Here is a 57,671-nt window from a genome sequence, read left to right as displayed (position 1 = left end):
AGCAAAAACTAATAAAATTTTGCTAAATTATTTATATACTTCTTATGAATTATAAGTGATGTTATTTTACTAATTAATAAAAAATATGGGCGATTAGCTCAGCTGGTAGAGTATCTCGTTTACACCGAGAGTGTCGGCGGTTCGAGTCCGTCATCGCCCACCAATCAAAAGTTTTTAGTATTTCAACGATCAAACAATGAATGAAGCTTAAACTGTAGAAGACAAGATTTGATCTTACAGACACTATAAATTTTGCACCTGATTGTCAGTTACATTTTGACTGTCAGAGACGTATTCAAGATACAAGATTTCATTATTCTTTTCAACAGCTAATTTTTTACTATCCTTAAAAGTTTGCATAGGAGTTTTTCCATAACAATATTTTCCTGAATGTGGTCGCTCATTATTGAAATGCTCTAACCAAATATCAAGATCTAATTGTAAATCATCAAGATCTGTATAAATCTTTTTCCGCATAGCTGTATCAAAGAATTCTTGTTTCATGGTTTTATTAAAACGCTCACACATACCATTTGTTTGGGGAGAATATGCCTTAGTTGTAGTATGCTCTATACCTTCGATACTTAGAAACAACTCAAAAGCATGATGCTCTATATTCCCCTTATATTCTGACCCACGATCTGTAAGAATACGAAGTATTGGTATCCCTTGGGTCTCGTACCATGGTAACACGCGGTCATTAAGCATATCAGCAGCAGTTAAAGCTGTTTTATCAGTATATAGTTTAGCATCAGCTACCCTAGTATAGCTATCAATAAATACCTGAGAATAAACCTTACCTATACCTTTGAAATTACCTACATAATACGTATCCTGACATCCTAGATAACCTGGATGCTGCGTCTCAGTTTCTCCATGAGCTTCTCTTTCATTACGACGCTCCTCTAGCACTTGTAATTGAGATTCAGTAAGAACAATACCATCCTGAGCCATCTTTGCTTCTAATGCTTTAAGCCTTTTACTGATATTGTTTAAATCATTACGTAACCAAATTGATCGCACTCCTCCAGGCGATACAAGTATACCGCTCTTCTTAAGCTCATTTGATACTCTTAGCTGACCATATGCTGGATATTCTATTGCCATATCCATTACTGCTTTCTCTATCGCTGGATCAACTCTATTCGCTATTATTGGCTTTCTTCGACTAATTTCATATAATGCCTCTTCGCCACCAGTTTCATACAGTGCTTTAAATCTGTAATAACTATCTCTACTATAGCCCATCGCTTTACATGCTGATGATATGCTACCAAGACTCTTAGCTAGTTCTAGTAACCCTATTTTTGGCTTTATTATTTTTTGATTTAAGTTCATTTTTCATCTCCATTTAATAATTAATTTATTTTACTAAATATAAGATATAATCTCAACTTTTACAAATAATGGCTCTTTTTTCAAATTTTATCATAAAATGAGCTGTTAGTCTCTATGAAGATTTCTAAGAAGATTTAATTTTGGTTATTTTTTGCTGCAAATTATAAGGTTTCTTTGAAATAGGAGTAGCTATTCTTTCAAAAATCTTATTAATTTTCGCTAAAAAATACCTCAAAATAGCAAATCAATTAGAAATCTTCGTAGAGCCTAGCGAATTAGAACGATTTTACAATTTAATTGCAGTTTAGCCCAAATTTTATCTGCAGTATATATAGGATAGCCTGTAATTAATCCTAGGCTAATGCAAGCTCTGTCACCAAGAGATAAGCCAAATTGTTCTGTTTCTTTCTTTAAGCGTCCAATTTCTATAGCTTGATCAAAATCTAAGGCTACAATTTTATTTATGGAAGCTGAGATCATTTCTTTACTTTGAATAAAAGATATGTTCAATTTTTTATCTAGTTCAGCTACTACTTCTGCTATATTTACTGTAGACATAATAGATAACGGTAATAATTCTTCGACCTTGTCACTACCAGTTTCTAAGTTAAATAATGCAAGTAAAGCAGATGAATCTAAAATATATTTATTCATTATTAAATTCCTTTCTTCTTGATTCAATTAAAGAGTCAACTAATGATATGTTATCTTTATTTCTAGATTTTACTAATGCTTGAAATTCTTTAATTTTATTTTTTAGAGGAATCAATGTTAATTCTTTATCAAGTATTAGCATTAACTGATCTCCTGAAGCAAGATGTAATTGATCACGAATTTTTGCAGGAATATTTATTCTGCCATTTTCAGATATAGTAACTTTATATTCTAAGTGCATATTTTTAAAACGGTTAAAAATTGAATATATACCAAATATAAAATATTATAATTAAAACTACAATAGTAAAATAAATATAAAAGATTTCTATATTGAAATTATGCTGTAGTTGTTCCTATTTCAAAAAAATCTTATAATTTGTAGACACAAAGAGTAAAAATAGATTAAATTAATTTTCTTTCACACAGCCTAAATAGTTGGTATCATATGCTGTTGCCACAAAAAGAAAATATTATATGTCTAATTCAGCTTTTTTAGTTGCATTTTTTACAACGATTATCCGTTATTATGATTATGCTCTATTCGGTTTATCGGCTAGTATTCTTGCACAAAATTTCTTACCTAATATAGAGCAGGATAAACAACTACTTGTTTTTTTTGCTATTCTTAGTGCAGCCGTTATAGTACGACCTTTAGGGTCCTTAATTTTTGGATTTATCGGAGATAAATACGGGCGTACTAAATCTATCAAGATATCAATGTGCATGAGTAGCATTGCTACCGGATTAATTGCTATTACTCCTTCCTTTGAGATAATAGGTATTTTTGCTACGGTAATACTAACATTATGTCGCATGTTTTTTTTAGCAAGCCTTGCCGGAGAAGTTGACGGAATAAAGGTTTATGTAGCTGAAAAAACAGGAGATAATCAGAAAAATTTAAATATAGGAATAGTTTCATGCTGTAGCCAAATAGGTGCATTACTTGCGGCTATAGCTTATTATTACGCTAGTAATTCCGATATCCAATATTTATGGCGTTTTAATTTCTTTATTGGTGCAATATTTGGTTTATTTGCTATTTTGATGAGAAATTTTTTTAAAGAAAGTAGCGGGTTTTTAAGAACGTCATCAAAAAGTACCTTGCGGCAAATTATATGGAATAATAAACTATCCGTTATAATAGCATTACTAATAAACGGTGCTATTGGAGGAGTGTATCACTTTTTAGTAATTTTCTTAGGAGTTTTTTTAACAAAAATAGCTCTTATAAATCATCCTGAAATAAGATTTATGAATATAGCTCTTACTACTACCTATGGAATATCAGCTGTTTTTGCAGGGCTGTTTGCCGATAAAATAAACCCTTTAAGACAGATTACATGGGCTTTATTTGTCAGCATTATTGTTGCTTTAGGAATGCAAATAATGTTATACAAACAAATATTTAATATTCTCTGTCCCGTTATATTAATAGGACTTGCAGCATTTTATGCAGTACCGCTACAAATTATTGTTCAATCCTTATTTAAGACTAATGTTAAAATGAGGCTTTATAGTCTATCACATTCTTTTGGAGGTATTATGCTATCCTCAACTACTCCTTTCTTTAGTATGTTGTTATGGCAAAATTTTAAGTCGCTATCTCTCACTTTAAGCTTTTTCATATTTTTGCTTATAATATTAATGAGTACAGTGTTGGTTTTACGTAGGATGTCATCCTCACAACAGTAAAGTCTTGTTGCATGGCTCGTTTATGTCATCCCCGCGAAAGCGGGGATCTAGCAAAATAACTTCAATATTGATATATTTGACAAAATAAACACATAAAAAACTTGTTTTTTTATGTGTTTTACTGGAGTCCCGCCTCCGCGGAAATGACATAAACGAGCCATGCAACAAGACCCAAAAACAAGAATAACATCAATTGCCTTATATATTTCTTCCGTCTTTACTGCAACCTGTAGGTTTTATGCTAGGACTACTTGAAGATTTGGAGCTTTGCTGTGCTTGTGTCCCAATTTGCTTCGCTTCTTTTGCTAAGTTTTCAAAGTTGTCTTTTAAGTTTTTTGTATTGTAGAAGTCAAGATTTGATCTTACAGACACTATAAATTTTGCACCTGATTGTCAGTTACATTTTGACTGTCAGAGACGTATTCAAGATACAAGATTTCATTATTCTTTTCAACAGCTAATTTTTTACTATCCTTAAAAGTTTGCATAGGAGTTTTTCCATAACAATATTTTCCTGAATGTGGTCGCTCATTATTGAAATGCTCTAACCAAATATCAAGATCTAATTGTAAATCATCAAGATCTGTATAAATCTTTTTCCGCATAGCTGTATCAAAGAATTCTTGTTTCATGGTTTTATTAAAACGCTCACACATACCATTTGTTTGGGGAGAATATGCCTTAGTTGTAGTATGCTCTATACCTTCGATACTTAGAAACAACTCAAAAGCATGATGCTCTATATTCCCCTTATATTCTGACCCACGATCTGTAAGAATACGAAGTATTGGTATCCCTTGGGTCTCGTACCATGGTAACACGCGGTCATTAAGCATATCAGCAGCAGTTAAAGCTGTTTTATCAGTATATAGTTTAGCATCAGCTACCCTAGTATAGCTATCAATAAATACCTGAGAATAAACCTTACCTATACCTTTGAAATTACCTACATAATACGTATCCTGACATCCTAGATAACCTGGATGCTGCGTCTCAGTTTCTCCATGAGCTTCTCTTTCATTACGACGCTCCTCTAGCACTTGTAATTGAGATTCAGTAAGAACAATACCATCCTGAGCCATCTTTGCTTCTAATGCTTTAAGCCTTTTACTGATATTGTTTAAATCATTACGTAACCAAATTGATCGCACTCCTCCAGGCGATACAAGTATACCGCTCTTCTTAAGCTCATTTGATACTCTTAGCTGACCATATGCTGGATATTCTATTGCCATATCCATTACTGCTTTCTCTATCGCTGGATCAACTCTATTCGCTATTATTGGCTTTCTTCGACTAATTTCATATAATGCCTCTTCGCCACCAGTTTCATACAGTGCTTTAAATCTGTAATAACTATCTCTACTATAGCCCATCGCTTTACATGCTGATGATATGCTACCAAGACTCTTAGCTAGTTCTAGTAACCCTATTTTTGGCTTTATTATTTTTTGATTTAAGTTCATTTTTCATCTCCATTTAATAATTAATTTATTTTACTAAATGTAAGATATAATCTCAACTATTACAAAACTCCTAAGATTTGAGTTTGATCATCATTATTATTATAATCAAGGCTATAAAACTGCTCTTCTTGTTCTTCACTAGTGGAAGTATGATAATTAAATAATTCTTCATAAGCTTCATTTATTTCAGCATATTTCTGTATTTCTTTTGAAAGTTCTACTACTTTATTTTGCATCGCTTTTTCTGTACCATGCCATAACTTACTTGTCAAATTTGGCTTGTATTCTGCTAATTGCTTATTTTTGTAACTTTCTCTCTTTGCAACAGTTCCTAAACTTAAAGCTTTTTCAATATCTTCACTTGAATAGCCATTTTGTATTAGCTGCTGAATAATACAAGCATGTAAAGGAAGAATACTAGTATCTAGAGCTAATTTATTTGTATATTGTCCTTTCACGCCAGGTATTGCCTGATATAACGCACGATCTGTTGATTCTACTATTTCATAGCCACCATTATGTTTGTAACCAACGCCGTCTCCCGTTAAACTTAAGGTTGGTACGCGAGTTATTGCATTAGATATTATCTTAGCGTTTGTTCCTTCAATATATTTACCGGTAAATTTATCTATACCGTTTTTATCTATAGCACTTTGCGGCGGATATTATTCCGGCGGGAAATCCATCTTCTAATATAGGTACGATGAATGATTGAAGATATAATCACAACCATTATCTTCCACAAGATAATGACAATATTATTATCGCATAAAATAACCATATGGTTAATTTTGCCCAAAATATTAATATTAATGATATTAATCTTTATGGTTTTAATGGGGTATTTACTATTATTGAAGGCAATCCAACTACAATAGTTAGTATTAACAATATAACTAACGTTGACAATCTGCAAACTCAAAGGGCAGTTCAAAATGCTTTAGTAGCACCTCTTGCATATGGCGCCAATAATAATGCAAAAGCAAAGCTAAAACTTATAAGCGGTAATGGAACAGGTTCTGAGCTAACCATTACCGGTAATGATATTAGTGCCGTTGAATCTATTGAGCTTGTATTTAAAGAAAAAGTTGATATGAAACATCGCAACGGCAGTGTAATAGATACAGGGAATTTAGAGTTTATAAGTTTTGGGAAGGTAAGGGTTAATAAAGGTTTTACCGGTAATATTACTACTACTAAAACTATGAGAGGAGAGGTAACTTTCGTAAAGATTCCTGATATTTATGAAATCGGCTCACAAACCAAACAAGTTTCTAAAGTGATGTTTGAAGGTAATCATGAACACAAATTGCATAATGATATTCATTATAGACAAACTAATTTTGATTCGGGAACTTATAATATTCGCACTCAGGACATTACAATTAACGGTAATGCTAACGTTAATGGTGCGACATTCGATCTTAGACGTAACGTAATTCTTATCGGTGATGTAGTACTTGAAGGTAATATTACTTTTAGGAGAAAGCGGTATAGTTTTTCAAAATCTCCCTACGGCATTCGGTACAAATATTGTGATTAATATTAATAGGGTTCACACGGCGAATGATGTAGCCGCCCTATCAATTTTGAGGATGAGTAATGGAGATGGATTTGTTCCTAATGGATATACTTATACTGCAGCAAACCGGTACAGGTGTGAATAATATGTATGTCGCTGGTAAGTCCGGTAACTTAACTACAGGGATTGCAGGCATAAAATTAACCGCTCCTAAGAGATTATCAAACGATACTCAAATAGTACCGGAACTACATGCTTCTGTAGAAAATAGCTTTAGCAATAAGCAACCTAAGGTGAAAGCTAGATTTATTTGGGCAGATAATTACTTTGAGAACACTACAAGTAGCAGCACACCGAAAGTCGGCTATAATGTAGGTGCAAGTTTACTTACCGCTAATAAGAATATTGAGCTATTTGCAACGTATAACTGTAATTTACGCAGCAAATATACTAGCCACCAAAGGTTCATAAAGTTAAAGATATTGTTCTAAAAATATCATTCCTGTGCGGGATACCAAATCGTCATTGCGAGCAGCCGTAGGCTGCGTGGCAATCTCATGAAATAATAACAAACTCCTGAGATTGCTTCGTCAAATTACTTTGTAATTTTCCTTGCAATGACGAAAAAACAATATCCACGCAGCAATGCCTCATCGCCTTGTGAATTCCTTGCTCTTTTTGAAGTTAATCTTTGTCTACCATTCTTCATTTCACATCAGTATACTCATAATTCCCTAACCGGTTTTAGTACTAACTTTTTGTTACTAAAGATATTGATTTTAGAAAAGAAATTACTTTTTGGCTTTTTAAAATCACGTTGATAATTTTCACCGGTGATAGCATTATAGCTAGTAATTAAAGAAGGTATAACCTCGTTATAATATATTTTATAAAGGTCATGCATAGTTTCTTTGGTAGTTAAATATCCCCATTTTACGGTTTGTTGCGGTACTCTTGCTAAGGCTTCAATGCAGGCTATCGCTTCTTCAATTTCAGGGTTTTTATTTTTATACACGTCAGCTGCCGGTGATAAATTAGCTTGCATATCTTTAAACATAGCATCAATCATTAATGCCATATATTCATCGGTTTTAAATTTTCTTACAAATATTAGATTATTCCTACTGCTATAATTTAAAAGCCGAAATTTATATATAAAAATCATGAATTTTATAGCATAAACTTTTAAGCCGCTAACTTTATTTGCATTATAAAATTTAAGTTTCGTTTCATAATCTAATTGCTTTTTCATACCTGCTTTAAGGAGCTTACTCAGCAAATTATGACAATGTATTATGTCATTTTTTCTAGCAATTCGTACTTTATCGGTAGCTTTAGTACCGGAAAAATTAGCCGAATGGCGAGTTATTTGCCTGCCTTTATCATCTCTCTTTATATCGGCAAAATGCCCAAGCTCTTGGGCTGCGATAATCTGAAGTCTTGCTGCCGCAGCAAAGCCGTTGCCGTAAGTCGGATGATCTTTATTGTTTTCAGCAAAAGGATTACCGCCGCATGAAACAAAAATAGCTACGTCCTTGCCGTTAGTGCTTTGCATACCGCTATTACCGCCTACTCGTTGCCAGCTAACCATATCCATCATATCGCCGATATTATGTGAGTAGGTAAGAAATACTTCCGTCTTATTAAGAAGAAGCCACCTTATTACGATCGGATGAGCCGACTGAACAAAAATACGTGCTAGCATTTCGGTTACTTCTTTCTTAACCGGCTGTAGCTTTTGTATTTGCTTTTTTAAATTATCGAAAATTGATTTTATTTTTTGATCTGAAGCGGAATTTCTGTATAAATTTTGAAAAAGCTTGGTAGTTTCAGGGATTAAATGCGGGCTTGTTAGCTCTTCTTGACTAACCATTAAGCTTATATTAAGAGCAGGTTCGGTAAACCTTGCAAAATTGCAGCAATCATCGGTATCTATCCGTAATTTACCGGACTTAATTAATTGCATAGCCAAATGCTCATACTCTATTTCCATGTCCTGCTTATAAATAGCAGGAACACGGTCAAGAATGTGATATATGCTAGTCATTTTAAAAATTTAGTGGTTATTTTCTACATTACTTGTTGGTAGTACATCATCATTTTCGTCTATATTTAAAGGTATGAGCTCTAAGTTAAATACAAGCTCAGGTTCATTAGGTACGTGCTTCGGTTTAGGTTCTTCTTCAAATATGAGGTTTATAACAACATCTACCTTAGGGAATAGCGATTTTCCATCTTTCTTCTCTAGTAATATTAGAATTAGCTTTTTTTTCTTCAAGCCCCTTTTTCCTCTCTTCTAGTTCTTTCTGTTTTTGCTTTAATTCTTCTATACGTTTTGCATGATTATCTATTTTTTCTTCTGTACTCTTTGTTTGCTGCTCGAAAAAATCCTGTACTTGTCTGCTTTGAACTTTTTTCTTTAACTCTTCATCAAAAGAAAGCGGTTTATTTCGTACAGGCTGTCCTAAATCAGAATGTATTAGATCGTCAAAATTTTCTCTAGAAGCTAACGGTTTTTTTACTGGTATCAGGTATTTGAGGATCATGTTTTCGTAAATCTTTTGTAATTTCTTGTATATTTTTATGAAGTTCTGTAATCAACGCCACTTTACCTCTCACAAGTTAATTGATTTTAAAGATATAGTAATTAAACCTCGTTTATAGCTTCAACGCAAGCAAAAGTTGCTATTTTTAGTATTTCATTAGCTGTTGCTGCAGCTTGAAGTATTTGAACGGGTTTTTCAAAACCGTTTGTTATAGGACCTATAAAGCTGTTTGACGAAAATTCTTGTAACAACTCAGTAGAAATAGCAGCTGAATTTAAACCAGGCATAATTAATACATTTGCAGATCCTGATAATCTACAAAATTTATATAATTTACGTAAATCACCATCTAAAGCCACTTTAACCGACATCTCTCCGTCATATTCAAAATCTACCTTCATGCCGCTCAGCTCTTCTTTGTCCTTGCTAAAATTATCTAGTATATTTACTGCTTCACGAATACGAGCTGTTTTTGCCTTAGAAGAATTACCGAATGTTGAAAAAGAAAGAAGTGCAACACGAGGCGTGATTCCCATATTTTTAGCAATTTCTGCAGTTTGGGTTGCTATTTGTGCAAGTTCCCAACTGTTTGGATATTCTGTAATACAATTATCGGCAATAATAATATTATTATCTTTAGCAATCATAATTGAATAGCCAAGGATTCTACGATTAGTTTTTGGTGAAATGACTTTCATGATATCTTCTAAACTATCGATATAACTTTGCGTAACACCGGTTAGAAGAGCATCACCGTCACCGCATGCTAACATACAAGCAGCGAAAATATTCTTATCAGTTTTAACAAGCTTTGCACAATCACGGTATAAATAACCTTTTCTCTGAAGTTTTTTATATAAATAATCAGTATATTTCTCTAAACTATCGCTTAAGGCCGCATTCATTATTTGAATTCCGTCTAAGCTAATATCTTGACCTATCTTTTTTAACATAGCCTCAATTCGTTCAACACGACCAATTATAATCGGATGACCGTATTTCTTGTCTCGCATCATAAGAGCGGCAGAAATTACTGCTTCTTCTTCACCTTCAGCAAAAACAATCCGTTTAAGCGGTGCATTATGAATTTTTTCAGCTAAGAAATTCATATAGTTAGCAGTAGGATTTAATCTGCTACCTAATTCTTTCTTATATTTACCTATACTAAAATCTTTAACCCTAGCAACGCCGCTTTCTATTGCAGCAACGGCAACCGCCGCTGCTACTACGGTAATTAAACGAGGATCAAACGGTACAGGAATGATATATTCCTTACCAAAAACCATCTTACGCCCTGAATAAGCTTTATACACCTCTTCCGGTACAGGTCTACGGGCTAAATCTGCAATGGCTTTTGCTGCAGCTATTTTCATTTCCGTATTAATAGTCTTAGCTCTTATATCTAATGCTCCTCTAAAAATATAAGGAAATCCCATAACATTATTAATCTGATTATTATAATCAGATCGCCCTGTTGCTATAATCGCATCATCGCGTACAAGTTTTATATCTTCTGGAGTAATTTCCGGATCAGGGTTAGCCATAGCAAAAATAATCGGATTACTTGCCATTCTACTCACCATATCTTTAGTTACTGCCCCTTTTACCGATAACCCTATAAATACATCAGCGTTATTTAAGCTTTCCGCTAAAGTTCTAAACTTGGTATCACTTGCATATAGCTCTTTCCATTTATTCATACCTTCTAGGCGTCCTTTGTAAACAACGCCTTTAGTATCACATACAATAATCTTTGATTTATCAGCTCCAAGAGCAATTAATAAATCAATGCAAGCAATAGCTGCTGCACCTGCTCCGTTAACTACGATTTTTAAATCTTCAAGCTTGCGATTAGTAAGATACGCAGCATTTATTAGCCCTGCGGCGGTAATAATCGCTGTTCCATGCTGATCGTCATGAAAGACCGGTATATCCATTAAAGATTTTAATTTTTCTTCTATAATAAAACATTCCGGAGCTTTAATATCTTCAAGATTAATACCCCCAAAACTATAACTGAGATACTTCACGGCATTAATAAATTCTTCAGGGTCTTCCGTATTCACTTCCAAGTCAATTGCATCAATATCAGCAAATTTTTTGAATAGTACCGCTTTACCTTCCATCACCGGTTTTGAAGCGGCAGCTCCTAAATTACCAAGCCCAAGTACGGCAGTACCGTTAGAGATTACGGCAACTAAATTACCGCGAGCAGTATATTTATATACATCCTCTAAATTTTTAGCAATTTCAAGGCAAGGAGCCGCAACCCCTGGGGAATAAGCAAGTGATAAATCTTGCTGAGTAACTAAAGACTTTGTTGCAGAAATAGCGATCTTACCAGGCTTATCTTTTTCATGATATTCAAGGGCCTCAGCATAATTTATTTTATTCATTTCATCCATTTTAGAAATTCCTGTTTTATTTGTTTGTTTTAGTTTTTCGTCATTGCGAGCAGACGCAATAGGCATCGACGAAGCAATCTCAGGCAACATTCCTGAGATTGCCACGCTCCTTTCAGTCGCTCGCAATGACGTGGTAAATTCACCCCATTATATACATAATAATTGATATAGTAATTACCGAGAAAAAAGTAGTAAATGTTATAATCGACGCCATAGAATCAGGATCACCGTCAAGTTGACGAGATAAAACATAAGCCGTACTCGCACATGGAAGGCAGCTATATAATATTCCTACCGATCTATCTAATCCGTCAATAGACATTAACCATAGTACTACTACACTAACTAGAGGAAATGCAACTAATTTAACAAAGCTTGTAAACATTACATTATGTAAAAGCTCTTGTCTAATAGTAAAATTAAGCCCTGCCCCAACATTTAGCATACCGATAGCTAAAGCGGCATTAGAAAGGCTATCTAACGTTTTCTTAATCCCTAAATGTAATTCAAGATTTGAGTAATTAAAAACGAATCCTACTAAACTTGCGATAATTAACGGATTACGCACAATTAATTTCATCATTAAAACAAAACTAGTGCTAATAGTATTAGTCACGGATTTATTAGGGATATAATAAGCGAAAATCATTACCGATAAAATATTGGTAAAAATAATCATATAAGAAGAAATAATGGCAACGATTGAAAGTCCGCTAGAACCAAGCAAGGGGCTACTTACCCCAAAAAAAATGTAGCTATTATAACGAATCGATCCTTGAAAAATGGAAGTAAATTGGACTTTATCTATGTTGTATTTTTTTTGGTAAATTATAAGACCGATTGATACAAGAATAGTGGATATAATAAGAGCCACTACTAATTTAATTATGGGTGCAATGCTTAAATCGGCAGTAGATACGTAACTAAACAACATGGCAGGAAATAGTACAAAATACGATAATTTCTCAATACCACGCCAAAATTCTTCTGAAGTTAACCATTTATTTTTGATAATACTACCAAGCAGCGTAATTAAAAAAATAGGTAACGTACTACAAAAAATTTCATTCATTTGTTAATAGTTTTTATTTTAACGTCATTGCGAGGAGCGAAGCGACGTGGCAATCTCGTCCAACTTCCTGAGATTGCCACACTCACTTCGTTCGCAATGACGCTTAGATACCCATGCGGGCATGATATATAGGCTACAACTGCCCTTCAACCAGCTTTTTCATTTCCTGCACTCCGTAAAGCTTTATAAAAGTCCCAAGTCTTGGACCTTCATTCTGTCCAAGCAATATTTGATATAAATCTTTGAAGTAATCACGCAGATTTTCATATCCTGCTTTCATTCCTATATCATATATTGCTTTCTGAATTGCTTCAGCTTCGGTTTGATCAGCTATATCAGATAACATATCTAATATATCCTGCAAAATAACCTTATGCTTTTCAGAAGGAGATAAATATGATTTATGTGCTTTAATAAAGTCATTATAATATCTTATAGCAAATTCTGCTAAATGGTCAAGATAAGGGTTAGTATTTGGAGTTGCGTTTGGCTCATATTTGCTAATAAATCCCCAAAGCACCGATTTATCCGAAGGATTACACACAGAAGTAAGATTTAAAAGCAACGAATAGGTAATTCCAAAAGTCTCAATTTTTGGTACATTTCCGTGATGGATGTGATAAACGGGATTTGCAAAACGCTTTGCCCTGTCCTCTTCTAAATGATATTTCTGGTTAAAAGTAATATATTCATCAACATTTTTAGGAATTACATCAAAAAACAAACGCTTAGCTCTAGTCGGATTTTGATACATAAATAATGCCATACTTTCAACAGGAGCATATTTAAGCCAATCATCAATGCTAATACTATTACCTTTTGATTTTGATATTTTCTCACCGTTTTCATCTAAGAATAACTCATAACATAACTGCACCGGCGGCTTTCCTCCTAGGATTCGGCAAATTTCCGAATAAAGACGAGCATTTGCCAAATGGTCTTTGCCGTACATCTCATAATCGACTTTAAGCGCAGCCCAACGCATACCAAAATCCGGCTTCCACTGTAATTTGCAATGCCCTCCCGTTACCGGTACTTCTATATAATTACCGGCTTTGTCTTTATACGTTACAGTGCCTGCTTTAGCATCCCATTTCTCTATAGGTACTTGCAGTACCTTACCTGTTTTCGGACATATAGGCATGAAAGGTGAATAGGTAGCCTTGCGCTCTTCTCTAAAAGTCGGTAGCATTAGCTCCATTATCTCGTCATATTTCTCAAGCACCATTATCAGCATCTCATCAAACATACCAGCTTTATAACAGTTAGTACTGCTATAAAATGCATACTCAAAGCCGAATTTATCAAGGAATGAGCGAAGCTTTGCATTCATATAATGCCCATAACTTTCACATTCACCGAATGTATCAGGGATAGAAGTAAGCGGCATATCCATATACTGTGCCACCATTTCAGGATTTGGGATATTGCTAGGTACTGTACGAAGCCCGTCCATATCATCGGAAAAGCAAATTAGTTTAGTCGGAATATCGGATAATTGCTCAAATGCTTTCTGTACCATCACCATACGGGCATTTTCACCAAAAGTACCGATATGAGGTAAACCTGAAGGACCGTAACCCGTTTCAAATAATACATACCCCTTCTCAGGAATTTGACCGTTTAAGCTATCTAATATCTTCTTAGCCTCAACAAAAGGCCACGCGTTTGACTTAATAGCATCTTCCCAAATTTCTGACATTGATTTTTCTTGCGCTTTAATTAATAATCAGTGACAATATACTAAATTTATTTATTTGTAAAATATCAAATTAAACACCGTCATTGCGAGGAGCGAAGCGACGTGGCAATCTCATCAAACTTCCCGAGATTGCCACGCTCCTGGCAGTCGCTCGCAATGACATTAAGAACAAAAAAAACATGCCATTTAATACTATTATAAATTACATCAGAAAAGATAGCTATAAAGTTCTACATTTAGGACTGATCGCAATTTCTATAATAGCACTTTCTACCGCTTATATTGCTGAATATATATTCCATTATACACCCTGTCCTTTATGCGTTTACGAACGATTTCCCTATTTAACCCTAATCAAAATTTGCTTAACTGCTTTAATCATCCGACAGTTAAGTAAGTATACTTTAATATTCATTCTCCTAACTATCCTTAGCTCTTGTATATTATCAACCTATCATAGCTTCGTAGAAAGAGGCATAGTACAACCAAGTGCTCTTTGTTCATCAATGCTTCATATCCCGAAAGGCTTGTCTATACAACACATCAAACAAATGTTCTACTCGCAGCCAATCACGTCCTGCATGAAACCCGCCATCAAAATCTTTGGTATTTCTATGACAGAGTATAATCTACTCTTAAATATCGGTCTTCTAATCTGTTTACTCCTCGTTTGGTTTTATCCAAAATCTAATAAATAGTTAAAAAATTAACTATTGGATTGCAGAAATTCAAAATATTATGTATAATGTTCGCACGACAAAATAATATTTAAACATAAAGGAATATTTATATGATGAATCAACCAACAAATAATGCTAATTACAGACTTCCAGACGGTAGTACGGTTTTACATAATGCAGCAACGTATAGGGAATGTAAATAATGTTAGACTTTTACTTTCACAAGGTGCCGATGTTAATGCTTTAGATGCTAAAGGAAAAAAACTATAGATTATGCATCTAAACCAGAAATTAAAGAAATACTAACTGATGCTAATGCACGCTCAGCACTACCTGAATTCAAAGCAGAACAAAAGCTTGCTGAGATGAAGAAAAATATTAAAAATGAGGATGATAAAAATAAAATTATCAACGGATTAATTATGAATCCTGAATTTTATTCTGATATAGATGATGTTACAAGAGAGAAATTAATAGAAAAACTTTTTAATTATAATTTAACGATAATAATCCAGTAATAGCTCCGGTAGCAGCACCGGCACCAGTAACAACCACTACTTCTACAGAAATAGCAGCAGAGGACAATGTACGTGCACCAAACCCTGAAATATATGACACCTTAATTGAAGCTGAAGACAACCGTACACCGTTTAGTATAGCAGCCTCAGCTGGAAATGCAAATATTGTTCAAAAATTAATTTAGCAAGGTCATAATGTCAATGCTAAGGATGAACAAGGAAATACGGCATTATTTTATGCAAGCACTAAAGAAATAGCTAAAATTTTATTAGACAAAGGGACAAGTTTTGAAGTTGAGCATAAATATCTATACTCACCTATACATTATGCGGCAACAATAGGAAATAAGAAGCTTTTTACTTAAAAAAAATGTGGATGTTAATACTAAAGATGGAAAGGGACGTATACCTATAAATTATGCAACTTATTCTAAACAGCACGAAATAACTCAAATTTTATTACAACCCGGCAGTGAAATTGATACAGTAGACAATTATGGCGGCACACCTTTTTTCTATTTGCTACTAAAGCATGAATCAGGTCAAAATAAAACGTTACTGGACTTCTTTTTAAATAATAACGTTAATCTTAAGATGAATGCGTGTGGTGAGTCAATTTTTAATCACGCACTAACATCAAGAGATAAATGGTTACTTGAGAAGTTAATATCTAAAGGTGCTGATATAGGACGACAAGGCGTTCTATTGCATAATCCATTCGATCACAGTATAGCAGAACTTGTAAAGATAGGTGTTGATAAAGAAAAGATAATTCTCATATTAATGAGCAATTAAAAATTAACACCATACAAAAATACTTGGGTGCAAAATCAGCTAACAATTATAAAGACATGGATGTTAATGATTATAATTACGATTTACCGGATGAAGAAGGGTTTGAAAAAATACACACGAAAAATTATTAAAAGATGTTATGCAACGTCTTAAAAACGGTGAAGATAAAGATGGCATTATTAATACATTAATTGAGATTAGTATTAATGAAGATACAAGAACAGAGTTAATAGAAAAAGTTTTAAATTATAATGTTTGTAGAAGTCAAGATTTGATCTTACAGACACTATAAATTTTGCACCTGATTGTCAGTTAAATTTTGACTGTCAGAGACGTATTCAAGATACAAGATTTCATTATTCTTTTCAACAGCTAATTTTCTACTATCCTTAAAAGTTTGCATAGGAGTTTTTCCATAACAATATTTTCCTGAATGTGGTCGCTCATTATTGAAATGCTCTAACCAAATATCAAGATCTAATTGTAAATCATCAAGATCTGTATAAATCTTTTTCCGCATAGCTGTATAAAAGAATTCTTGTTTCATGGTTTTATTAAAACGCTCACACATACCATTTGTTTGGGGAGAATATGTCTTAGTTGTAGTATGCTCTATACCTTCGATACTTAGAAACAACTCAAAAGCATGATGCTCTATATTCCCCTTATATTCTGACCCACGATCTGTAAGAATACGAAGTATTGGTATCCCTTGGGTCTCGTACCATGGTAACACGCGGTCATTAAGCATATCAGCAGCAGTTAAAGCTGTTTTATCAGTATATAGTTTAGCATCAGCTACCCTAGTATAGCTATCAATAAATACCTGAGAATAAACCTTACCTATACCTTTGAAATTACCTACATAATACGTATCCTGACATCCTAGATAACCTGGATGCTGCGTCTCAGTTTCTCCATGAGCTTCTCTTTCATTACGACGCTCCTCTAGCACTTGTAATTGAGATTCAGTAAGAACAATACCATCCTGAGCCATCTTTGCTTCTAATGCTTAAAGCCTTTTACTGATATTGTTTAAATCATTACGTAACCAAATTGATCGCACTCCTCCAGGCGATACAAGTATACCGCTCTTCTTAAGCTCATTTGATACTCTTAGCTGACCATATGCTGGATATTCTATTGCCATATCCATTACTGCTTTCTCTATCGCTGGATCAACTCTATTCGCTATTATTGGCTTTCTTCGACTAATTTCATATAATGCCTCTTCGCCACCAGTTTCATACAGTGCTTTAAATCTGTAATAACTATCTCTACTATAGCCCATCGCTTTACATGCTGATGATATGCTACCAAGACTCTTAGCTAGTTCTAGTAACCCTATTTTTGGCTTTATTATTTTTTGATTTAAGTTCATTTTTCATCTCCATTTAATAATTAATTTATTTTACTAAATATAAGATATAATCTCAACTATTACAAAATCGTGAGTTATTTCTTTAATATTCAATTTTTCAGGAGTTGGATGATATATAGGCTCTTTAGATTGAGTATGTTTAGAATGTGCTATTGCAAATTTTGTACGAGGTCTTATTAGTTCATTCTCTTTTCCTATACCTTTCTGTTTTTCTTCCTCCCATTTATCCTATCCCGCCGGTGATGTCCAGTATCTTGTTGTTTTACTATCAAAGCCTTTTTCAAATTTGTTTATTAAATTTTTGGTACTATTCTCTTTAATTTCTTTACCTCGATTTTCAAACTCAAAATTTTTCTGAGGAGTTATATAGTCAGATTGAGTATTTTCATGTTGTTTTTCTACAGTATGTTTCTTTTCTTCTGTCCAGTATTTTTTGATTTTGCTGTCAGAGTCTGCTTCAAATTTTGCTATTCTATCTTTTATACCGGTAACTGCTCCTGTAGATATTTTAGGTTGATCTTGGGTTGATTGCTTAATATGTTTCGGAGATGTATTTTTAGATAATTCATAAGTCAAAGATTCTAAATTAGATAAATTCTTTTAAACTTTTTCTATATTGGAATTTAAATATTCTATTTCGGGTCCTTGATATTCCATTATATTTTTTAATGTGGTATTAATTTCTACAAAAGATGCTTTAATCTCTTTATTAAATTTATCATCATTATTACTTATCTTACTACAATTAGTAGAAATTTTTTGAAGTTTATCCACTATATCATTAATTCTCTCATCTTGTTGAGAAGTCGATACCATACTTGCTAAAAATTCACTTCTTCCTAAATTTCTATTAACATTATTTCAATATAGAGGTATGGTAGAGGCTTTAGTATAATCTTGTGGAAATTTATCGATCTCTTCTTTAAACCTCTTTAAGAACTTTATTGTATCATCGAATATAGGATGAGTATTCCAGGAAAGAGCAGGAGGAGTTGGTATTGCTTCCTGCATTGGATGAGTTATTGCCTCAACTTGTTTCGGGGATGTATCTTTAGATAGCTTTTCATTTTGTAGCTCAGATATATAATCATCTACTGCTTCTTTTAATTTATCTGAAACGGCACTATTTTGGGCAGGAGGCAGTATTCCGGTGTCATCCCACTCTAAATCAGTATCAGTAGTTAGCATTCCAGTATCATCCTGCTCTAAAGCGATATTATCGCTTCTACGCTCCTCACGAGGATCAGTTAGCTTATAGTAATTTTTATTTAGTAAACGAGGAACACGTGAATTGTCGCTCTTTTCATATTCCTTAATTTCTTCAAATATACCTAGTGTCTTATAAATATTATCTATTTCTTCTTGAGTAAGTCTTTCATTGCTTACTTCTTTTTGTTGGATAGATTTTTGTAGTTCTTTTGTTACCGTTAACTTATCTTTTGCTATATTTGAATTTGATAAAATTTTCGCTTGTACTAAATCAAGAGCTTCAATTAAATTAGTAGCGCTGCTTTTTCCAAATGTGGTAGATAATTCTTCTTGACTTGAGGCTATTCCTGAGTCAATAGAAGAAGCTCTAGAAACGGTATTAGATTGAGGATTAATATTTGCCTGTTGTACATAAGATTTGCCGGTATCTATTAATATTTTATCAGTGAATTGTGCTAGTTCATTGAATGAATTTTCTAGTTTTGCAAAAAGTTCTGTTGAGGAATGTACTATTGTCGGTGATAACTGAGGTATAGAATCTTCAGGTATAGTTTCTAAAGAAGGAGAATATTTACCTGTTTCTTTTTGTAGTAACGATTCATTTTGCTTGATTAAATTTGATATAAATTTATTTGCTAATTCTTCAGATAATATATCAATCTTGTTATTGTTATTACTTCTGGCATATAAGACTAGAGCCTCCTTTATATTTTGCGAGATATTATCTTAACAACATCTTATATTGTAAATCTAAAAGTAATTTTTATTTACTGATATACTTTTTTGCTGAGTATATTTTTAGAAGCTTCTATAAGTTCTTTTTCCCCTGTCGCTTCTTTATTTTTTAACTTCTCAAATAAATTTTGTAAACCATCTGAAAAATCCCAGGCATTATCAAGGTATAAAAATTTACTTCTTATAATCTCGTGCGCTTTTTGATTGGACGCTTGTTGCACTTTTTGTTTCTCTTGCATTACTCCTAGAATGATATTTTTATCTAATGAATTAATCACATCATAAAAATTTTTCATTTCATATAATTTTTCTCTAGGCTCTTTTATTTTTTGTAATCTCTCTCTGTAATTCTTGAAATTTATCCAATTCATGTTGTTCAAGAAAAAATCCCTCTATTTTTGTATTTTTAGTATTAGGGCTTTCTCCGCTACTCAGGATTTTATTTCTAGCTGCCTGTAATCTAGATGGTTGATGAGCGTTGATATTATTAATCAAACCTAAAATTTCTTTTGATGTCTTAGTAAATTCTTCATTATTAGTTGGATTTTTGATTGTTCCTTGAAATGCTTCCCTTAACTTGATTATTTCTTCTTTAAGGCTAAGTTCTACTTTTTGTTGACCGTGTGTTATAGCTTGTTCGTTTTTTTGTGAGGTAAGTACTTTTTTATCTTGCTTTATATTTAAGCTCTTTTCCCCTACTTTCTGAACAACTTCTTCCATCAATTGCAATAGATTAATATTGCCCTTTATTTCTAGTTCTTGCTCATTAGTGATCGGTAATGAATTACTTAGTCTTAATAATGCTGAAAAATCTGAAGGGGATATTAGGACATCAAGTTGAGCCTTTGTTTTTCTACCTTTTCCGTCTTCCTTAAAGCCTTCAACTTTACCAATACTAATAGGTAGATTTTTTAAATAAATTTCTTTACTAGCACCCTGTATATTTTTATCATTTGTTACTTTGAAGTTAGCTTGTTGTTGAGAAACATACGGTCCCAGCGTTCTAGGGTCTATTTTGTTTATTAGAGCTTCTATAAAATTAGTTGTACGTGTTATAGCTAGTTTATCTGTTTCTAAAATATTATTTAAATTAGTATTTTTTATTAAATAAAGATTTCTTATTAGCCGGTCTAATTCATTCTTATGTTTCATAATTTCCCTCTATTAATAAAAATAAACCAAAATGTAATACCATTTATGTTCAATTAACAATACTAATAATTAGTATTAATTCAATATTTTAAATCTTGTTGCATTTGTGCTTCAATAATATGATTTTATCATTTCTTTTATCGTCTCAATGAGTTTTTTAACTCCCTCGACTGATTTATCAAATAGTGCTTTTTCCTCTGCGGTTAACTGCAGTTCTATTACTTTTAGAACACCTTCTTTACCGATCATAATAGGCACTCCGACATATAAATCATGTACGCCGTACTCACCTTGTAAATGAGCGGCACAAGTTAGAATCTGACGTTTATCTTTTAAATATGACTCAAGCATTTCTATTGCTGAGGCTGCGGGAGCATAATAAGCAGAACCTGTTTTAAGTAATGCAACAATCTCACCACCGCCGTTTCTAGTACGATCGATTATTTTTTCAATATTTTCATTACTTGATAAACCCATTTTTATCAAGTCAGGTATCGGCACGCCTGATATTGTAGAATATCTTGCAAGAGGTACCATAGCATCGCCGTGACCGCCGAGAACCATGCTATTAACATTGCTAACCGATACTTTAAACTCTTCAGCAAGAAAAAGATTAAATCTTGATGAGTCAAGTACTCCTGCCATACCGATTACTTTATTGTGAGGCAATCCGCTTTCTTTAAGCATGACATATACCATAACATCAAGTGGATTGGTAATTACTATTACAAAGGCATCAGGAGCGTATTTTTTAACATTTGCTGCAACCGTTTTCATAATACCGGTGTTAATGCTAATTAAATCGTCTCTACTCATCCCTGGTTTTCTTGGTAAGCCGGCAGTAATAATTATGGCATCAGATCCTTCAATATCTTTATAGTCGTTTGTGCCTTTTATTTTGATATCAGACCCGGCTATTGTACCGGCTTGCATGAGATCCAATGCTTTTCCTTGCGGTACTCCTTCAGTCACATCAAATAACACGATATCGCCGAGTTCTCTAAGGCTAATTAAGTGAGCAAGTGTACCACCTATGTTACCGCTACCTATTAATGAGATTTTTGGATTTTGTTTCATTACTCCCTCTACAAATATTAAATATGCCTATTACTATATTACAAATAGATTCAAGAAAAAAGAATTTTTAAATTATATTGTTAATTGGTTAATTCATAAAAATTAACCATTCACATTGACGTTATTAAAATATATTAATATAATGTCGAGTCAAAAATACCATGAAACATGGAATTTTAATAAAATAACTAAAAAAATAATTATGCCTAAAATTTCTAAGTTAATAAATATTTTTAAATCTTGTATAGGAAAGGGGAGTAATGCAAAAGAATGTAAAACCGCTCCAGAAATGTTTCATGATTTACGCATTAATATTAACAATAGTCTTAATAGTAAAACAGTAAAGACGTTAGTTTTGATACGGTAGATAGCCCAGAAAACAAAAGTACCCTACATTATGTAACTGACTTAGCAGACCTTAAAGAGTTACTGCAAAAAGGTATTGATCTTAATATACAAGATGAGAATGGTGATACTGCTTTAGAGGTTACAGGTAATTTTAAAAAAGCCAAAATGTTACTTGAATATGTCGTAACTTAGTAGAAAACAAAATTATTCTTTCACTATTAATGCATAACAATGCTAATACTAATTTTACAAAAGCAAATTTAGTAAGACAATGTAAAGAACCGTATGAAGAGGCAGAGCGGTTAATAAAACAAATTGAAAAAATAGAGAGCTTAATATATCAAAGTAAAGAAGTAGAGACGTTAAGAATATATGTTGACAGATTACAGAGCTTAAAAAATAAATATGAAAAAGCAAAGGATAGTAGCCAAGCTGTTTTAAAAATAATATTAGATTATATTAAAAATCAATAGAGTGATGGTTTAAAAGCTCAACTTGTTATTATTGTCAAAATCTAGGGTTAATCAAAAATTATTCGGAAGTAGCTCAAGAAAATGCAGTATATAAGTGTTTGGATGAGGCTTTTGATTTGCTTGATCAAGGATTAATAGGAGAGGATGTTCAAAATACAGTAGTTTGATTCATAGCATCAAGCAATTTTTGAAAAGCACTGGTCATTTCTGTTCAGCATTGTATACATGGATCGTTTTATATCATTCCCGCGTAGGCGGAAATCTAGTAAAACCTATAAAAAATTTGTTTTTTAGGTTTATTTTTTTAATAAATAACTTCTATATCGATATTTGAAGTTATTGTGCTAGATCCCCGCTTTCGGGCCTTGTTGTGTGGATCAGTTTTCCCGATGTCAATCCCGCGACTTGATCGCGGGATCCAGTGAAAAATACTAGAATTATTAGTATTTTTTATTGTTTTTATGGATCCCGTGGTCAAGCCACGGAATGACACAGGGGATTTTACTGGTCTACGCAACAATATTGAGCTACGAATGACATCGTACGCCTTTTCTGAGTTATGCAACAACGCCTACGTAGCTCATGAAGATTATAGGTATCAACGCAAGCAAGCCTTCGCAGGAATGGATATCCTTATCAACGTTGTATCATCTTATTATAATATTTTGATAAAACTTTCACGCCATATAGCCATAATAGACATACGATAATAAAACTAAACATCAATAAACCGGCTATGTCGTTATGTATGGCGTTCGGGAAAATACTAAAGGATATGAATTGAATAATAGCACCTATTGATTTACCGATTTTAGCACCCATAACATCAACTGCAGCTTTACCTTTGGTCTTCATTTCACTATCGAGCGGAATATATACCATTTCTTTGGTAGCATCAAAAAGTGAATATTTTACGGATTTAGAAAGTACATGCCAAAGTCCGCCGATAAAAACTATAACGACAAGCGGTGCACTATAGCCGAGAGTATTTACGATATTTCCTAGGTGATTTTCAAAAACCGTGAATGAAAAGAACATAACACCTGCTCCAAACATCATAATCGGTGTTATAATAGCTCCCCAAAACCAGCCGCATATTCTAATTAAACTACTGCCTAAAAACGCACTAACTAACGTGAGTATTCCCGTCCAAAAAAACACTTTACCGTGATAGGCTATAAAATCCTTTGTAGCGGGATAGAGTTGCTTTACTTTGGACATCCATAATCCTTCTATTAGGCTAATACTCATAGAATAAGACATTACAAGAAGACAAATAAAACCGAGATATCTAGAAGTTAATATTACTTTTGCACTGTCGACCAAGCTTAATTTTAATATATCCGTTCTTTGGTTTTTAAATTTAATATTTTTGTCAGCTTCTACGACTGATTTATCAATAAGTTTATGAAGAGCTAGACAAATTAATCCGGATATTAAAATAACCGTAATAAATGATTTTAAAAGAATTTCATTTGTATTGTTTAGATGAGAAAATAAAGGTAATAAGAAATGCTCACTCTTAGCAAAATAAATAATTACGGTTCCTGAGATGAGTAAATTAGTTTGTCCGAATAAAGTAAAAAATGAGTAAAATCTTGGTGCTTCTTCGACTTTAGTAATTTTATTTGCAAGCTGCCAATATAAAAGCGTAAAGACTATAACCGGCCATAACTCTCCCATAATATAAAATAATACCAAACTCCACTGTCCCCAAATTATTAAAAACCATTTTAAGTGAGGAAGAACAGTGATATAGTGCTTAATTAATTCGGGATCGGGATGAAAAAACTCTCTGTACGGAAATAAAATAAAACCAAAAATTGCGAAGAAAAATAAAAAAGTACCGGTAATTATCCTAAAAACTTGCTCTGTTGTCATAATATTACAGAGTTTAGAATAAAAAATAACAAATAAAATTCCCATCGGCATTTCGCCCCAAAGTTTGATAAAACTCAATACTTCCGAACTAATTAAGGTAACAACAAAACTATCTTTAATACTACGAACTAAGTTTTGATTAAGTAGAATAAAAAACATTAGTAAAGCCATCGGGATGAACTTGGTTAATTCATACGATCTAATCGGCCATACTATATGCCTAAATTTACTGTTTCTGGCTTTATTCCAAATTGTGAAATTAGAATCCACGCTATCCATTGATTTACTATGAGCTTATTTTTTTAGTACCGGATAGTTTTTAAAAATGTTATGTTTTTGCAAGGCTTAGAGCTTTATAGGTCATTCCCGCATATGCGGGAATGACCTCAAACGCTTTTTAGAAACTGTCCGGCTATATTATTTTTTATGCACCCTAGACTATAATAAAAACTATGTCAAGATTTTTTAAAATAGTCTCATATATTGTTGTTAATTACATTTGTTATACTCAATCGCTGCTTTAATAAACTGAATAAATAACGGATGAGCTTCAAAAGGTTTAGATTTAAATTCCGGATGAAATTGTACTCCTACGAACCAACGCAGTAGCGGTAGTTCAATTATTTCTACAATCTCTTCATCTTTTGAAAAACCGCTAAATACTATTCCGTGTTTTTCAAAAATATTTTGAAATTCATTATTAAATTTATATCTATGACGATGTCTCTCATTTATTTCAAGGCTTTTATAAGCATTCGCTGCAATGGTACCTGCGACCAAACTACAAGGATAAGAGCCGAGCCTCATAGTCTTTTTTACATTTTCAATTGTTATTTTTGAGTCTTCACAGTTTTTATTTATTTTCTCAATAATTTTTGTACCGTCTACTTTAAATTCTTCCGTTACTGCATCTTTAATACCGATTAAATTCTGAGCTATTTCGATCGTCGCAAGTTGCATACCGAAACATATTCCAAAAAAAGGTATGTTATTAGTACGGGCATATTTTATTGCTATAATTTTTCCTTTAGTTGCCCGTTCTCCAAATCCACCTGGTACTAAAATCCCATCTATATCTAATAATTTTTTATTAATATTCTCTTCAGTTAGATTTTCAGCATTTATCCATACTAAATCAATTTTGTATTTGTAATAAATACCTGCATGATCAAGTGCCTCGATTACTGATTTATAAGCATCTTTTAATTTATGATATTTAGCTATTATAGCGATTCTTACTTTTGAATTAGAATCTTTTAGCCTATTAATTATATCATGCCATTTATCTAATTTAGATGGCATGATATTAATATTAAAAAATTTTAATACTTTATTATCAAGACCTGAATTATGATATGCAATCGGTACTAAATATATATTTTTTTGATCTATTGCCGGAACAACATACTCAGATTCTATATTACACAATAAAGATATTTTATCTATTTCGCCTTTTGAAATGTTACGTTCTGCACGACACACTAGTATATTAGGTGAAATACCTATAGCGCGTAATGCTTTAACTGAGTGTTGGGTAGGTTTTATTTTTAATTCACGGGCGGTTTTAACATAAGGTAATAATGTTAAATGAATAAATAAACAATTTTCGCTTTTTAATTGGTTACCAATTTGCCTTATAGCTTCAAAAAACGGTAGACCTTCAATATCACCGACTGTACCGCCTATTTCACAAATAATAAAATCAACACCCTTGGTGTTTGAAAGTATAAAATCTTTTATTATATTTGTAACATGCGGGATGACTTGAACAGTAACGCCGGCGTAATTTCCTAAACGTTCATCTTTAAGTAATTTTGAGTATATCGCACCTGTTGTGATGCTATCAAATTTGCATGCGGAAACTCCGGTAAAACGTTCATAATGTCCAAGATCTAGATCGGTTTCTGCTCCGTCATCGGTTACATATACCTCACCATGTTCGTGAGGATTCATAGTTCCCGGGTCAATGTTAAGATAAGGGTCTAGTTTTCGTACACTTACTCTAAAACCTTTCGCTTGCAATAGCATAGCAAGAGATGCTGCCGTTAGACCTTTACCGAGTGATGACACAACGCCGCCGGTAACAAAAATGAAATGTACCATTATTATAAACCTAGTTTACTAATATTTTCGTAAAATTTTACTGCTTTTTTTAAGTCTTCTTCCGTATCTACGGAAATAGGAACATTCTCAACTAAACATGTACCTATAGTCATGCCGTTTTCAAGGACACGTAATTGTTCTAAACGTTCTGTTTTTTCTAAAAAAGTTGGCTTAAGAGATACAAATTTTTCTAAAGCGTTTTTGCGAAAACCATACATGCCTACATGGTATAAAAATTCTTCTGCACCGTTTGGAATAAGACTACGCGAAAAATACAATGCTGTCCCCGCCGAGTCAACCGCTACGGTAACATTACTACTAGCTTTCACTGATTCCCTATCTACTTTTACTATCGGTGTAACAATATCGTATTTGCTGTTTTTTAAATATTCTATAATTTTCAAAATAGAGCTAGGTTCAATGAAAGGCATATCTCCCTGTACATTAACTATGTAATTAATGTTTTGATTATTTGGAATTAATTTAAAAGCTTCATAAGTACGATTAGTACCGGTTGGGATAGCACTATCCGTGAATATTACTTTTCCTCCGACTTTTGTAATAACGCTTGCTATCTCTTCCGAGTCGGTTGCAACATATGTATGCTCAAGGCCCGCTTGATTTACTTGTTTGAATACCCGCTCGATTAAAGTTATAGAGCCGATAAGCTGCAGCGGTTTTTGTTTAAGCCTAGTTGAACTTAGCCTTGAGGGGATAATTATAGCCACGTCCTGATGCCGCATAAACTTCCTAAGTTTAAATTAAAAAATAATTGTTGACAGATTAGCCTTTTTCGGCGATAAAGTAAAACATAATTTTTGAATATATGCAATATATTTAAGAGCTCGTAGCTCAGTCGGTAGAGCATTTGACTTTTAATCAAAGGGTCCCGGGTTCAAATCCCGGCGAGCTCACCATACTTCTACACTGTGGGTTTGTAGCTCAGCTGGTTAGAGCACACGCCTGATAAGCGTGAGGTCGGAAGTTCAAGTCTTCTCAAACCCACCATTCAATCCGCTACAACAATAAAATCTGTATTATCATAATTATAAATCAAGGTGATCATTTATTAAAATTGCTAAGTTAGGATGATATTGTCAAGCTAAGGATTAGATTATGAAAAAATACAAATTTACTGAAAAAGAACAAGAAATACTAGATTGTTTTGAACAAGATGAGCTTTTAGAGTTGCCTAAAAAAGAACTAGAGAGCCAAAAAATATAGCTAAAATTGCCGCAGCTAATTTTTTTTAAAAAATCGGAAAGAATTAATATTAGATTGCCGTTATACGATTTAAATCATATAAAAAGAATTGCAGCATAAGAAAGAATGTCTTATCAAACTCTTATTGCTAGTGTTTTACACAAATACGCGTCCGGATATTTAAAATTAGATAAACTTAGTTAATCAATACTTTTTTTATATAAATAACATTTTTTCTCAATGAGTCTTTTTAGAGGTAGAAAAAGGTTAGAGGGTAAATTATCAAGAGCAAACCACTACCAGCTTTCTACTTTATGAGCCTCAAGATTCTGTAATTCATGCTCATTTAAACAATGAGCTTTAAGGCAAATCAAGATGTAATACTTTTGTTCTGTTTCAAAAATATCGTTAGTCACCGCTATCAATTGTGGATTTTCAATGATCAGATTTGTTTCTTCTAAAACTTCACGGATAGCACATTCTGCAAATGTTTCTCCAAATTCTAAATGTCCACCGACAGGAGCATAACTAGACTCACCATGGGAACTAAATATGTTTACCTAATAAAATTTCATTCCTATTATTCAAAGATTAAAATACCGATACCGATGCGTAGGTGGTTAGTCATATCTAACTATTAACTCTGGATTGACTTATTAATATCGTATGTTAGCTTCTAAAGCAAATAAAAAAATATTGCTTATTTAAATACCGTGAGCTATTTGTAGATTATATTTAATATTTACCTGTAGTTATGAATTCTACCAATCAATTACAAAATAATAGCTTAACTAATTCTTGGCTTAAGCTTGGTATTTTATCCTTGGGATTTGCGGGTTTATATTCAATTATTTTGGTGGTACTACGTACCCCGCAATTATCAAGCTTTTTCCCAAATCCGCATATTTTCAAATCTGCTTTAATTATTCATGTTAATTTATCGGTATTGATTTGGTTATTGTCCGTTACGGCTAGTGTTTGGGGGGGGGTGAAACGTCATTGCGAGGAGAGGCAAAGCCTCGACGCGGCAATCTCATGAAACAATACAAAATTTCTGAGATTGCCACGCTCTCTACGTTCGTTTGCAATGACGTGTTTCGCCTTTACCCCAAACTTGCTTTTCTAGCTACTCTTCTAATCGCCATCTCCCCAATAGCCGGGCATAATCCGGTGATGAATAATTATATACCGATGCTTGAAAATATCGTATTTATTGGGGGGGGGGTTAAGCTTATTTGGTGTTACGTTGCTATTGTACGCTATAAATATTTTATATTTCTTCGATTGGACGAACTTAAATAGTCTAGTTAATTTTACCGTATTATCGACTATTATAATGTTTATTTTAAGTTTTGTTTGTTTTGGATGGTCTTATAATGGCTTGCAAAACATCATTCAAATTATTCCAATCGAGATAGAATTTTATTATGAATTACTTTTGGAGCGGAGGTCATTTACTGCAATTTATATATACTCAAATATTAATATTTATTTGGGTTAGTTTATTTAGAGAGTTAATAGCTAGAGAAGTGAAATGTCAAAAATTCTATCTTTTCTTACTTTATTTAAATTTTATTTTCGGAATTCTTACACTTTTCGGTCATATATTTTATGATATTATCGATGGAGCCTTCAAAGTATTCTATACAAATCATATGAAATATCTAGGCGGCATTGCTCCTGTTTTATGTTTAATAGGTATGGGGGTTGAGTTGGTGTGGGTATTTGTCATCCCGCGGGATGACACGGTTACAATAAATGACAGAGTAATCAAAACCATCTTACTTTGCTCTATTAATTTATTCTTACTTGGCGGGCTTATAGCAATGAATATCACAGGTATAAATGTAGCAATTCCTGCTCATTATCATGGGTCTATAGTAGGGATTAGCATTGCTTGTATGGGGTGTAGTTATTTGGGTATTGGGAGGTATCAACGTCATTGTGAGCGACTAAAAAGAGCGTGGCAATCTCATGAGGTAATACAAAAACTCCCTAGATTATCGCGTCGGCACTTCGTGCCTCCTCGCAATGACAATATTATTAATTTTACATTTTACCTCCTAACATTCGGGCAGATTCTGCACATACTAGGTCTAGTATTCGCCGGTGGTTACGGTGTTATGCGGAAAGACCCAAATAGTGTAATGCCGATGTCAGCTAAGCTATTAATGGGAATGATGGGCGGAGGAGGGGTTATTGCTATAGTAGGCGGCTTGATGTTTGTATATATTTGTGTTAAAGTAATGTTTTTTAAAAGTTAATGTTTTTTAAAAGTATAAAACTAGCACATGAGTAAACCAACTAGAGAAGAAGCTAAAGAGGCAGTAAGAACGTTACTAAAATTCATTGGTGAAGATCCAAGCAGAGAAGGGTTGCTTAAAACGCCTGATAGAGTAATTAATAGCTACGCAGAAATATTTTCCGGTTATGGAAAGGATGTAGCAGAAATATTAAATACCAAGTTTTATGAAACTTGTAATTTTCGAGATTTTATCTTACTGAATATAAAATTTACCTCTTTCTGTGAACATCATATATTACCTTTTAACGGTACAGTAGATATAGCTTATGTTCCTGATAATTGTATTGTCGGCATAAGTAAGCTAGCACGAATAGTAAATATTTTTGCTAGAAGACTACAAATCCAAGAAAAAATGACGGTACAGATAGCAGAAAGCGTGCAGGAGAATTTAAAGCCGCTTGGCGTTGCCGTTAAGATTTCTGCCGTACATAGCTGTATGTCAATGCGTGGCGTAATGCAAGATAATAGCGTTATGAATACCATGCATTATACGGGTATATTTGCCGAACAGCAGAAATATCGTCATGAGTTTTTAAACTTTACTGCTAAAAGGTGATACGTTATTAATGTCGTTTCTGCGGAAGCGGGAATCCAGTCATTTTGTCATACCGCGACTTGATCGCGGTATCCAGAAAAAAATTTAAAAAAACTGGATCCCGTGTTCAAGCCACGGGATAACCAAATAAATGATTATAAATATAGCAAGAAAGTAAATAAAATATGTTATTATCAAAATATTTTTTACCTGTGTTAAAGGAAGAGCCAAGTGAAGCTCAAGTAACTTCGCATAAATTAATGCTTAGAAGCGGAATGATTAGGCAGCAAGCAGCAGGGATTTATACTTGGCTTCCGCTTGGCTTAAAAGTATTGAAGAATATCGAGAATATAGTACGCTTAAATATGAATAAAGCGGGAGCTTTGGAAGTTCTAATGCCTTGCATTCAGCCGGCACATTTATGGATGGAATCGGGACGTTTTGATAATTACGGTAAAGAAATGCTGAAATTTCAAGATCGCCACGATAATACTTTACTATTTGGTCCTACTAACGAAGATATGATTACGGATATTTTTCGTCATAATATTAAGTCATATAAGGATTTGCCGAAAAATCTTTATCATATCCAATGGAAATTTCGTGATGAGATTAGACCTCGTTTTGGTGTTATGAGAGGACGAGAGTTTTTAATGAAAGATGCTTATTCTTTTGATATAAATGAAGAAAATGCCGTTAAAACCTATAATCAAATGTATAAGGCTTATATCAATGCTTTCAGGGATTTAGGCGTGTTTGCTATCCCTGTTATTGCCGATAACGGTCCGATCGGTGGCAATTTAAGCCATGAGTTTCATATAATCGCTGAAACTGGTGAAAGTACTATTTATTACGATAAAAAATTTAAGACATTAAAAGATAATCCTGATATCGATGTAGAGGAAATTAAAAGTTGGTACGCAGCAGCTGAAGAAAAATATGAAGTAAATAAATTACCTATATCTGAACAAGAAATAACCAGCAGTAAAGGAATAGAAGTCGGGCATATTTTTTATATAGGCTCAAAATATTCGGTTAATATGAATGCACTTATTAATGATGAGTATGGTAAACTAACTCCTATAGAAATGAGTTCTTACGGCATAGGCATTTCAAGGTTAGTTGCTGCTATCATAGAAGCAAATTGCGATGAGAAAGGTATCATATGGCCTTCTAGCGTTGCTCCTTTCAAAGTTTCTCTAATTAATTTAAATATTCATGATAGTAAATGCGTAGAGCTTGCGGAAATGGCTTATAAAGAGCTATCAGATAAAAATATAGAAGTGTTATATGACGATACCGAAGCACGTCCAGGCAGTAAATTTGCAACGCATGATCTTATAGGATCACCTCATCAAATTATAATTGGTCCTAAAAAAGCCGCAAATAATATTGTTGCATTAAAAGATCGTAAAAGTGGTGTTATAGAAGATATTGAGGTAGGTAGTCTAATGAGTGTATTGTAAAATAAAGAGATATACGTCATTACGAGAAAATTGCATAGCAATTGATGAGGCAATCTCAGGAGTTTGTTATTATTTCATGAGATTGCCATGCAGTCTACGGCTGTTCGCAATGACGATTTTGGAGTCATGCAATAAGGCTAATACCCTATGGGAATGATATAGCAAAAATATTCTTCGTAGACAATGATAGTATCATATGATACTATCATATAATGAATAGTAAACCGTCTTTTCAAATAACTAATAAAATCTTGGAGTTATCACAAGATATTTCTTATGAGCTTGGTATTTTAGCCGGTAGCAAGCTTTACTCTCAACCTATAAAACTTAGAAAAAATAATCAAATTAAAACCATCCATTCTTCTTTAGCAATTGAAGGAAATAGTTTAAGCGTAGAGCAGATAACCGATATAATAAACGACAAGCGTGTACTCGCACCTGAAAAAGATATTGTAGAAGTAAAAAATGCTATAAAACTATACAATAATCTGACTATATTTAATCCCTTCAAAATTGAATCATTATTAAAAGCACATGAGATATTAATGCAAGGATTAGTAGAAGATAACGGAAAGTGGCGTAAAGGTAATGCCGCTATATTTAAAGGCACAGAGATTATATATTTTGCCCCTACGGCACGCCGTGTATCTTTATTAATGCAGGATTTATTTGAGTTTATAGCACAAGATAAGCAAATTTCTGGAATAGTTAAAGCTTGTATATTTCATTATGAGTTTGAATTTATCCATCCTTTTTCAGACGGTAACGGACGAATCGGTAGATTATGGCAACAATTATTACTAATGCAAGCTAATAAAATTTTTGAGTATATTTCCGTTGAAAGTTTGATAAGGAATAATCAAAGTGAATATTATAGTGTTTTAAGTAAGTGTGATAAGCTTGGTGAATCGACCTTATTTATCGAGTTTATGCTTGATAAAATAGTTGCAGCATTAAGATTATATAGTAATAATATTACATATGAGGCAAATACGCCTTTATCTAGAATGGAATTTGCTAAGGTTAATTTAATAGATCAATGGTTTTCTAGAAAAGATTATATTACTGTACATAAAAGTATTTCTACGGCAACGGCTAGTAGAGATTTGTTATATGGTTTAGAGCGTAAACTTTTAATAAGTAAAGGGGATAAGAATCAAACTTATTATAAGTTTGTGTAGTTTTTAATGTAATGCCCGCTTTCGTGTATGAGTGTTAACTTAAGAGAAGAAAAAACCTCTGATGCCATTTCCGCGAAAGCCGGAATCCAGTACTTTAAAGCTTTTTAAAAGCTCGATTTATCTTGCTTTACCCCTAGATTTCTGCTTTCGCAGGAATAACATCATATAACTGATTCAAAAAGAGATTAACATGAAAAATTTTATAAAATATTTGTTTTTTACCGGTCTATATATAGTAGTGACGATAATAGTTGCTTATATGGTTTTGGCTCAAACTATTCCTAATGATGGGCAGTGTCATATGATGGATAGACCGTTTGTTATTCATTACATCTTAGCAGCAATTATTACCGCTTTACCGACACTAATTTTAATATATAGTAAAAAGAAAAAGTAAATATATGATCGGTAAATTAAGTGGTAAAGTTGATTCCCAAGGCGATGATTACGTTATAATTGACGTAAACGGGGTAGGGTACTTAGTCTATGCTTCAGATAAAACTTTAGGTACACTTGCTGAAGGGGAGTTTTATAAACTATTTATCGAAACCCATGTTCGAGAGGAACATATGCATCTTTACGGTTTTTTGACTCTAGAAGAGAAGATTTTTTTTAATTTACTACAATCAGTAAACGGTATAGGTACAAGAATGGCTTTATTTATCTTATCAAGTCTTACGCCTTCAGATATTCAAATTGCTGTAAATAATGAAGATAAAAATATATTTAAAGCAATATCCGGAGTAGGGGCTAAACTTGCTGAACGTATAGTGCTAGAGCTGAAAGGTAAAGTAGCGAAAATATCAAGCGGTTCAGCTATTATTAAAGAGAGCTTAAATATTAAGAATATCACACCCGTTGCAAGTAATGAAGTAATAAAAGCTCTAGTAAATCTAGGATTTTCTAGATTTGAAGCTCAAAACGCTGTTCAAGGCATCATTACCCAAAATCCCGAAATCTCTATTGATGAATTAATCAAAACAGCCCTGAAAAATCGAAATTCTAATTTTTAGTTGATAAATTAGCAGTTATTTTATATTAATTTTAATTACTAAAATTAATAGGTACAATATATGTCCAAGTTAATAGAATATTTAGGAAAAATAAAGGTTGAAGAAATATTAAAAGAGCTATAGAAAGACCCTGCTACTTTAAGTGTTACCGAGGTTAATTTTGTACCACAATCACCGGTATTTGCAGCTGCTGGATACTCTAAAATTCCTGAAGATGCTTTTAAAATGGGTTATTTAATGCTTTACAAGGAGACGCTACTATAAAGTACTTAAGCACTGATAGTTTTGTGTGGAGTTTAAAATCAATAAAGTTATTTGCTGAATTTATTAAAGATCCGCTATGCCGCATTACCGACATTAGTTTTATAAATGCTTTGAATAATGTTAATAAGATAGATGTTCTTTTAGATACCTTAAGAGTAAACGAAACAAAAATAAGCGATTTAGATATAAGTGGGATATTTTTTGATAATAATGTTCCTGCCTGATCCTCATTTGTTAAAAATACTAAACTTGCCGGATTGAATTTTTCATTAAGTACAGAAGTAAGCGAGGAATCAAAGAAAGCCTTATCGGATGCTATAAAAGAGAATAAAAGCTTAATTGGATGTAATATTTTAGGTTATAAGATAGGAATGAAATCTCAAGATAGACAAGAATTGGACGCACAAATTACAGAAATAACTGATGAAAATAACCTTACTCTAAAAGATGTAGCAGAAGTTTTGAAAAATTATTATGAAAATCCTAATATGATATTATCAAATGAGATATTTGGCCATTATTTCAAGTTATATAAAGGATTAAATCAAAATTACCTTAAAGAAGAATTACAAAACTTAGGCGTCACTGATACAGAAAAATTTTTTGAAACCGTAGATAAACTTAGAGAAGGGGTAACTAGTTTCTATGAAGAGGGCTAATACAAAAGTCTAAAATAATTTATAGCATAAAACTATTTTTTGGCTATTATTAGTCATTATATTCGATTTAAAATAATGACTAATATATTATCACCTGAAAAAAGTGAAAATGATCAAGAATTGCCGATAAGGCCATCATATTTGCAAGAATTTGTCGGTCAACAGCAGATTAAAGAAAATCTTTCGGTATTTATTAAGGCTGCAAAATCTCGAAATGAGCATCTTGATCATACTTTATTTTACGGTCCGCCCGGGCTTGGTAAAACTACGCTTGCTAAAATTATCTCTAACGAAATCGGCGGTAATTTTAAATCCACCTCCGGTCCTGCTATACTTAAGGTAGCTGATCTTGCTGCTATTCTTACCAATCTTGAAAAGAACGATGTATTATTTATTGATGAAATCCACCGCTTAAATACTGCGGTTGAAGAGGTTTTATATCCTGCTATGGAAGATTTTGAGCTTGATATAATTATCGGTGAAGGATCTGCCGCAAGGTCAGTGAAAATAACCTTGCCGAAATTTACCTTAATCGGTGCTACCACACGCCTCGGGCTGCTTAGTAATCCTTTGCGTGATAGGTTCGGTATCCCTATGCGGCTAAATTTTTATAATACCGAGGAATTGAAGAAAGTTCTAAATAGAGCAAGTAAACTACTTGATATTGATTTGACCGATTCGGGTTCTGAAGAAATAGCTAAAAGAAGTAGAGGAACGCCAAGAATTGCATTAAGATTGCTTCGTCGTATAAGAGATTTTGCAGCAGTTGACGGTAAATCAAGAGTAGATAAGGAAATCTCTGATTTTGGGTTAAAGCGTTTGGAAGTTGATCGCATAGGACTTGATAGCAATGATTATCGTTATCTAAAATTCATAGCGGATAATTATAACGGCGGTCCTGTCGGAATTGAAACGATTGCAGCTGCCTTATCTGAACAACGTGATGCACTTGAAGAAACCATAGAGCCTTATCTTATACAGATAGGTTTATTACAAAGAACTCCTAGAGGTAGGGTAATCACGATTGCCGCTTTTGAGCATTTGAAAATGCCTGTACCGAATCAATCACATCATCAATTTAATATTTTTAACGAGAATGAATAACAATAATTTAAATGATAACTACACAGCCGCAGATGTTATAAAAAGGCTGATAAAAGATCATGTTAAACCTTACGCAAATAAAATATATTTTTCGATATTTTGTATGGTTGTTGCAGCACTTTGTACGGCAGTGATCGTACATGCGGCTAGACCTATTATTGATAAGGTTTTTTTAACGCATGATAAGAAAATGCTTATAATAATGCCCATAGTGCTTACTGTAACTTTTGTTATAAAAGGAATTTCAGAGTATTATCAGAATTATCTAATAAAATTTGTTGGGCAGAGGGTACTAAACGATTTACAGATAAAAATGTATGAGCATTTGTTATTTGCCGATATTTCTTTTATTCAAAACCAATCTTCAGGACGTTTAATATCTCGTTTTACTAATGATATTTCTTTGATGCGTGGAGCTGTTTCTAACTTACTTGTCGGATGTGCTAAACACTTCCTAACTGTAGTATGTTTAATAGCAACAATGTTTCATTTAGAACCGCTATTATCTTGCGTAGTTTTTCTTGTTTTCCCTTTAGCTGTTTATCCGGTGCAAAGGATGGGTAGAAAGATAAGAAGAATATTTGCACAGTCACAAGAAGAGCTTGGGCATTATACCTCTCGGCTTGATGAAACATTTCAGTCAATTAAGATTATTAAATCTTTTGTAGGCGAACAAATAGAAAGTAATAGAGCATCGTTGATTATTAATAATATTTTAGAGTTCTACAAAAAAACATCTAAGCTAGATGCGATGGTTTCACCGATTATGGAGGGTTTAAGCGGTCTTGCAGTTGGAGGGATGGTATGGTATGGAGGTAATCTAGTCCTGGAGGGGAAAAGTACGCCAGGGGCTCTTTTTGCTTTTTTGGCTTCTTTTGCAGCGGCTTATAGACCGTTTAAAAGTTTGGTATCGTTAAATATTAATTTGCAAGAAGGAATAGTAGCAGCTAAGAGGGTATTTAGTATTTTGGATACCGAGCCTCTTATTAAAGATCATGAAGATGCTAAAGACGTAGATTTATATAATCCACAAATTACTTTTGAAAAACTAGCTTTAAGGTTTGAGAGTAAAATAGCTATAAAATATATAGATTTAAGGCTAGAGCCTCATAAAATTATTGCGTTTGTCGGGCGTTCAGGTAGTGCTAAGACTTCGCTTAGTAATTTATTAGTGCGTTTTTATGATCCAAATGAAGGAAGAATTTTAATTAATAATCATGATATTAAAGATATTAAGCTTACTTCACTTAGAGGTCAGATTTCCTTAGTTACTCAAGATACTCATTTATTTGATACAAGCGTTGCAGAAAATATAGCATACGGTCAGGAAAATGCTACAAGAGAAGAAATAATTAGAGCAGCAAAATATGCCGATGCTCATGAGTTTATTATGCATCTGCCGAATGGTTACGACACGCAGATAGGGGGGCAGGGGACGACTCTTTCAGGCGGTCAGCGTCAGCGTTTATCTATTGCTAGAGCTTTCTTAAAAGATGCCCCTATTTTAATTTGGGATGAAGCAACAAGCAGCTTAGACCAAGCGTCCGAACAGAAAATTCTAGAATCGTTAAAGAAATTACGCCAAGGAAAAACCACTTTAATTATTACGCATCGTTTAAGCAGTATTACCGATCTTGATAATATTATCGTCATGAAAAACGGTGAGATTTGTGAACAAGGAACTCATACACAATTGCTTAAGAATAAAGATGAATATTATAGGTTGTATAATAAGGAGTTAAGAGAAAATGGTTGATTTATAAAGTAAATAGCTTATAATTATTAATTATTATTGCAACACTAATATTTTCGTCATTGCGAGGAAAAATTGAAAATTTTGACGAAGCAATCCAGTAAAAAATGCATAGCATTTTTTTATATTTTCCTAGATTGTCACGTTGGGACTATGCCCCTCCTCGCAATGACGATTTAATGAAATATCACAATGCGCATTACCAAGATTTTTAAAGACTATCGATTATTTGAAATATTTATTTTAGGAATAGTTAGCGGTATGCCGCTGGTTATAATTTTTTCTACTCTTGCGGTATGGTTAAAAGAATCCGGTATAGATATCGCCGTTATTACTACTTTTGCGGTTGCAAGGTTATCATATTCGTTAAAAGTATTTTGGTCGCCTCTAGTCGACAATTTTAAAATACCTTTTTTAAGTAGGTGGGGACATCGCAAAAGCTGGCTTATATTATGTAGCTCTTTAATGGCTTTAGTACTCATTGCTATGAGCAAGGAAAATCCTGAAGTTTCTTTAACTTCTTTCTATTTTTTGACTATATTATTAGGCTTTTTATCTAGCACGTTTGATATTGCCGTTGATGCGTTGCGTATAGATAAGTTTGATCAAGAAACAAAAGCATAGCTAGTGCAACCGCTGTATTCGGTTATCGAATCGGTATGCTTATTACAGGGGCAGGTGCTTTGTACCTTGCAGAAATAACTGGAAATAATTGGCAACTAACTTTCTGTGTTATAGCTATAATATTTGTCGTTGCAACGATATTTATAATAACCGTAAACGAAAAAGAATTAGTAAAAGAAAAAATTAATATTATTTCTATTACTTCATGGATTTCTACAGTAATTAATCCTTTCAAGGATTTTTTCAAAAGAGAATTTGCTGCAACTATTTTACTTGCGGTAATATTTTTTAAATTAGGCGATGCTATGCTTGGAGCGGTTGCCTCACCTTTTTATATAGAGCTTGGTTATACAAAAGGCGAAATAGCAATAATAGCTAAACTTTATGGATCGATTGCAACCTTAGTTGGCGGTTTTGTCGGTGGTATTGTAATGTATAGGGTGGGGAATTTTAAAGGTTTGATTATTACCGGTATTGCCCAAAGCTTAACGCATTTTGCATTTATTTGGCTTAATCATCAGCCTCCTTCTTTTGAAGCTTTATTAATTGCTATTACTATAGAGAATTTTGCTGCCGCTATGGGTGCTACTGCTTTAGTCGGATATATAGGTAATTTATGTAATAAAAAATATTCCGCAACACAATATGCTTTACTTAGTAGTGCTAGTAGTTTATGTAACAATACTGTCACTATTTATGCTGGAAAACTCGTAAATATGATGGGCTGGGACGGTTTTTTCCTCTTTACTATAATTTTAGCCTTGCCTGCTTTGTTTATATTAATGTATTTTAATAAAAAGGTTAATGTGTAGTAAGTATTATTTTCATTGTCATTGCGAGCGACCGTAGGAAGCGTGACAATCTAGGAAAATAATAAAAAAATGTTATGCATTTTTTACTGGATTGCTTCGTCAAAATTTTCAATTTTTCCTCGCAATGACGAAAAATCACACTTGGTTTAATTTGAATAATATTTTATTTATTTAAAATGTTTAGGAAATTTTTATTACCTTATATTTTTGTCGTAACATTTTTCTTTGCGCCTATAAGCGAAGCAAAAAAAGCCGTAAAAAATACCCCTAAGCCTCCTGTTCAAACTAGTTTAGTAATTGATGCAAAAAGCGGTAAAGTGTTGCAGGCCCATAATTCACAAATTCAGATTTACCCCGCTTCTTTAACTAAGCTAATGACTCTATACTTAATGTTTGAAGCAATTGAAGCCGGTAAGTTACCTTTAGATAAAAAATTACTTGTATCAGCAAAAGCTTCAAAAATGCCACCGTGTAAGCTGGGTTTAAAAGCAGGGGAAACTATAACCGTTCGAGAGGCAATTAATGGATTAATTATAAAATCTGCTAATGATGCTGCTGTAACGGTTGCTGAGGGCATGAAAGGTTCAGAGAAAGCTTTTGCTCATTTAATGAATGTTAAAGCTAAACAGCTCGGTATGAAGAATACCTATTTTAAAAATGCTTCAGGTTGGCATGACCCATTGCAGCAAACTACCGCAAGAGATATGGCTAAACTTGCTATGGCTTTGAAGAGAGATTATCCTAAATTTTATCCGTTATTTGCTAAAACCAGCTTTGTATTTCGTGGAAATGTAGTAAACGGACATAATAGGGTTACTAAAAATTATCAAGGTGCAGAAGGGATGAAAACAGGTTTTCATACACCGGCAGGTTATAATTTAGTAACTACTGCTTCTAGGAACGGTAAATCATTGATTGCCGTTGTTACAGGCGGTAAAAGTGCCGCATCTCGTGATCAAAAGATGATGGGGCTATTAGATCAGCATTTTAATATTAAGCCTATAGTCCCTAAACCTTCAATCAAGCTTGCCTCTAATAATAAATCTACTACAAAAGCTAAATCAAAAATAATAAAGAAAAAGAATATACGTAGTTGATATGTATCGTCATTGTGAGACCACAAAGTGGTCGTGGCAATCTCATGAGGTAATACAAAAACTCCTGAGATTGCTTCGTCGCAACTTAAGTTGCTCCTCGTAATGACGTTAATCGAGCCATGCAACAACGCCTACGACTATTGACGATTTAATATTCACACATCTTTTAAGGAGTTACTGCCAATTTATACTTTAAATTTATAAGTTTTATATGACAATTAACGCTACATTTATTGTTGTTTGTAACTTTATTAGATGAAGATTTTTTAGAGTTTTTAGCTAAAGTTTTACTTTGTGGTTTTTTTAGATTAATATTTTTTAGAAATTTCTCAGTTTCATTAGGTAAATATTCTATTTTTACTTTAGTTATACCTTGATTTTTAAATGCTAAAATTTCAGCCGCTTTTTGAGAAACATCTATTATACGATTTTTCTTAAAAGGACCTCTATCATTAACCATTAAAATTACTGCTTTATTATTGGCTTTGTTGGTAACTTTAACTAAGCAAGGGAGCGGAAGAGTTTTATGTGCAGCAGTTAATAAATTTCTATTAAATCTATCGCCATTAGCTGTTTTTTTACCGTGAAAACCATCTTTAAGTCCACCGTACCATGAGGCATAACCTGTTTCGGTAAAAGATTTAGGGTTGTGAGGTTTGTAAGTCTTTCCTTTTATTTTATAATTTTTACCGACTTTATAATGTCCTTTATAAGTTAGATTATGAGGATCATCTTTTGATAATTCTTTGTAAGAATATTTGTGGGAATAAGGTAATCTTTTTGAGGTATTACAACCGCTTAGACCAAAACAAAAAATTAACAAAAGTAATAAACCCTTTGCATAACTTGCTCCTAAAGGTAATTTGTATACCTTTGATACTTTAAGATTTGGTAAGTCAAATTTCGGGATTCGCCTGTGTTCACGTATTTTTATACGCTGTGCAGGCTCACCACTTATTTGATTTCCAACTTTTGAAATATCTGCGGTATACGTCAATCCGGTACTCGCATCCTCACGTACTAAAGTGTATGCTGCAGTGCTACATGCCGTGTTTCCTTCAAATTTCTCTTTATTAGCTTCATTCTGCAAGAGGTCTAATTTGAATTTATGATTCTTCACTATTATCATTATTGGTGTTATAAGTTATTCATTATTTTAGCGTAACTCACAACTTTTTCAACACCTTTTATTTTTGATGCAATAGAAGCAAGCTTTTCTAGCTCTTCTTCTGATCTTGCAACTCCAAATAAATAAACAATATTATCTATAGTTAGAATAGTATAATTAGCAAATTTAATGTCTTTTCTGACTAAATTTTTAGCTTTAATTTGCGTGGTTATCATACTATCTTTAGTATATTGGGCTAAGTCAAAATGATTACTGTTTTTATTTACTTTCAACTCATTAATAACTTCTTTTACGCTTTTTTGATTCCAAGCAATTTCTACGGCTTTTAACGCATCAGATTCTTTTTGAATATTTCCTGTTAATAATACTCTTCCTTGTGATACTTCAACCTTTATTTTAGCACCTAAATCTCTAAAATTATTTTTTACTAAATCAGCTTTAATGCTGGCAGAAATCCTTGAATCATTTAATGTTTCAGATATTGGTTGATCTTTTGAAGCAACAATGCCGGTAGTGGTTGCTGCGGTAAAAATAGCAGGTAAACAAGCAGATAGACTAAAAGAAAGAGCTATAAAAATTAGAACTCGTAATATCATAACAATAGTACCCTACGATTTTTAAAAAGATTGTATTTGTTCAAGAATTAACTGTTTGTTTATTATAGTACCGGACAATTTTTAAAAAGCCATCGGTGTTATCTCTGTGAAAGCAGGGATCCTGTGTCATCCCGCGACTTGATCGTGGGATCCAGCTTAAAATACTAATATTAGTATTTTAAATTGTTTGTATGGACCCCGTCGTCAAGCCACAGGGTGACACAGTGGAGTTTACCGGTCCATGCAACAACACCTACGCGGTAATGACATAAAGTAAAAATAGTAAGGTATTATATATCATATCTTACTATCCGGTAATTTATTCTTTAATAAAAGAGGTAATTGCAGTAAAATAAATATAAAAGTAATAGGTATTACACCGAATACTTTGAATTTTACCCATGTTTCATCTGAGCAATTACGCCAAACTACTTCATTAACTACAGCCATAAAAAAGAAAAAAGCCGCTGTTCTATAGCTTAAGGTTATCCAACTTTCTTCTTTAAGACGTACTATACTCTCTAAAGCATATTTGATAAAAGGATTTTTTCTTATACCGCTCATGAGAAATATTATTCCAAAAATAACATATAATATAGTAGGTTTGATTTTTATATACATTGAATCGCCGCTAATTAAAGTAATACTTCCCGAAACTAATAAAACAGTCGTAGAAATAATAGAAAGCTTGGATACTTTCTTATCTATAACATAACAAAGGGTAATACAAATAACAGAAGTAATAAGCATATAAAGAGTAGCGTGTTGTATACCGCCTCCATAAAAAAAGCCTGCAAAAAATGCTATTACCGGACCAATTTCTGATAAAAGTTTTAACATATTTAATTTAATTGTTCTCTTTGATAAAATTAATTTGATTTATTTTTTTGTACTGATATTAAATTATTTTTGGAATATCTTAATTTTATTTGTATGAAAATATTTATCAGTAATATAGTAGTAAAATAAGCCAGTACTTGTAGCCCGTTAGGTCTTGCAATATAACCGGTAACAATATGTAAGATTTTACCTATCATACTTCTATCTGCTACTAACCATGAACTATCCCAAAGTTGATCGGATAAAAACATAATTAGACCGGAAGAGGTTAAAATACCTGCAGCACTTGCTGCAAATCCGCCTGCTATTAGCATTAATAATATGGTAGAGATTTTAAAAATATATTTTTGATTAGCAATCTTAATGAAACCGAAATATATTACTAAACCAAGTAAGAAGCCACTTGTAGCACCTATTATCACTCCTTGCAAGTAAATACTGCTTGATATTGTTTCAACTGAAGATATGCTATATACTAAAATAATAATTTCTGCACCTTCTCGTAATATAGTAGTGGCAACTAAAAAAAACAACATGAAATAACTGGCATTACCTTCATGAATTTTTACTGATAAGTCGTTTATATGTTGCTTTACTTTTATACCGTAACCTTGCATCCATATTATTGTCCAGCTAATCAGAATTGTTATTAGTATCATAATTCCGGAATCGAATAACTCGTCGCCTATTCCGCCAAAAGATAAAGATAATTTACGTGTAAAAAATGCAAAAATTGAAGCAAATACTACTCCAAGCATTACTCCAGCAATAATATAAAGACGAGATTTTTCTATTTGTTTTGTTACGACGAGTATTACACCAAGTAATAAGGATATTTCTAAACATTCACGAAACACTACTAAAGCAATTTTAAACATATTTTTTATCTAATCATTAACAATTATAAAACCCTGCGCCGTATCTTGATGAAAATCTCCAAAAAATTCATATTTTCCGGACTTGAGAGGTGCAAGTATAATATGTATTGACTCATTTGGCATAACTATTTTTTCACGATGTAAATCATGACTTTCAAACTCTTCTACCGTATCATCTTCATTATGAACAATTAACCTTATCTTAGTCGATTTTGGTACTTCAACTATATTCGGAACAAATTTATGATCTTGTATAGCTATCTTTACTTCTAATATATTATCGTTTGTTTTATTATCGGAACTCTTACTTGTAGAGATATAAATAATTACTGCTAAAAATATTAAACCTACTAATATAATAATATTTTTGTTTTTTTTAATAATTTCCATACTTTTATTAAAGTTTAAAGTAAGATGCTTATATACTCGTTTAATTTGAGTTTTAAATTTTTAATAATTACAAAATTTATCCTGCAATTTTTATTAATGCTATAAGATATACAATTATTACCATTATGACAAGGATAGATAATAAAATATAATTTTTTTGTCTTTGAATTTTATTTTGTTTCATATTTATTTAATTTTGTTTAAAGTCTCCTAGTTCAAGCAAAAGATATTCATTTATCGGTAACGATTCATGAGAAATAATTTTATTTATGTTAGAACCTAAAGTTTTAAATGTTTTGCCTTCAGCAATAACACTGCGTGTTCCAATCGTTACTTTACCTTGCAAGGCGTAAGAAAAAATTAAAGGATATGTAATATCGCCGATTTTCATATCTATTGGTTGTCCTTTTGCTTTTGAATCATATAGTATTTTACCGTTTGATAAGCGAGTAATTTTAGCATTAAAGCTTACTTTTTCACCACATAATAAAGGCACACGATAAGCTATCTCATCGTCATAAATTTTAACTTCATTACTTTTAACAAAATTTTGCGGTAATATGGATTTTAAAATTACATTAACTTTATAATTATAAGCATCATCGAAGATAATATTATTACTATTATTAACAGCATATTTTGCCGGAATAATAGCTTCTCGTGCTTCTCCTACCATCATACCGATTATTACATTATCTAAGCCAAGCATTACAGGAGCAGAGCCTAAAGTAAAAGTCTTAGTATCTTCAGATATTAAAGTATTGTTCATATCTGATATTTGATAAAATACGGTAACTACATGTCCGCAAGAAGCGGGACCGATATTACCGCTACCGAGCGTATTAATTTTGAACAGTGTTTTTACTAAATCCTTACGTACTTCAATAGTGTAATCATTAGGATTGATAGGTCCATTTAACGGTTGTAAAATTTTTTCAAAAAATGCTTTCCCTTCTTCGGTTTTAAGAGCATTTATTACTATTTTTGAAACCGTACGTTCAAATAAGTTGCCGTTTAATGAAATAGGAGGTTCATTATTTATACTAGTTTGGTTTTCATCGGTAGATGAATTATTTGAAGCCGTTTGCTCTACAGTGGTAAGATTATTGTTGTCGGGAGATATTTTTAACTTTACTATATTGTAAAGTATTAGAATTACAATTATTAAAGATAAAAATTTTTGCATATATATATAATATTTTAGTATAACACAGTTTACTATAACAATCAATTACTTAATAATCAAATGAGAATAAAAATAATTTGATTAATAAAAATAATTGATTTAAATTTAGATGCAGAATTTTATAAATATAGTGGTGAAAAGTGAAAAAATTTATATTTTGTTTTTTATGTTTATGGACATTAAACATATTTGCTGCTTCTAAAACTTACCCTAATAAGCTTAATCGTTGTAAAATTACTAGAAATATATTTAATGATTATGAACCAAAAGTTTTTGAAACTACTAATAATTTATTACGTAAAACAGGAAGATTATCAAAATTTTACGGTGAAAGGATATTAATTAAAGGAAAAGTATTAGATCAAAATTGCGTGCCGGTTGCGGATGCTAAAGTTTATTTATGGCAAGCAGGAAGCGGGGGTAAATATCCTTACGAACCTTTAAAAACTAGAGTTGATAAAAGAAGATTTACAAGTAAAAGCGATTCAAGTTTTACCGGTTCCGGTATTGCTACTACTAATAATAAAGGAGAATATTACTTTATTAGCATGTTGCCTTATACATCTTCTCGTTATTTGAGAAGTGCAAATATAAGAATAGAGCATCCTAGTCTTACTACTCTCGAAACACGCTTAGACTTATCTGATCAAAATATGTGTGATAATGAGTGCGGTGAAGTAAATCCGATATTGATCGAACCGCAAGAAAATATGCCGTCTTATTGTTTTGACTTAGTTTTGCAAGGTACGACGCTTAAGAGGTATTGATACAGTACGTCATTGCGAGGAAAATTACGAAGTAATTTGACGAAGCAATCTCAGGATATTTGACGAGATTGCCGCGCAGTCTACGACTGCTCGCAATGACGTTTTGCCTCTTTCTGCGGTGCTTCTAAAGGCTTTTTTATACCACAACTACATAATGTAAGTGCTAATACGAATAAATAAAATGTCTTCATTACTATAAATTATTATATGACCTTAAGAAATTATAATAAATATCTTATATATATTATAGTATTTTTATTATCTATAATAATTTTTATTCCTAAAATTCATGCTAGGCTCTATGAGCCGCCTAAGGATAAATTAGCATTTTTAAGAGGTTCAAGCGTTCCTGATAATATAATTTTTTTTGATGAAGAAAAAAATCAATATTCTCTTGATCAGTTTGAAGGAAAGACTATATTGTTAGTGTTTTGGGCTACTTGGAGTGCTCCTTGTGTCAAAGAAATGCCTGACCTTGATATATTGCAAAAAGATTTTAGGAAATTACCTTTTTCAGTAATTCCGATTTCAGAAGATTATCAAGACATAAAAGTTGTGAAAGAATATTTTAAAAGCTATCAAATAAGATATTTGCCGATTTATCATGATTACAGAAATGAATTATTTAAAGCCTTAGGGGTTGTTAGTTTGCCGACTAGTATATTAATAGACCAAAACGGCAAAATAGTAACTAGCTTTGTCGGCAATACAAATTGGTATGACGAAACAGTTAGAGGTACTATTTTATCTGCCATTTCCGGAAATTATCCTGAACCTAAAAATAGTTATAACGCGCAATCTCTGAATAAACCGGCTAAGCCTTTGCTGCCAATAAAAAAGGATGCTCTATAGTAACTCCAAGTAAATAGACGAAGTGTAATTTGGAAAAGAGCAAGGAGTCTATAAGGCGAGGAGCGGAGCGTATACTTAATAGGTGAGTACCGCAGATCTTATAAGACAACATAGCCAATTTTTCAAATGAAACGAGTATATTAAATTAAAAATGAGTAAAATTAATGAATGAAGTAAATAAATCAACTATGGCGAATGCTGAATTTGATCAGATAATAACCAAACGACAGATAAGTAAATTAGATCAATTATTTGCTTCGGTTTTTGGTAATTCTAAAGAGGTGATTGCCGTTTTACGCCTTAGCGGTGTTATCGGTAAAGTAAGTACTATGCAATCGGGACTTACGTTAGAATCATTAAATGCACTAATAGAAAAAGCTTTTAAAATCAAGAAATTAAAAGCATTATGTTTAATTATTAATTCTCCCGGCGGTTCTCCGGTACAATCTGAACTTATTGCAAAACGTATTCGTGATCTTGCTGAAGAAAATAAAATAAAAATTTATAGTTTTATTGAAGATATGGCGGCTTCAGGCGGATATTGGCTGGCTTGCAGCGGTGACCGGATATATGCTTTGCCGAGTTCGGTTATCGGTAGTATCGGAGTAGTATCAAGCGGATTCGGTTTTCATGAAGCAATTAATAAACTTGGGATAGAGAGAAGAGTTTATACGGAAGGCAAGAATAAATCAGTATTGGATCCGTTTAAACCTATTAATAAAGATGATCTTAAAATTATCAAAGATTTGCAAAAGCAGGTTTATGAACATTTTATAGAATATGTAAAAACAAGAAGAGCAGGGAAGTTAACTCAGCAAGACGAAATTTTATTTAACGGTGAATTTTGGGCAGGGCAAACGGCGCTTGATTACGGCTTAATTGATGGCATAGGTGATATGTATAGCGTAATGAAAGAAAAATTCGGTGATAATATTAAGTTTCAATATCTGTGTGCTAAGCAACCTTGGCTTAAAAAGAAACTTGGCATGGGAAGTAAGATATTAACCGATAATCTTGCTAATTCTTTAATTGATGCGGTAGAAAATAAAATTATTAACGATAAATTTGATATGAAATAATATGACAATAACACAAGTTAAAATTAAAAAACTAGAAAATTTTTCCGGCAGTTTGCCGGAATATGCTACAGAGCATAGTGCGGGGATGGATTTAATAGCCGCAAACGAGCAACCTATAACAATAAAAGCAGCCGCAATACAGCTAATTCCAACAGGCATCGCTATAGCACTACCGGATTCGTTTGAAGCCCAAATAAGACCCCGTTCGGGTCTTGCCGTTAAACACGGTATCACGGTTGCTAATTCACCCGGTACTATTGATGCAGATTATCGAGGTGAAATAAAGGTCATTCTTATTAATCTCGGTAAAGAAGATTTTATTATAGAAAAAGGCATGCGAATTGCACAGATGATAATCGCAAAGTACGAACGTATATTATGGGAAGAAAGTATTAGTCTTATGGAAACGATGCGTGGTAGCGGTGGCTTTGGTTCTACCAGTGTTTAGTGGGTCTCTATGTCATTCCCGCGTAGGCGGGAATCCAGAAAATAACCTTAATATTGATACAAAAATTACATATTAGATAAACCTATAAAAAATAAGTTTTTTATAGGTTTTACTGGATTCCTGCTTTCGCGGGAATGACATTAACAAGCCATACAACAACGCTTTTAGTAGCTCGTAATGACTATTAGGTATCCACGCAACAAATCATAAAACTTATGAAAATCACAATAAAATTGTTAACCTCTATATTGTTGTTATTAGCTTTGAAAGTAAATGCTAATTCTGATGCTGTAGATAATGTTAAGCAAGTTTTTACCTATATCGATCAAAAAAATTGGTCACAAGCCGAAGATTTAGCTCTAGAAGTAAATAATAAAATTTTAACAAAAATTGTACTTTCTCAGAAATATTTAGATAATAAATATTCAGATAATAGTTTTGAACATGTAATAAGGTTTTTATGCAATAACCCGGATTGGCCTCAAAATAAGCTGCTTGAAGAAAGAGCAGAAGAATATCTAAATAATAATACAAATAAAAAAGTAATTGTTGATTGGTTTAGTAAACATCCTCCTCTTACCGGCAAAGGTTATAAATTTTATGCGGCAGCTGCAAGTAGTTTAATCAAAGATCAAAAGATATTACTACCTATTATTAAAGAGGCTTGGGTATACGCCAATTTCACTCCTGAAGAAGAAAATGCATATTACAATAAGTGGCATAAATATTTAACTGCGAGTGATCATTTAGAGCGAATAGAAGAACATTTATGGACAAATGATATTAGATCTGCTGAGCAATCCCTGAAATATGTAGAGCAAGGTTACCGTAATTCTTTTAAAGTCCAAATTGCGATTATAGGTAAATCGCCAAATGCTGAAAAGCTTTTTAAAAGTGTTCCTGAAAAATACTATACTTCCGGTTTATTATATCGTTATTTAGATTTTAAAAAAATGCAAAAGCCGACAAAGGAAATTATTACTTTGTTTAAGAAAGCTAAAAATAACCGTAAACATTTTGCTAAATGGTGTCGTATTCAGTCCTATTATGCTCGTGAATTCATCGATTACAAAGATTTTGCTAATAGCTATAGAATGGCAACGCTTCCTTTTGCTACTTGTCCTGAAACTATAAGGGAGCAGGAGTGGCTTGCGGGCTGGCTTTCTTTAAGTTTTTTAAAAAAGCCTGATCAAGCATTAGTACATTTTAATAAGTTTATTAAAGTTGTTAAGACTCCGATTAGTTTGGCACGTGGGTTTTATTGGCTCGGTCGTACTTATGCAGCAAAAGGCGATAAGCAAATGGCTAGAAAATTTTACGAGCAGGCAGCTAAATATTCTTTTACCTTTTATGGGCAGGTAGCAAATATTGAATTAAATAGGACAAAGTTAGTTTTACCTCCTATTCCCGTAATAACTTCTGAAGAAAGGAAAATTATAGAAAATAAAGAGATTATTAAAGCAATAAGGTTATTGGTTAAATATAATAAAAACTACTTAGCCCTGATATATTCCAAAGCAGCAATGAAAAATACTAAAAATTCTGCAGAAATTCAAATAATTGCGAATATTATTAAAGCCAATAATAATACTAATCATATGGTTGAGGTGGCAAAAATTGCTGCCCAAAATAATGCTTTTATTCCGGATTGTGCTTTTCCAACGCCTTATAATCTAGTAGGTTTGCCTATCCCACCTCATTTAACTTATGGAATAATTAGACAAGAATCGGTTTTTGATCATAAAGCAGTAAGTTATGCAAATGCTATGGGTCTCATGCAACTTATTAAAGGTACTGCTTGTGATACCGCAAGATCCATAAATGTTAAATGTAATGTAGCAGACTTAACTAGAAATCCGGTATATAATATTAAACTTGGTGCGCATCATTTCAAAAAATTATTAGATAATCATAAAGGTTCTTATATTCTATCCATTGCTTCTTACAATGCCGGAAGTCATAATGTAGTAAAATGGATAGATAGGTTTGGTGATCCAAGGGATATAAAAGATACAAGAAAAGTTATTGACTGGATAGAACTTATACCTTATCGAGAAACAAGAGATTACGTTCAAAGAGTACTTGAAAATGTTCAGATTTATCGGGTAATCTTAAATAAGAATAGTAGTTTGTACTTTAAGCGTGACTTACATGCTTGTGATATAGCAAAAAGTTAATTTCTATTAGTGTTTTATTTTGACATATAGTAATATATAAGTATAACATCAACACTAATTAAAAACTATGAATTAAGGAGGAGAGTATGAAAAAATTAGAGCAACACTTTAAAAAACAGCGCAATGATCACGATAGTCAAGTAAAGAAATATAAAAACGATCTTAATGTAATCGGCATTAGATATGACCATAAATTTGCACATGTTGCAGTTCCAAATCATGCTACCGGCGGTTTTGAATATTTTAAATGGGATTGGATGACAAGCATTACGGGTAGTCATTCAGAAATAGTACCAAGATTTAAGAAAATAGTAAGCATTTTAAAAGAAGCTAAAAGTAACCCAGCCCAGTATGAAAACTTAGTATCTAACTTGGATGCTAGTACTAAAAATGCACTTGAGGTTACTATTAAGAGTAATAATATTACTGTACCGATACAAGATACTAATAAGGTAATGTCAGAAATATTATCAGGAATGCAAACATGGCTAGATACAAAAAGTCATATCCCTATGGACCTTAAACAAAAATTCTTAGATTTAGGTTCTAATCATTTAGAACTATTCATAAAAGCTGCTTATAACAAATTTAACAATAAGTGGATAGTTAAAGAGTTTGTTGATAATGCTGTAAAAACTGGAGAAGAAGGTAGAAAATATCTAGCCGATTGTGATTGTAGTTCAACTGACCAGCTATGGACAAAGCTTGTTGAACCTATAATAGAAAACCTTAGAATAAGCGAAAATTCAACTGATAAATCTGAAGATGATGAAATATCAGAGGCTTCGGCGAATAAACTTGGAGCAAAAGTAAAGACTTTAGCACTATCTAATACTCATGAACTACCAGCACAAAAAGAAGCATTAAAGCTTGTATATGATATGAGGAAAGGTAATTTAGATAAAGCAACTGTTGTTAAGAACATTAATTTTTTTGGTCAGGACGATACTGTATTAGGTGGGTCAGAATATAGTGGCCTTACTATTGACCAAATCAGGGCTAAAGCAGTAGAGATTGCCGGTGATGATGCTGCTTTAGAATAGCTTCTTAAGGTTATTCGCATTTTCTATGTCATGTCTGTCCCTAGCTAAAATGGGAATCCAGTGCTTGCCTCTGTCATAGCGTGGCTTGTCCACGGTATCTAGAAAAAATAAAATAAAGACTGGATCCCGTGGTCAAGCCACGGCATGACATAGTAGGTTTACCTGTTCATATAACAATACCTATCAATTATATTCATGATTCTTAAAAATATATCTTTACTAATAATATTATTTTTTTCAATATCAACTTTTTCTGCTGGTCATAGTCTAAAAAATATCTCTATTACTGTTGTTGCTCCGGCAACAGGAGCGGATAATAAAACCTTGTCGGATTTAAAAAATATTAATGGACTAAATTTACAAATTTCTTCTAAGTGTTTTGCTAAAGGTAAGCTACCCTTTCTTGCAAGTAGCGATGAAGTAAGATTTAATTGTCTGCGGGATGCATTATTTGATGAGTCTGATAATATAGTATGGAGTTTACGAGGTGGTTACGGCTCTGCGAGAATAATTCCCGATTTACTAAAGCTATCAAAACCAAATAAAGAGAAATTCTTTATAGGATATAGCGATATAACAGCGTTACATCTTTTTCTATCACAAGAATGGGGCTGGAAAACTATTCACGGCAGTAATATAGCCGATCTCTTAAAGCCGGAACAAGATCAAGGTAATTTTACCAAGCTTGCTGAAATATTAAAAGGTAAAGTAAAGCAGGTTACTATAGATAATTTAGTGCCTCTTAACGATATAGCAAAATCAAGTGATCTTGTTAACGGCAAACTAACAGGCGGTAACTTAACTATGGTGCAGACTAGTATAGGAACGAGTTGGCAAATAAAGACTAAGGGCAAAATTCTTTTTTTAGAAGATGTGAATGTAGTGCCTTTTAGATTAGATCGTGAGCTTTTACACTTAAAGCAAGCAGGGTTACTTGAGGATGTTAAGGCTATAATATTTGGTTCATTTGGTAAAGATTTTGATGCCACAATGTTAGTGCTTCGTAATTTTGCAGATAGTTTAGATATACCGGTATTTAAAACAAATAGATTCGGTCATGAAAAAATTAACGATCCGATTATTTATAATACGAATAGTAAGATTATTAAAAGTAAAGAATTTAAGTTAGTGATGGGGTTGTAAGCACTATTGTGAGCAGTTGCTAAGCCGTCATTGTGAGCGACTGAAAGCCTTGTTGCATGGTTTGTTTATGTCATATTCCCGCGTAGGCGGGAATCCTAGGGTAAAGTGAGATAAATCGAGCTTTAAAAAAAGTTTTAAAGTACTGGATTCCTGCCTACGCGGGAATGACATTGAGTCTTAAGTTGACACCCATGCACCTGCGCAGGAATGACATAATTAGCCTATCGACTCAAATGCAAATAATCATTATACTTTGATAAATTCAAATCATAAGAAAAGAATTTATTTGTAATATAATGTTCAAGTAATTTTACTAATCCTGCTTTATGTCTATTTAAAGTCTCGATGCTTAAAGCGATTTCCGTTGTGTGCACATAAGGTTCGGTACTAGTTATTTTTACGTAGGCGATAGTAATATTGTTATTTATAACTGGATTCCTGCTTTCGCGGGAATAACACAAAAGGGGCTGGGGATGACATAAAAGGGACAGAGAATTACATTTCGTAAATCCGTTTTCTAGTAACATCAAACTTTCTATGATAAGTTGCGGAGAGAGTCCAAGCTCTATTTCTTTCTTAGTCGGAATAGTACCGGTCTTATAATCTAGTATAGTTATATTGTTTGATTTACTTATTTCAATTCGGTCAGCTATACCGATTATTTTTATATCTTGACCTACAATATTTAGCCGTAACTCCCCTTTAGTTTCAAAATAGATTTCTTTGCAGTTTTTTCGGCGTTCTATATCAAATAAAATAAAAGCTTTGCTGAAAGCCGTGAGTTTTATTTGCCAAGTTTTTTTGGTGTAGCTTGGTAAAATAGTGCTATATAAAATATGATTACCGATATTTATTAAAGCATTTTGTTTATCAAGCAAATTTAAATTAATATATTGTTTGTCGTAATTTTTAGAATATTCCTCTAAAACTTTATGAATCAAATTACCGAAATCCGATATTTTAGGTTCTTCCCATATATGATCTTTTTTACGTAGTCCAAGAATTTTCTTAGCATAAAAACCGTATGGGTTTCTTATTAATGTTTCTATTTCGGTTACTGATAAAGTGGTTGGGAAATAGGGGCTGTGGATCTCAATACTCTTGTCATACCGTGGCTTGACCACGGTATCCATATAATTACTGGACCCCGTGATCAAGTCACGGGGTGACACAGAACCTTTTTCTAGCTTCAAAAATAAATTACTCGGCACTGACAGTTTCCCATCATATTTTTTAGCATTCAGTATAACTATTTGCTTATTTTGTAGAAATAAATTGAAGTAATCTGAATATAGAGTAGGGGCAATTTCATCGTAATCTATATTTAGTATCTGCAATGCTTTCTTGCTAAGCCATGGGTGAGCTTTAGCACTAAGTGTCCAGTTTTCATTATTAAAATGCGGTAATATAATTAAGTCAAATTCACATAATGCTAAATCTTCAGGCCGTCCTATAATAATACTAGCAGCGTCGGTATTTTTGTAATATTTGATATTAGAAAGTAAAAAAGAAAAAATTTTAGGAAAATCCTTTTTATCCGTTGAATTTATATATTTACTATATGCAGTTAAATTTGTTAAAAACTCAAGTAGTTCTGCTCCTCCTTCTTTTTCCCAAATAGTAGGTAAAAGTTTTTCAGTTATTTCTTTAGTTAAGGTTAGAATAGCTTGTATATTATGTGGAGTATCGGTAAATAAAATATCTATTAAGTTACGGCAATACTCTCTTATATCCGCATTATCAAATTGTAATTGCAATAAATATTTCGGTGAGGATATAAAACGGTTTTTATTAGATAGCATTAACTCTAACTGCTGCACAGTAGGGCAGTTAATTAAAGGATTTTTAAGTAATAAAAATAGAGGTTTTAAATCAAAATTATTACATAATATTTTAATAATGGAAGTTAGTAATTCACCTATATTAGTAAGCCTTAAGTCATTACCTAGTAGATCTTCATATTTGTCTAAAAAATTACAATATACTCTTTTAAGCTTATTATTATTTGTAACGATTGCAATCCGTCTGTCTTTATTACGGCTACATATATAAGATATTTGCTTAGTTTCTTCATAAATGTCATTAGGTTCATAATAAGATATACCATCGCTAATCTGCTTGGAAGCAGGATTATAGTGAATTATGTAATCCTTTAATTCTTCTTCAAATCTTTTTAAAAAAACATTAGGCTTGAATATTCCGGCGAGTATTACCTGCTTATGTCCTGTTTTTATTTTTATTATTTCTTCTTGTAATAGCTTTAATTTATAAACTGCTTTAGTTTGTTTTTGAGTAAACGATATTTCTTCTTGCCATCTTAAAAAGCAATATTCTAGAAATTTATAAATCTTTTGCCAATAGTTAGAATTGTTATAGACTTCAATTAATTTTATATCGATATTATTGATTATAAGATCATTAAACAATTTTCTTAAAAGTTCTGCAGCTTTTAATGATTCATTTTTATTCAAAGGTAATTCTTTATATTCGGTGATAATGGATGATAAAATAAGTAATTCTTCTATTTTAGATATATAATCCGAATCGGTTTTTTTTGAAATAAGAGAATTAAAAGGAATAATGATAGGTAATTTAATTTTATATTTATCGGTTAAAATCTTCTTTAATTCTAGGCATGAGAAATTATTAGGCAATATTATTTGAACTTTTGTATCTTTACCTAATTTATCAATGATATACTCAGCAAAACTTTTCAAAAAAGAATAATTAGCAGTCATAAATAATGTTTTTGACGATAATATAGCAGATCAAAGGTCCGAAATCTTATTTAAAATGATAATATAGTACAATAAATAATATTTGATTATTAGTTTCTTATTAAGTATCTTTAAATATATTAATTTAAATTTAATAAATAAGGTATCATATGAAAATTTTTATTATATTATTTACTATTATAGTCTCTATAATATCGCGAGCTTATGCTAATAATTTAAACTCACATATAGCTTATTGTGATAATATACAAGTAGAACAACAAGAAGATTTGGTAATACAAAAATTGGTTAAACTATTTGTGACTGAAATGAATTGTATTATTAGCGGCTGTTTACAACAATGGGATGTGCAAGATAATCGGGTAAAATATTCAATTGCTTGGCAAGAACAATGTGGACCTGTAATTTATGGTCAGTATCAACTAGAAGGCAATGGTAGAGGTCCTACTTTCGTATATGAACGCTCTAAAAATTCCGTATGTTGTTGGCCGCTTGGATATGAATATAATAAAGCGTTTGTAATATGTTCATCTAATGATGTTAAAAACTAATTATTTACTTACTAACTTTTACGAATTCTTTAAATAATTCTAAATCTACTCCATTATCGTTAAGATATTCAGGATGCCATTGAACGCCGATAACAAATTTATGTTTCGTTGATTCAATGGCTTCAATTATACCGTCTTCTGCTGTTGCAGATACGATAAGATCATTACCAAGTTGTTTAGCAGCCTGGTGATGAGTCGAATTAACCATAGTTTGTAGCTGATTATTAGCTATTTTAGCAAGTTTAGTATTTGCTTCTATATTAATTGCATGCGAAACGATGTTTTTAGGCGAAGGTTGTGTATGATTAATTACAGTTTCAATATAATCAGGAATATGTTTAATAAGCGTACCCTTAAAAATAACGTTTAATAACTGCATACCTCGGCATATTCCTAAAACCGGAATATCTCTCTCTAATGCTTTCTTTAAAACTAATATCTCAAAATTATCACGTTCTTCATTGGAAACTACTATATCTTCGGCGTATTCCGGCTCATAAAATTTAGGATGTATGTCCTCATCACCGCCTGACATTACAACACCATCAACAAGTTCCATAAGCTGATTTATTGTATCACTTTGATAAGGTAATAATAGCGGTACACCGCCGGCTGCAATAATCGCATCGGTATAGTTTCTTCGCAAGGCGTACCATGGAAAAGCAGCGTAAGTATATTTTTCACAATTTTGAGCTAAATCAGGTGTAACACCTATTATCGGTTTTTTATACATTTTATTATCATTTTATTATTTTTCTGTCAGCTATGTCATGCTTCATAGTACCGGACAGTTCATAAAGGTCCTATCATTGCAAGCCAGCATTTATGCTGACGTGGCAATCTCAGGAGTTTTTTTTATATTATCTTATGAGATTGCCGCGTCGTTGCTAACGCAACTCCTTGCAATGATGATGACTTGGCATCCACGCAGCAAAGCCACTATTACCCCTCAATATGCGGTGGTGTTTCAAAAGTATGGAACGGCGGTGGTGAGGTAAGTGTCCACTCTAATGTGTCTGGTCCTTCTCCCCAAGGATTGTTTGGACAATCTTTGCCGTATTTTAGCGTATAGAAAACGATAAATAC

At 32.6% G+C, this 57,671-nt stretch carries 51 protein-coding genes, 3 tRNA genes and 10 pseudogenes (1 of these 64 running past the window's edge); 33 read left to right on the top strand and 31 right to left on the bottom strand.

Annotation, left to right across the window (positions count from 1 at the left end):
• Positions 1 to 87: 87 nt before the first annotated feature.
• Positions 88 to 163 (top strand) — tRNA-Val (locus RPR_RS06145).
• Between the two features lie 80 nt (positions 164 to 243).
• On the opposite strand, the gene RPR_RS06140 is transcribed toward RPR_RS06145, so the two are convergent.
• From RPR_RS06140 to RPR_RS06130, 3 genes are all read right to left on the bottom strand, one after another.
• Entirely contained in the window at positions 244 to 1,338 is a 1,095-nt protein-coding gene (locus RPR_RS06140) for an IS481-like element ISRpe1 family transposase (RefSeq protein ID WP_012736375.1), read from the bottom strand.
• A 267-nt stretch (positions 1,339 to 1,605) separates the two neighbouring features.
• Positions 1,606 to 1,992, bottom strand: coding sequence for a type II toxin-antitoxin system VapC family toxin (locus tag RPR_RS06135; RefSeq protein WP_012150708.1), 387 nt, complete (start codon positions 1,990 to 1,992; stop codon positions 1,606 to 1,608).
• Positions 1,985 to 2,233, bottom strand: coding sequence for an AbrB/MazE/SpoVT family DNA-binding domain-containing protein (locus RPR_RS06130; protein WP_010977150.1), 249 nt, complete (start codon positions 2,231 to 2,233; stop codon positions 1,985 to 1,987). Before RPR_RS06130 ends, RPR_RS06135 begins: the two co-directional genes overlap by 8 nt.
• A gap of 236 nt (positions 2,234 to 2,469) precedes the next feature.
• On the opposite strand from RPR_RS06130, the gene RPR_RS06125 reads away from it, so the two are divergent.
• Positions 2,470 to 3,687 carry an MFS transporter gene (locus RPR_RS06125; protein WP_012736934.1) on the top strand — a complete coding sequence of 406 codons (1,218 nt, stop codon included), beginning with the start codon at positions 2,470 to 2,472 and terminating at the stop codon, positions 3,685 to 3,687.
• 198 nt (positions 3,688 to 3,885) lie between these two features.
• On the opposite strand, the gene RPR_RS09230 is transcribed toward RPR_RS06125, so the two are convergent.
• The 3 genes and pseudogenes from RPR_RS09230 to RPR_RS06115 all read right to left on the bottom strand — a co-directional run.
• Positions 3,886 to 4,059: a hypothetical protein gene (locus tag RPR_RS09230; protein WP_228368831.1), complete on the bottom strand. Its 174-nt coding sequence runs from the start codon at positions 4,057 to 4,059 to the stop codon at positions 3,886 to 3,888.
• Positions 4,059 to 5,153 (bottom strand): IS481-like element ISRpe1 family transposase, encoded by a 1,095-nt coding sequence (locus RPR_RS06120; RefSeq protein ID WP_012736375.1) that lies wholly within the window; start codon positions 5,151 to 5,153, stop codon positions 4,059 to 4,061. Before RPR_RS06120 ends, RPR_RS09230 begins: the two co-directional genes overlap by 1 nt.
• Positions 5,154 to 5,212: 59 nt before the next feature.
• Positions 5,213 to 5,806: pseudogene (locus RPR_RS06115) on the bottom strand (hypothetical protein); the annotation flags it as partial.
• A gap of 128 nt (positions 5,807 to 5,934) precedes the next feature.
• Between RPR_RS06115 and RPR_RS06110 the strand changes: the two are divergent.
• Both RPR_RS06110 and RPR_RS06105 read left to right on the top strand, forming a co-directional pair.
• Positions 5,935 to 6,820, top strand: a pseudogene (locus tag RPR_RS06110) (hypothetical protein).
• Positions 6,777 to 7,166, top strand: coding sequence for an autotransporter domain-containing protein (locus RPR_RS06105; protein ID WP_187145784.1), 390 nt, complete (start codon positions 6,777 to 6,779; stop codon positions 7,164 to 7,166). The pseudogene RPR_RS06110 and the gene RPR_RS06105 overlap by 44 nt, the downstream one beginning before the upstream one ends.
• 233 nt (positions 7,167 to 7,399) lie before the next feature.
• Here RPR_RS06105 and RPR_RS06100 read toward each other — a convergent pair whose 3' ends face one another.
• The 5 genes from RPR_RS06100 to RPR_RS06080 all read right to left on the bottom strand — a co-directional run bounded on the left by RPR_RS06100 (position 7,400) and on the right by RPR_RS06080 (position 14,400).
• Positions 7,400 to 8,722 carry a DUF2748 family protein gene (locus tag RPR_RS06100; protein ID WP_012736933.1) on the bottom strand — a complete coding sequence of 441 codons (1,323 nt, stop codon included), beginning with the start codon at positions 8,720 to 8,722 and terminating at the stop codon, positions 7,400 to 7,402.
• Positions 8,723 to 8,888: 166 nt separating this feature from the next.
• On the bottom strand, positions 8,889 to 9,221 hold the full coding sequence (locus RPR_RS08310) for a hypothetical protein (protein ID WP_228368830.1): 333 nt from the start codon (positions 9,219 to 9,221) through the stop codon (positions 8,889 to 8,891).
• A gap of 101 nt (positions 9,222 to 9,322) precedes the next feature.
• A complete protein-coding gene (locus RPR_RS06090; protein ID WP_012736932.1) occupies positions 9,323 to 11,626 on the bottom strand; it encodes an NADP-dependent malic enzyme in 2,304 nt (767 codons plus the stop codon).
• Between the two features lie 139 nt (positions 11,627 to 11,765).
• The gene (locus tag RPR_RS06085; RefSeq protein WP_012736931.1) at positions 11,766 to 12,698 is read right to left on the bottom strand and encodes an AEC family transporter; all 933 of its coding nucleotides are present in this window, start codon (positions 12,696 to 12,698) and stop codon (positions 11,766 to 11,768) included.
• A 133-nt stretch (positions 12,699 to 12,831) separates the two neighbouring features.
• Positions 12,832 to 14,400, bottom strand: coding sequence for a lysine--tRNA ligase (locus RPR_RS06080; RefSeq protein ID WP_012736930.1), 1,569 nt, complete (start codon positions 14,398 to 14,400; stop codon positions 12,832 to 12,834).
• Positions 14,401 to 14,579: 179 nt separating this feature from the next.
• On the opposite strand from RPR_RS06080, the gene RPR_RS06075 reads away from it, so the two are divergent.
• The 5 genes and pseudogenes from RPR_RS06075 to RPR_RS09225 all read left to right on the top strand — a co-directional run.
• Positions 14,580 to 15,098, top strand: coding sequence for a disulfide bond formation protein B (locus tag RPR_RS06075; protein WP_012736929.1), 519 nt, complete (start codon positions 14,580 to 14,582; stop codon positions 15,096 to 15,098).
• A gap of 347 nt (positions 15,099 to 15,445) precedes the next feature.
• Positions 15,446 to 15,598, top strand: a complete 153-nt coding sequence (locus RPR_RS08650; protein WP_004995953.1) for a hypothetical protein — start codon at positions 15,446 to 15,448, stop codon at positions 15,596 to 15,598.
• Positions 15,599 to 15,798: 200 nt separating this feature from the next.
• A pseudogene (locus RPR_RS09940) lies at positions 15,799 to 15,963 on the top strand (hypothetical protein); the annotation flags it as partial.
• Positions 15,964 to 15,970: 7 nt separating this feature from the next.
• Positions 15,971 to 16,393, top strand: coding sequence for an ankyrin repeat domain-containing protein (locus tag RPR_RS06065; RefSeq protein WP_085065738.1), 423 nt, complete (start codon positions 15,971 to 15,973; stop codon positions 16,391 to 16,393).
• A gap of 23 nt (positions 16,394 to 16,416) precedes the next feature.
• Positions 16,417 to 16,649: pseudogene (locus RPR_RS09225) on the top strand (hypothetical protein); the annotation flags it as partial.
• A gap of 30 nt (positions 16,650 to 16,679) precedes the next feature.
• On the opposite strand, the pseudogene RPR_RS06055 reads toward RPR_RS09225, so the two are convergent.
• The 7 genes and pseudogenes from RPR_RS06055 to mdh all read right to left on the bottom strand — a co-directional run bounded on the left by RPR_RS06055 (position 16,680) and on the right by mdh (position 21,947).
• Positions 16,680 to 17,774 (bottom strand): annotated as a pseudogene (locus RPR_RS06055) (IS481-like element ISRpe1 family transposase).
• Between the two features lie 228 nt (positions 17,775 to 18,002).
• Positions 18,003 to 18,350 (bottom strand): hypothetical protein, encoded by a 348-nt coding sequence (locus tag RPR_RS06050; RefSeq protein WP_085065737.1) that lies wholly within the window; start codon positions 18,348 to 18,350, stop codon positions 18,003 to 18,005.
• 24 nt (positions 18,351 to 18,374) lie between these two features.
• Entirely contained in the window at positions 18,375 to 18,590 is a 216-nt protein-coding gene (locus RPR_RS06045) for a hypothetical protein (protein ID WP_085065736.1), read from the bottom strand.
• A 45-nt stretch (positions 18,591 to 18,635) separates the two neighbouring features.
• Positions 18,636 to 18,962 carry a hypothetical protein gene (locus tag RPR_RS08295; RefSeq protein ID WP_146603377.1) on the bottom strand — a complete coding sequence of 109 codons (327 nt, stop codon included), beginning with the start codon at positions 18,960 to 18,962 and terminating at the stop codon, positions 18,636 to 18,638.
• 788 nt (positions 18,963 to 19,750) lie between these two features.
• Positions 19,751 to 20,014, bottom strand: a complete 264-nt coding sequence (locus tag RPR_RS06030; RefSeq protein ID WP_228368829.1) for a hypothetical protein — start codon at positions 20,012 to 20,014, stop codon at positions 19,751 to 19,753.
• A 16-nt stretch (positions 20,015 to 20,030) separates the two neighbouring features.
• Positions 20,031 to 20,870, bottom strand: coding sequence for a hypothetical protein (locus RPR_RS09220; RefSeq protein WP_228368828.1), 840 nt, complete (start codon positions 20,868 to 20,870; stop codon positions 20,031 to 20,033).
• A gap of 111 nt (positions 20,871 to 20,981) precedes the next feature.
• Positions 20,982 to 21,947 (bottom strand): malate dehydrogenase, encoded by a 966-nt coding sequence (gene mdh / locus RPR_RS06015; RefSeq protein ID WP_012736928.1) that lies wholly within the window; start codon positions 21,945 to 21,947, stop codon positions 20,982 to 20,984.
• A 569-nt stretch (positions 21,948 to 22,516) separates the two neighbouring features.
• On the opposite strand from mdh, the gene RPR_RS06005 reads away from it, so the two are divergent.
• The gene (locus RPR_RS06005) at positions 22,517 to 22,768 is read left to right on the top strand and encodes a hypothetical protein (protein WP_014363019.1); all 252 of its coding nucleotides are present in this window, start codon (positions 22,517 to 22,519) and stop codon (positions 22,766 to 22,768) included.
• A gap of 636 nt (positions 22,769 to 23,404) precedes the next feature.
• Here RPR_RS06005 and tlc2 read toward each other — a convergent pair.
• The 3 genes from tlc2 to RPR_RS05985 form a co-directional block, all read right to left on the bottom strand.
• Positions 23,405 to 24,928, bottom strand: a complete 1,524-nt coding sequence (gene tlc2, locus RPR_RS05995; protein ID WP_012736927.1) for a nucleotide exchange transporter Tlc2 — start codon at positions 24,926 to 24,928, stop codon at positions 23,405 to 23,407.
• Positions 24,929 to 25,138: 210 nt separating this feature from the next.
• Positions 25,139 to 26,752, bottom strand: a complete 1,614-nt coding sequence (locus RPR_RS05990) for a CTP synthase (protein ID WP_012736926.1) — start codon at positions 26,750 to 26,752, stop codon at positions 25,139 to 25,141.
• 2 nt (positions 26,753 to 26,754) lie between these two features.
• Entirely contained in the window at positions 26,755 to 27,495 is a 741-nt protein-coding gene (locus RPR_RS05985; RefSeq protein WP_012736925.1) for a 3-deoxy-manno-octulosonate cytidylyltransferase, read from the bottom strand.
• Positions 27,496 to 27,593: 98 nt separating this feature from the next.
• Here RPR_RS05985 and RPR_RS05980 point away from each other — a divergent pair.
• Both RPR_RS05980 and RPR_RS05975 read left to right on the top strand, forming a co-directional pair.
• Positions 27,594 to 27,669 (top strand) — tRNA-Lys (locus RPR_RS05980).
• Positions 27,670 to 27,683: 14 nt separating this feature from the next.
• A tRNA-Ile gene (locus tag RPR_RS05975) sits at positions 27,684 to 27,760 on the top strand.
• A 491-nt stretch (positions 27,761 to 28,251) separates the two neighbouring features.
• Here RPR_RS05975 and RPR_RS09795 read toward each other — a convergent pair.
• Positions 28,252 to 28,543: pseudogene (locus RPR_RS09795) on the bottom strand (nucleotide triphosphate diphosphatase NUDT15).
• A 166-nt stretch (positions 28,544 to 28,709) separates the two neighbouring features.
• Between RPR_RS09795 and RPR_RS05965 the strand changes: the two are divergent.
• From RPR_RS05965 to RPR_RS09935, 13 genes and pseudogenes are all read left to right on the top strand, one after another.
• Positions 28,710 to 30,219: pseudogene (locus RPR_RS05965) on the top strand (hypothetical protein).
• A 27-nt stretch (positions 30,220 to 30,246) separates the two neighbouring features.
• Positions 30,247 to 30,816 carry a GTP cyclohydrolase I FolE gene (gene folE, locus RPR_RS05960; RefSeq protein WP_012736924.1) on the top strand — a complete coding sequence of 190 codons (570 nt, stop codon included), beginning with the start codon at positions 30,247 to 30,249 and terminating at the stop codon, positions 30,814 to 30,816.
• A 164-nt stretch (positions 30,817 to 30,980) separates the two neighbouring features.
• A complete protein-coding gene (gene proS / locus RPR_RS05955; RefSeq protein ID WP_012736923.1) occupies positions 30,981 to 32,261 on the top strand; it encodes a proline--tRNA ligase in 1,281 nt (426 codons plus the stop codon).
• A gap of 212 nt (positions 32,262 to 32,473) precedes the next feature.
• A complete protein-coding gene (locus RPR_RS05950) occupies positions 32,474 to 33,442 on the top strand; it encodes a Fic family protein (protein WP_012736922.1) in 969 nt (322 codons plus the stop codon).
• A gap of 190 nt (positions 33,443 to 33,632) precedes the next feature.
• Positions 33,633 to 33,839 carry a hypothetical protein gene (locus RPR_RS05945; RefSeq protein ID WP_004995893.1) on the top strand — a complete coding sequence of 69 codons (207 nt, stop codon included), beginning with the start codon at positions 33,633 to 33,635 and terminating at the stop codon, positions 33,837 to 33,839.
• A gap of 4 nt (positions 33,840 to 33,843) precedes the next feature.
• Positions 33,844 to 34,455, top strand: a complete 612-nt coding sequence (ruvA, locus tag RPR_RS05940) for a Holliday junction branch migration protein RuvA (RefSeq protein WP_012736921.1) — start codon at positions 33,844 to 33,846, stop codon at positions 34,453 to 34,455.
• Positions 34,456 to 34,742: 287 nt separating this feature from the next.
• Entirely contained in the window at positions 34,743 to 34,943 is a 201-nt protein-coding gene (locus tag RPR_RS05930; RefSeq protein ID WP_085065734.1) for a hypothetical protein, read from the top strand.
• 147 nt (positions 34,944 to 35,090) lie between these two features.
• Positions 35,091 to 35,378 carry a hypothetical protein gene (locus tag RPR_RS05925; protein WP_085065824.1) on the top strand — a complete coding sequence of 96 codons (288 nt, stop codon included), beginning with the start codon at positions 35,091 to 35,093 and terminating at the stop codon, positions 35,376 to 35,378.
• A gap of 75 nt (positions 35,379 to 35,453) precedes the next feature.
• A complete protein-coding gene (gene ruvB / locus RPR_RS05920) occupies positions 35,454 to 36,482 on the top strand; it encodes a Holliday junction branch migration DNA helicase RuvB (RefSeq protein ID WP_012736920.1) in 1,029 nt (342 codons plus the stop codon).
• Positions 36,475 to 38,238, top strand: a complete 1,764-nt coding sequence (locus RPR_RS05915) for an ABC transporter ATP-binding protein (protein ID WP_012736919.1) — start codon at positions 36,475 to 36,477, stop codon at positions 38,236 to 38,238. The genes ruvB and RPR_RS05915 overlap by 8 nt, the downstream gene beginning before the upstream one ends.
• A gap of 189 nt (positions 38,239 to 38,427) precedes the next feature.
• Positions 38,428 to 39,671, top strand: a pseudogene (locus tag RPR_RS05910) (AmpG family muropeptide MFS transporter).
• Between the two features lie 176 nt (positions 39,672 to 39,847).
• Positions 39,848 to 40,768: a D-alanyl-D-alanine carboxypeptidase family protein gene (locus RPR_RS05905; RefSeq protein WP_012736918.1), complete on the top strand. Its 921-nt coding sequence runs from the start codon at positions 39,848 to 39,850 to the stop codon at positions 40,766 to 40,768.
• A gap of 7 nt (positions 40,769 to 40,775) precedes the next feature.
• Positions 40,776 to 40,875: pseudogene (locus RPR_RS09935) on the top strand (lytic transglycosylase domain-containing protein); the annotation flags it as partial.
• Positions 40,876 to 40,934: 59 nt separating this feature from the next.
• On the opposite strand, the gene RPR_RS05900 reads toward RPR_RS09935, so the two are convergent.
• The 6 genes and pseudogenes from RPR_RS05900 to RPR_RS05870 all read right to left on the bottom strand — a co-directional run bounded on the left by RPR_RS05900 (position 40,935) and on the right by RPR_RS05870 (position 45,787).
• Positions 40,935 to 41,897, bottom strand: coding sequence for a septal ring lytic transglycosylase RlpA family protein (locus RPR_RS05900; protein WP_012736917.1), 963 nt, complete (start codon positions 41,895 to 41,897; stop codon positions 40,935 to 40,937).
• Positions 41,875 to 42,493, bottom strand: a pseudogene (locus RPR_RS05895) (BON domain-containing protein). Before RPR_RS05895 ends, RPR_RS05900 begins: the two are co-directional and overlap by 23 nt.
• A 297-nt stretch (positions 42,494 to 42,790) precedes the next feature.
• A complete protein-coding gene (locus tag RPR_RS05885) occupies positions 42,791 to 43,333 on the bottom strand; it encodes a septation protein A (RefSeq protein WP_004995863.1) in 543 nt (180 codons plus the stop codon).
• 29 nt (positions 43,334 to 43,362) lie between these two features.
• Positions 43,363 to 44,211, bottom strand: a complete 849-nt coding sequence (locus tag RPR_RS05880) for an FTR1 family protein (protein ID WP_012736915.1) — start codon at positions 44,209 to 44,211, stop codon at positions 43,363 to 43,365.
• A 9-nt stretch (positions 44,212 to 44,220) separates the two neighbouring features.
• Entirely contained in the window at positions 44,221 to 44,601 is a 381-nt protein-coding gene (locus tag RPR_RS05875; RefSeq protein WP_012719649.1) for a cupredoxin domain-containing protein, read from the bottom strand.
• 190 nt (positions 44,602 to 44,791) lie between these two features.
• A complete protein-coding gene (locus RPR_RS05870) occupies positions 44,792 to 45,787 on the bottom strand; it encodes an FKBP-type peptidyl-prolyl cis-trans isomerase (RefSeq protein ID WP_012736914.1) in 996 nt (331 codons plus the stop codon).
• Between the two features lie 140 nt (positions 45,788 to 45,927).
• Between RPR_RS05870 and RPR_RS05865 the strand changes: the two genes are divergently transcribed.
• The 7 genes from RPR_RS05865 (at position 45,928) to RPR_RS05835 (ending at position 53,296) form a co-directional block, all read left to right on the top strand.
• A complete protein-coding gene (locus RPR_RS05865; protein ID WP_010977179.1) occupies positions 45,928 to 46,554 on the top strand; it encodes a dioxygenase in 627 nt (208 codons plus the stop codon).
• 207 nt (positions 46,555 to 46,761) lie between these two features.
• Positions 46,762 to 47,406, top strand: coding sequence for a TlpA disulfide reductase family protein (locus RPR_RS05860; RefSeq protein ID WP_012736913.1), 645 nt, complete (start codon positions 46,762 to 46,764; stop codon positions 47,404 to 47,406).
• A gap of 164 nt (positions 47,407 to 47,570) precedes the next feature.
• The gene (locus tag RPR_RS05855) at positions 47,571 to 48,485 is read left to right on the top strand and encodes a S49 family peptidase (protein ID WP_004995853.1); all 915 of its coding nucleotides are present in this window, start codon (positions 47,571 to 47,573) and stop codon (positions 48,483 to 48,485) included.
• 1 nt (position 48,486) lies between these two features.
• Positions 48,487 to 48,933 carry a dUTP diphosphatase gene (gene dut, locus RPR_RS05850; RefSeq protein ID WP_012736912.1) on the top strand — a complete coding sequence of 149 codons (447 nt, stop codon included), beginning with the start codon at positions 48,487 to 48,489 and terminating at the stop codon, positions 48,931 to 48,933.
• Positions 48,934 to 49,148: 215 nt separating this feature from the next.
• A complete protein-coding gene (locus RPR_RS05845; protein ID WP_012736911.1) occupies positions 49,149 to 51,110 on the top strand; it encodes a lytic transglycosylase domain-containing protein in 1,962 nt (653 codons plus the stop codon).
• A gap of 86 nt (positions 51,111 to 51,196) precedes the next feature.
• Positions 51,197 to 52,153 carry a hypothetical protein gene (locus tag RPR_RS05840; protein WP_012736910.1) on the top strand — a complete coding sequence of 319 codons (957 nt, stop codon included), beginning with the start codon at positions 51,197 to 51,199 and terminating at the stop codon, positions 52,151 to 52,153.
• Between the two features lie 195 nt (positions 52,154 to 52,348).
• Entirely contained in the window at positions 52,349 to 53,296 is a 948-nt protein-coding gene (locus tag RPR_RS05835; protein WP_012736909.1) for an LD-carboxypeptidase, read from the top strand.
• Between the two features lie 221 nt (positions 53,297 to 53,517).
• On the opposite strand, the gene RPR_RS05830 is transcribed toward RPR_RS05835, so the two are convergent.
• Positions 53,518 to 56,034, bottom strand: a complete 2,517-nt coding sequence (locus RPR_RS05830; RefSeq protein WP_012736908.1) for a PD-(D/E)XK nuclease family protein — start codon at positions 56,032 to 56,034, stop codon at positions 53,518 to 53,520.
• Positions 56,035 to 56,183: 149 nt separating this feature from the next.
• Between RPR_RS05830 and RPR_RS05825 the strand changes: the two genes are divergently transcribed.
• Positions 56,184 to 56,585, top strand: coding sequence for a hypothetical protein (locus tag RPR_RS05825; RefSeq protein ID WP_012736907.1), 402 nt, complete (start codon positions 56,184 to 56,186; stop codon positions 56,583 to 56,585).
• A 4-nt stretch (positions 56,586 to 56,589) separates the two neighbouring features.
• Here the strand turns inward: RPR_RS05825 and RPR_RS05820 are convergent, their stop codons facing one another.
• Both RPR_RS05820 and ctaD read right to left on the bottom strand, forming a co-directional pair.
• Complete coding sequence (locus RPR_RS05820) at positions 56,590 to 57,318, bottom strand: gamma-glutamyl-gamma-aminobutyrate hydrolase family protein (RefSeq protein ID WP_012736906.1); 729 nt, start codon at positions 57,316 to 57,318, stop codon at positions 56,590 to 56,592.
• 209 nt (positions 57,319 to 57,527) lie between these two features.
• Positions 57,528 to 57,671 carry the 3' end of a cytochrome c oxidase subunit I gene (gene ctaD, locus RPR_RS05815; protein ID WP_012736905.1) on the bottom strand. The gene runs 1,455 nt beyond the window's last position, so the window shows 144 of its 1,599 coding nt (coding positions 1,456–1,599); its start codon lies beyond the right edge, outside the window — the gene reads right to left on this strand; the stop codon is at positions 57,528 to 57,530.

It is taken from the genome of Rickettsia peacockii str. Rustic (genome assembly GCF_000021525.1).
GTDB classification, from domain to species: Bacteria; Pseudomonadota; Alphaproteobacteria; order Rickettsiales; family Rickettsiaceae; genus Rickettsia; species Rickettsia rickettsii.
The sequence above is the reverse complement of the archived record's forward strand: the minus strand, read 5'-3'. Positions and strand labels throughout refer to the sequence as shown.

Bases quoted from the DNA above. Each gene is read 5' to 3' on its own strand.
- RPR_RS05825 (WP_012736907.1), top strand. From the start codon at position 56,184: ATGAAAATTTTTATTATATTATTTACTATTATAGTCTCTATAATATCG.
- tlc2 (WP_012736927.1), bottom strand. From the start codon at position 24,928: ATGGATAGCGTGGATTCTAATTTCACAATTTGGAATAAAGCCAGAAAC.
- folE (WP_012736924.1), top strand. From the start codon at position 30,247: ATGAGTAAACCAACTAGAGAAGAAGCTAAAGAGGCAGTAAGAACGTTA.
- RPR_RS06085 (WP_012736931.1), bottom strand. From the start codon at position 12,698: ATGAATGAAATTTTTTGTAGTACGTTACCTATTTTTTTAATTACGCTG.
- RPR_RS05840 (WP_012736910.1), top strand. From the start codon at position 51,197: ATGAAAAAATTAGAGCAACACTTTAAAAAACAGCGCAATGATCACGAT.
- RPR_RS06140 (WP_012736375.1), bottom strand. From the start codon at position 1,338: ATGAACTTAAATCAAAAAATAATAAAGCCAAAAATAGGGTTACTAGAA.
- RPR_RS09220 (WP_228368828.1), bottom strand. From the start codon at position 20,870: ATGAAACATAAGAATGAATTAGACCGGCTAATAAGAAATCTTTATTTA.
- RPR_RS06135 (WP_012150708.1), bottom strand. From the start codon at position 1,992: ATGAATAAATATATTTTAGATTCATCTGCTTTACTTGCATTATTTAAC.
- RPR_RS06130 (WP_010977150.1), bottom strand. From the start codon at position 2,233: ATGCACTTAGAATATAAAGTTACTATATCTGAAAATGGCAGAATAAAT.
- RPR_RS05835 (WP_012736909.1), top strand. From the start codon at position 52,349: ATGATTCTTAAAAATATATCTTTACTAATAATATTATTTTTTTCAATA.
- dut (WP_012736912.1), top strand. From the start codon at position 48,487: ATGACAATAACACAAGTTAAAATTAAAAAACTAGAAAATTTTTCCGGC.
- RPR_RS06080 (WP_012736930.1), bottom strand. From the start codon at position 14,400: ATGTCAGAAATTTGGGAAGATGCTATTAAGTCAAACGCGTGGCCTTTT.
- RPR_RS05990 (WP_012736926.1), bottom strand. From the start codon at position 26,752: ATGGTACATTTCATTTTTGTTACCGGCGGCGTTGTGTCATCACTCGGT.
- RPR_RS08650 (WP_004995953.1), top strand. From the start codon at position 15,446: ATGAAGAAAAATATTAAAAATGAGGATGATAAAAATAAAATTATCAAC.
- RPR_RS06100 (WP_012736933.1), bottom strand. From the start codon at position 8,722: ATGACTAGCATATATCACATTCTTGACCGTGTTCCTGCTATTTATAAG.
- RPR_RS05845 (WP_012736911.1), top strand. From the start codon at position 49,149: ATGAAAATCACAATAAAATTGTTAACCTCTATATTGTTGTTATTAGCT.
- RPR_RS06090 (WP_012736932.1), bottom strand. From the start codon at position 11,626: ATGGATGAAATGAATAAAATAAATTATGCTGAGGCCCTTGAATATCAT.
- ruvB (WP_012736920.1), top strand. From the start codon at position 35,454: ATGACTAATATATTATCACCTGAAAAAAGTGAAAATGATCAAGAATTG.
- RPR_RS06075 (WP_012736929.1), top strand. From the start codon at position 14,580: ATGCCATTTAATACTATTATAAATTACATCAGAAAAGATAGCTATAAA.
- RPR_RS08310 (WP_228368830.1), bottom strand. From the start codon at position 9,221: ATGATCCTCAAATACCTGATACCAGTAAAAAAACCGTTAGCTTCTAGA.
- RPR_RS06005 (WP_014363019.1), top strand. From the start codon at position 22,517: ATGCATAACAATGCTAATACTAATTTTACAAAAGCAAATTTAGTAAGA.
- RPR_RS05820 (WP_012736906.1), bottom strand. From the start codon at position 57,318: ATGTATAAAAAACCGATAATAGGTGTTACACCTGATTTAGCTCAAAAT.
- RPR_RS05985 (WP_012736925.1), bottom strand. From the start codon at position 27,495: ATGCGGCATCAGGACGTGGCTATAATTATCCCCTCAAGGCTAAGTTCA.
- RPR_RS05905 (WP_012736918.1), top strand. From the start codon at position 39,848: ATGTTTAGGAAATTTTTATTACCTTATATTTTTGTCGTAACATTTTTC.
- RPR_RS05925 (WP_085065824.1), top strand. From the start codon at position 35,091: ATGAAATCTCAAGATAGACAAGAATTGGACGCACAAATTACAGAAATA.
- RPR_RS05880 (WP_012736915.1), bottom strand. From the start codon at position 44,211: ATGTTTAAAATTGCTTTAGTAGTGTTTCGTGAATGTTTAGAAATATCC.
- RPR_RS06030 (WP_228368829.1), bottom strand. From the start codon at position 20,014: ATGAAAAATTTTTATGATGTGATTAATTCATTAGATAAAAATATCATT.
- RPR_RS05855 (WP_004995853.1), top strand. From the start codon at position 47,571: ATGAATGAAGTAAATAAATCAACTATGGCGAATGCTGAATTTGATCAG.
- RPR_RS05950 (WP_012736922.1), top strand. From the start codon at position 32,474: ATGAATAGTAAACCGTCTTTTCAAATAACTAATAAAATCTTGGAGTTA.
- RPR_RS05875 (WP_012719649.1), bottom strand. From the start codon at position 44,601: ATGGAAATTATTAAAAAAAACAAAAATATTATTATATTAGTAGGTTTA.
- RPR_RS06125 (WP_012736934.1), top strand. From the start codon at position 2,470: ATGTCTAATTCAGCTTTTTTAGTTGCATTTTTTACAACGATTATCCGT.
- RPR_RS05870 (WP_012736914.1), bottom strand. From the start codon at position 45,787: ATGCAAAAATTTTTATCTTTAATAATTGTAATTCTAATACTTTACAAT.
- ruvA (WP_012736921.1), top strand. From the start codon at position 33,844: ATGATCGGTAAATTAAGTGGTAAAGTTGATTCCCAAGGCGATGATTAC.
- RPR_RS05885 (WP_004995863.1), bottom strand. From the start codon at position 43,333: ATGTTAAAACTTTTATCAGAAATTGGTCCGGTAATAGCATTTTTTGCA.
- RPR_RS08295 (WP_146603377.1), bottom strand. From the start codon at position 18,962: ATGCTAACTACTGATACTGATTTAGAGTGGGATGACACCGGAATACTG.
- RPR_RS05945 (WP_004995893.1), top strand. From the start codon at position 33,633: ATGAAAAATTTTATAAAATATTTGTTTTTTACCGGTCTATATATAGTA.
- RPR_RS06045 (WP_085065736.1), bottom strand. From the start codon at position 18,590: ATGGTATCGACTTCTCAACAAGATGAGAGAATTAATGATATAGTGGAT.
- RPR_RS05915 (WP_012736919.1), top strand. From the start codon at position 36,475: ATGAATAACAATAATTTAAATGATAACTACACAGCCGCAGATGTTATA.
- RPR_RS06105 (WP_187145784.1), top strand. From the start codon at position 6,777: ATGGATATACTTATACTGCAGCAAACCGGTACAGGTGTGAATAATATG.
- proS (WP_012736923.1), top strand. From the start codon at position 30,981: ATGTTATTATCAAAATATTTTTTACCTGTGTTAAAGGAAGAGCCAAGT.
- RPR_RS06120 (WP_012736375.1), bottom strand. From the start codon at position 5,153: ATGAACTTAAATCAAAAAATAATAAAGCCAAAAATAGGGTTACTAGAA.
- RPR_RS05860 (WP_012736913.1), top strand. From the start codon at position 46,762: ATGACCTTAAGAAATTATAATAAATATCTTATATATATTATAGTATTT.
- RPR_RS05830 (WP_012736908.1), bottom strand. From the start codon at position 56,034: ATGACTGCTAATTATTCTTTTTTGAAAAGTTTTGCTGAGTATATCATT.
- RPR_RS05900 (WP_012736917.1), bottom strand. From the start codon at position 41,897: ATGATAATAGTGAAGAATCATAAATTCAAATTAGACCTCTTGCAGAAT.
- mdh (WP_012736928.1), bottom strand. From the start codon at position 21,947: ATGAAACAAAATCCAAAAATCTCATTAATAGGTAGCGGTAACATAGGT.